Source organism: Halobacillus halophilus (genome assembly GCF_020171985.1).
GTDB lineage: Bacteria > Bacillota > Bacilli > Bacillales > Halobacillaceae > Halobacillus > Halobacillus halophilus_A.
The window spans coordinates 57,672-115,342 of the sequence record NZ_JAIVAL010000001.1 but is presented as its reverse complement, the minus strand read 5'-3'; the positions used below and the strand labels follow the sequence as shown (position 1 = coordinate 115,342).

Sequence of the window (57,671 nt, the reverse complement as noted above, 5' to 3'; positions counted from 1 at the left end):
TTTCCCCAAGTCAGAAGCTACCATAGGTCCGTGGAAAGTAACTAAACTACTACATTTATGAATAGCGGTGTGGAGATAGGTAATATCACTATACCCCCAAAATACCTTAGGGTTGCAACGAATTATTGAATAATCTACATAAGGGGCAAGCCTTGCTGTGCCATATCCCCCGCGCGCGCAAAATACAGCCTTAATGCAGGGGTCAAGAAACATACGATGTAGATCTTCTAATCGCGCCTCGTCCGGAGCAGCTAAATATGAAAAAGCATGCCCCTGACTAAGCACATGGGCCCCTAGCACAGGATCTAGTCCTAAAGAACGTAAGACGACTAACCCTTTTCTCAAATCCTTTTCTATTGGAGGTCCAGCAGGAGCAATGACCCCCACCCGGTCCCCGTAGTTAAGCCGTTGCGGTTTTAACATTCTGCCACCAGCTTTCATTAAGTCTTCGAAACATATCTAATGCTTCATATGAGGAACAGAGGCAGAATATGTGAGAGAAACTGTTTAATCGAGAACTTCACCCATTATTTGTTTATCCTGATAAATAAGATCTCTTAAAGAACGGTAACAACGATCCTTGTCCAGCCGCTCTTCTGTAATAATTTCGGCTGCATCACGGCGGGCAGTTTCTAGGGCACGGTAGTCATGAACCATATCCCCCACTTTAAATTCCGGCATGCCACTCTGTTTTCTTCCAAAGAAATCACCCGGACCTCTAAGCTTCAGGTCCTGTTCAGAAAGTTCAAACCCATCCGTTGTTTCCGTCATAATTCTCATGCGCTCTTTTCCTACATCCCCTTTTGGGTCCGCAAGTAAAATGCAATAACTTTGATCAGAGCCACGCCCTACTCTCCCCCGCAACTGATGCAGCTGGGAGAGGCCGAAACGTTCTGCATCATAAATGACCATTACTGTAGCATTGGGGACATTAACTCCTACTTCGACGACAGTAGTAGAAACTAGTACTTTCAATCGGTTTTCAGCAAACTCCTGCATAACTTCTTCTTTTTCTTCATTATGCAATCGTCCATGCATCAGTCCAACAGGTATATTCGGTTCAAATACAGAGGATAGCTGATTATAAAGATCAACTGCATTTTGGATATCCAGCTGGTCCGACTCTTCAATAAGGGGACAAATTACATACGCCTGGTGTCCTTGATCAATTTCTTTCTGAATGAACGATAATACTCGATCTGTCATTTCGCCTTTTACCCAGTAGGTTTCTACCGGTTTCCTTCCTGCCGGCATTTCATCAATGACAGACACATCCATGTCCCCGAATGCCGTAATCGCTAGTGTTCTCGGTATTGGAGTAGCTGTCATAAAGAGTACATCAGGATGCAGACCTTTATCTCTTAGTGTTCTGCGCTGCCGAACTCCAAAACGGTGCTGTTCATCAACAATGACAAAACCCAAGTCATGAAACTCTACTTCATCCTGGATAAGGGCGTGGGTGCCTATCAATATATCAATGTTATTTGCCCGCACAGCCTCTAGAATCTCACGGCGTTTTTTACCTTTAATTGAACCTGTCAGGAGAGCCACTGAAGCACGACCTTCAAACATTTCCAAAAGCGACTGATAATGTTGTTCTGCTAGTATTTCAGTCGGAACCATAAGTGCACCCTGCTTTCCTGCTGTAATAGAGGCATATAAGGCAATAGCAGCCACTGCTGTTTTACCAGATCCGACATCTCCCTGGAGCAGACGGTTCATTCGGTGAGGGTTTTTCATATCTTTCAGAATCTCAGCTAGAGAACGCTTCTGAGCATTTGTTAATTCAAATGGCAGGCCCTGCACAAAGGATGTTAGTTTACTGTTATCATAGGCTTGGGCATTCCCAGTAGTTGACTCGCGATGATGTTTTCTTAACAGCTGCATTTTTAGCTGAAAAATAAGAAATTCCTCATAAATAAATCTGCGTTTGGCATGTTTGAGCATGATTCTACTATCAGGGTAGTGCATCTGCCTGATAGCTTGCGGGCGTTCGGGCAACTTATACGCACGCTGTAAATCCTCAGGCAGAATCTCGGGTATCTCGTGTTCATAGGCATCAATCGAAGCCTTAATAAACTTCCGCAGCGTAGTAAGAGGTACTCCTTCTTTCAAAGTATAGACAGGCTGAATAGGGGCCTGGCTTTTGGATTCCCCTTTCTTGAACTGGCTGACAGTGATCTGCAGCCTTTGCTGGTCCCACTTCCCTGTAACAGTTACCGTATCCCCGGCATGAAGTTGTTTTTTTGCGAAAGCCCGGTTAAACATAACAGCTTTTACAGCAAACTGCTCCACCTGAAGAGTAAACGTTAACCTTGATTTTTTTCGTCCATAAAAGCTAAGGGAAGGTTCAGAAACAACCTCCCCTTCGATCGTAGCCTTTTCATTGTGGGTCAATTCAGTTAATGGTTTAACTTCATAAGAATCGTATCGAAACGGAAAATAAAACAGAAGATCCTCAATCGTAAAGAGACCAAGTTCATTCAACTGACTTTCCAGTTTCTCCCCGACTCCTTTTAATTCACTAATCGGATGACTTAACACTATATTCACTCTTTCTTCAACGAAATTCCATACACTTTGGCTTCTAATTCTCTTCCTGTAGGAGTGGCAGCCAGTCCTCCTTGAGCAGTTTCACGAAAAGCTGAAGGCATACGCTGACCAACTTTATACATCGCATCGATTACTTCATCGCAAGGAATACGACTGGTCACCCCTGCCAGGGCCATGTCTGCGGCAACCACGGCATTGGACGCTCCCATAGCATTTCTTTTCACACAAGGAACCTCCACAAGACCCGCAACAGGGTCACATATTAAACCTAGCATATTCTTCAGGGTTATGGCCATCGCTTCTGCTGACTGAGAGGGCGTACCTCCAGCCATTTCCACAATAGCAGCGGCTGCCATCCCTGCTGCTGAGCCTACTTCAGCCTGACAGCCTCCGGCAGCTCCGGATATCGATGCATTATTCGCGACTACAAAACCGAAGGCACCCGAAGTAAATAGGTAACGTACCATTTGATCTCTTGACGGATTCAGCTGATTTTTTACAGCAAATAAGGTACCTGGTACACATCCGGCGCTCCCCGCCGTTGGAGTTGCACATATAGTCCCCATGGCGGCATTAACTTCATTTGTAGCCACCGCTTTACTGACTGCATCCATAAGTAAGTTACCGGAAAGCGGCGTATGATTTTTCATATAATTTTGTATGAGGACAGCATCGCCACCCGTTAGTCCGCTGTGGGACTTCACACCTTTCAAGCCATCTTCTATTGCTTTTTCCATAACCTCGAGGTTCTTTTCCATGTGCTCATAAACTTGGTCTCTCGTAAGTTCTTTAACTTCCATTTCCTGCCTGATCATAACTTCTGAGATTTGTATATTCTCACTTTCAGCGAGCTCAACCAGCTCTGCAATATTACGAAACATAAATAATGCTCCCCTTCTCTGGATGTTAGTCGGATATTTTCGCGACCTGGATAATATGGTCAGCACGTTCAAGTTCACTTAAAACCGAATCGTCAATATTCTGATCTACTTCTATAACCATAAGAGCTTGTTCGCCCTGAGCTTTTCTCGATACTTCCATTCGTCCTATATTAATCTCGTGTTTCGCTAAAATGGTTGTAGAGGATGCGATGGCACCATAGCGATCATTGTGTATCAAAAGAATAGCTGGATGACTACCGGATAAACGTAGTTCGAATCCATTAAGTTCTGTAATTTCCGCTTTACCTCCGCCAATCGAGATTCCGACAAGCTCAAGTTCACCGTCGTCATCCCCGATTTTCAAGCGTGCTGTATTCGGATGGTCCGTATGTGCTTCTTCTTCGTAAAACCGGACCTTCATACCATTTTTCCGTGCTGTTTTTAAAGCATCCCTGATTCGTTCGTCGTAGGTGTCATAATCCAGCAACCCGCCTATAATGGCCACATCCGTTCCGTGACCTTTATAGGTTTTCGCAAAGGATCCATATAAATGGACATTCGCATATTTCGGCTCTCTGCCAAATAGATGGCGGGCGGCTCTCCCAATCCTAGCTGCTCCAGCCGTATGTGAGCTGGATGGTCCTATCATTACTGGACCGATAATATCGAATACTGATCTATATTTCATTTCTTTCACCATCCCTATTTTCTCTATTGCTTTCCAGTGAGAAAACGCTTTCTTTTAAATTCAGACCCTTCTATATTTTATCATAATCCTAATCTAACGGCTTACTATTTACAAAAAAGGACCAGATAAACTTGATAGAAAGGTTGGAGAAGAGTAGAATTAAAATTTGTGGGTTACTCGGTAACCGGGCGGGAGAGGGACAATTTCATAGAGGAGATTGAAATGTTCAATCACCAAAATAAACATGTCAGCTGGAAGAAAGAATGGACGGCGGGTCTGATTGGTTACTTTACCACGGTTTATATCGTGGCAGTAAACAGCCAGATACTAGAGAGTGCCGGATTACCACTTGAAAGTGGTATGGTAGCCACCATTCTAGCCAGTGCCCTCGGCTGTTTTATTATGGCTATATACGCGAATGCACCTATGGTTCTTATTCCAGGCATGGGAGTAAACGCGCTATTTGCCTATTCGATTGTGGAAGGAAGCGGTTTTAGCTTTCAAGAAGGGCTGGCCGTCGTATGTGTCGCTTCTCTGCTGTTTCTAATTACAGCTTTTACGAGACTAGGAATTTGGCTTAAACATGCGATTCCTGAATCCTTGAAACACGCGATTACGGTTGGACTGGGTTTATTCCTAACACTGATTGGGCTTGAGAAAGGCGGACTCGTTGTTCGTGGAGAGCATTCTTTAATCAGTCTAGGAAACCCATCTTCAGCCATCGTCATCACGAGTTTGCTCACTTTATTTATCGGGATTTTCCTTTTCACTCGAAATGTGCCAGGCAACTTTCTTATAACCATGGTTATAGGAACAATCATTGCTCACTTCACTGGAATTCTTGGGGCTCCGGGCTCTATGATTTCCCTCCATGAACAATCATGGGTCTTTTTACCTGACTTTACTGGTGTGAGTGACTTTGGATTTTGGATGGCTGTATTCCCTCTGGCCATTGTTCTTATATTCGAAAATATGGGGTTAATCCATGGACAGTTAGGGATGCTTGAACAACAGGATAAATTTAAACGATCCTTTCAGGCTGCTTCGTTTTCTGCGATGAGCAGTGGATTTTTGGGTACATCGCCGACGGTATCATCTGCTGAAAGTGCAGCAGTGATTGCTTCCGGTGGAAAAACGGGAAGAGCCTCCTTGACTATGGCCATCCTGTTTATTGGAACCCTGTTCTTGATCCCTTGGATTTCAATGGTTCCTTCGACAGCGATCAGTCCGATTTTAATCATTGTTGGAGCTTTAATGGTTCAAAACATTAAAGAAATCCCGCTGGATGAACTATCAGAAGCCATGCCTGCTTTTCTGATTATCGTGATGATTCCTTTTACCTATTCCATCGCTGATGGAATGGCTTTTGGATTTATTGCATACCCGATTGTAAAACTTGCCATCGGGAAGCAGCGAGAGCTCTCTACGCCTGTCGTACTCATTGCTATGGTCTTCCTCATCGAATTTATTATGCGCTCAATCGGGCACTAATAAATTGAATATAATTTTTAATGCAAAAACCCATGAAGCTGAATTTCAGCTTCATGGGTTTTTATTTATTTCAACTAATTAGTTTAGCTCCATCGAATCGATAACTTTAAGTGACAGCAATCTAATTCTCCAACAGAGCTGTATAACATGATGTTGAGTCCATCTGGGGTGTAGCTCGTGTCCATCTTTGACTGAACACCTGCAGACTTTAGTAATTGAATTACTTTACTTTTATTTGATTGTTGAGCTGCCTTCATAAGTTCTGAGGTCCATTTTGAGGAACTTATTATGTGATCCATTAGTACATCCGCTTCTTTGAGTAAATCCTTCATTTGTTCAGCGGATTTCATAAACATTTCGGTATTCACCTCAGGATATGGTCTGTGAGTGAAAGTATAGTCATGGGAATAAGGGGTTGCATGCAAAGCGGGCCAGTATAATCGGGGATCGTAATATCGATAGAACAACCACACCCCCTCCTCTTTCTCATTTGCAAACTACAACAGTATATGGATAAGATCTCAAAAAGAAAATTGTCCACCAGGAAATCCATTCTCTACAAGGTTCAAAGTGTCCAATAATAAGTAGAGACTATTACTCCTAATCGAGCTGTTAAGAAAGGTGTAATGTCTATGTAAACGATATCATCTGACGAAACGATGAAGACTATAAACCACCTTCAAAAAATCTTTATTACGAAGAAAAGCGCTGCCTAAGAAGTGGAGTCTTTTGTAGAAACCTCTATTTAGGTACACTTCTAATTAAAGACTTTCACTTTTTACAGTAAAAAATTCTCTAAAGTGATCAAGGACGCTAGAAAGTGAATAGCATAAAGAACTATCACCATTTAAGGTAAAATGAGAATGCGCTGATTCATCGGCATTTAACCCTTATAACCCAATAAAAACTCGCCCCTTTTTGAGAAGGAGCGAGTTTCTATTTAACTATGAATGGCAGTAAAAGCGATTTACTACTATCTCATTAATTGTTTCTCAAGTTATAAACCACACGTGCAGCTTCTGCACGAATGGAAGAAGTCTTAGGCAAAAATCTATTGCCGGGTACACCGATCATCAGCTTAAGCTCATACGCGGCTTTAACATCTTCTGTGAACACACTGCGAATATCGTCCTCATCTTTATAGATGTGATCACCTACAGCCTTGTACTCTCCATTATTATACTCATAGGCACGCACGACCATGGCCGCCATTTGCTCCCTTGTAATGGAAGCATATGGATCAAACTCTGTTTGGCTGACTCCATATACAATTCCATTCTCATAAGCTGCCGTGATTTCTTGCTGATACTTCTCAGGCACATCCTTAAAAGGGCTCTCACCTTTGGCGGTAAGTCCAAGTTCCCGGGTAAGCAGCATCGCAAACTCCGCACGAAGCAGTGGATCTTTTGGACCAAAGTTGCCATTTGGATAACCTTTTATTACTCCATCTTCAGCTAAAGCATATATTTCTTCTGCTGCCCAGTAATCCTCTGGTACGTCTGGAAAGACAGCCGTATTATCGGATGTTTGAAGATCGATCTTATAGTTTGCATAACCGTCATTTCTTTTTTCAAGAAAAGAAATTTTCTGCTCATCATCGGCATACTTTTGAGCATCAGGAGAGGAACGGAAAGTTAACAATGGGTCTCCATTTATTGGTGCAAAAGACCAATTACCATCCGCTTTCGGATTAATGGTTTCGTTCTGACGAATATAGTTTACCAGCACTTGTCTGTTTTCATCTGGAGATTTAACTACAATGTTATCACCATCAGGATTGGCAAATTTGGAAGCTGCCCGATAATTGTTGGTGGCGACTAAAAACTCCTCTTCGTCGTCAATGGCTTCTCCTTTGTATTTAACATCCTTAATACGATGACTATCATTGATCTTTTCTCCGTCATTATTGTAGCGAGGGGGCTCAGTTACGTCAATTTCGTAGGATAAGCCATCGATCACGTCAAAGTTATAGCTGCGAAAGTCATTATTCACCAATTCCTGCTGTTCATCTGTGTCTACATTTATTTCGTTAAACTGTCCCGCACTCCATTCAAGCCATTCCACGACTTGCTCTCCAGTTATCTTAGAGGCTTGAAGGGTATTCGGATACTTGTAAAGTGAAGTGGTATCTTTGATCGCAAGCTCTCCCGCTGGAATGTCCGTAAAATCACTTACTCCGTCCCTTCCAGCTTTGAAAGGGGCTGCAGCTGATAATACAGGTAATCCATCCAGCTCCGTGCCTTGGATATATTTTTCAAGGTAAGCTTTTTGTGCATCATTTACAATTTGGACCGTAGGGTCATCCAATACCTGAGCAAAATAACTGTAGAGAGGGACTTCCGTTTCACCTACAGGTGTAGCCACATAATCCCTGGTCGCCTCGTGATCATGTTGAACTTGATTGACAATTTCCTGGTTAGCTTCCACTAAAGGTTCTCCATTTTTAGAATCGTAAATAGGTTTTGCGGCAGCTTTTCCCTCTGTCACATCCCATTCACCATCTGTGTATTGGAGCTCCAAATCAATAATCCCAAGATCTGAACCCCAGAAACCAGCTTGTGTAGTAGCTACGCCATTAATAGTTCCCTGTTTAAGATTGATATTATATCGGCCATCTAATGAAGCATAATCTTCACCAGGGAAGGTCTGGTGCGAATGCCCGAACATAAGTGCGTCGAAACCTTCAACTGTCGATAGTTGATAGGTCTGATTTTCAGCACCTTTCTCATATTCTTCCTTTGAGCCCAGCCCTGAATGGGCAATGCCAATAATAACGTCGGCACCTTCTTCTTTCATCGAAGGAATGAATTTTTCTGCGGTTTGTTTTAAATCACGCGTAATTACCTTACCTTCTAAATTGTCTTTATCCCAGGTCATAATTTGAGGCGGCGTGAATCCAATAACTCCTACTTGAATCGTATGTACATCACCATTTTGATCTGTAACTTCGCGATCCAGAATCACATATGGATCGAAGTAGTTCTCGTCGTTATCTGGATTGTCATCACCGTCGTCTTTATACACATTGGCATTTACATATGGGAAATCAGAACCTTCTACAGCCTTATCCAAAAATTCCAAACCATAATTGAATTCGTGATTACCATAATTACCAGCATCATAGTTCAGTAGATTCATAGCTTGATAGACAGGATGTTTGTGCCCTTGTTCATCTAATACCTCTTGATCAACGATATAATCAGCCATAGGATTACCCTGAATCAAATCTCCATTATCGAAAAGCATCGAATTCTCTGCTTTACCTCTTTCCTTATTAATTAGCGTTGCCGTATTAACAAGGCCGACTGTGTCATCCTGCTTGTCCGTAAAATAATCATAATTCATCACATGACTGTGCAAATCCGTCGTTTCCATTAACCTTAAATCCACTACGTCGCCCTCATCCGTCTGAGCGTTTACGTTAGTTGTCCAAGTTGAAGCAGCTAAAAACCCAAGAACCATAGCTGAACGGAGAAACCATTTCTTCTGATTTTGTTTCAAATCGTCACCTTACCTTTCATTAATGTAGAATATTGTAATCATTTATATATTTTAACATTTCCGATAGAAATTTAGCAGTCTTTTTTACAGACCATTAAAACAGCGATCATCATTCCCACTGCTTTCATTAAAAAAGACTCGAAGAGAATAAAATCTCTTCAAGTCTTTTTTATCCGGTCAGGGTGCTTAATGATTAAAAGCTGCAAAATCACCTTTTATTATCTATGATTATATTTCCTCTGCCTTAAATCTCAACTTTCGCATAGAGCTTGTTTATTACAATTAAAGTTCTTAAAATAATCTTCAATCACTTCTATCTCTGAATAAGGCACCTTCTCATCCCCGATAATCTGGTAACCCCCAAATCCTATGCCTGTTAATAAAACCAGATCGTCAGGTTCAGCTAAACCAAATGCAAAGTGAATGGCCTCTTCTCGATGCAACACTGAATGAATATGAGAACCTGCGGGGTCTTTGAAGCCTTTTAGAACATCGTTTACGACTCCCTGTCGATCAGCGTGTCCCGGCTGATCCACACTGACCACAATTTGATCTGCCACCCCGTCAGCCACTTCTGCCATCATAGGACGCTTTTTGGGATCTCTTAGACCCACTCCTGTGATCATAACAATTAAGTTGCGGTAAGGGATATGCTGCACAGCATTCAGAATATTGAAAAGAGCATCAGGAGTATGAGCATAGTCTAAAACAATTTGAAAAGGAGCTTTGTTTTCTACAATTTGAAAACGTCCTTCCGGACTTTGAATGGTTGAAACTACCGATAATATCTCTTCTGCCGAGTAGCCCATTTTGCAGCAAACTGCTATAGCAGCCAGGAAATTAGATACATTATATGTTCCAAAAATAGGGGCATGAAGGTGGTACTCCTCCCTAAACAAACATAATGTAAATGAAGTGCCCTCCATCGTTGTGCGGATTTCTTTAGCAGAAATATCAGCCGGTTCTTCAATCCCGTATGTGATTAAAGTTCCCTTGAAACCTCTTATTAAATCTTCTGCCATTTGAGAATCATCTGCGTTAACAATTGCACTTCTGGACTGATCAAACAACTTCATCTTCGCTTGTTTATAAGCTTCCATAGTACCGTGAAATTCTAAATGTTCAGGTGTTAAATTGGTATGGACTGCTACATCAAAATGGATTGTGGCTAAGCGTTTCTGCTCAAGCGCTATCGAAGTGGATTCAATAATGGCAGCCGTCATCTCTCTTTTCCGGAAATAGTGCAATACTCGGTGAATATCAGGAGCTTCAGGAGTCGTAGGTACAGTCTGCTTAAATTCTGTTTTTTTCTCATCATCCCATATTCCAGCCGTACCTAGACTGCCTGTACGCAGGCGAAGATCATTTAAAAGCGAGTAAAGGAAAGAGGAAACGGTTGTTTTTCCATTGGTTCCAGTGACGCCAATAGTGTAGAGGGAGTTCGATGGGGAATCATAAATGGTGGAAGCTAACTGGGCTAGAGCGGTTCTAGCTTCGGATACGCATATAAAACTTTTCTCCTTATAAAAGGTCGAGTACATGTATAACTTTTCACTCTTGGTACCAATAATGGTGTTTGCACCATTCTGAATAGCCTGCTCAATAAAAAGATGTCCATCATGCTTTTCTCCAGCTATGCATACAAAAGCATCGCCTTCTTCTGCCTCACGAGAATCATATACTACCGAGGAAACGTATTGACTCCGAGGACCATAAATGGTCCCTTGGAATAGGTTTTCAAAATTTAATTCTTTATTAGCCATTATATAATATCATCCTTTTTTTCACACTTTATGATACTAAAGCATCTTTATTGGTAAATTCCCCTTTGGTTTATGCCTGTAAACTATCACAAGCCTCTCAATAGGTTTTCGATAGGTTCGTAGAATTTTTGTGACTTTTGACTTATTTTTTCATATTGGAAATATTAAATTATAATTAAAAATATGGAGGCTTACTAAAAGCGTATCGCTATAGTAATTACGCACGTTTTGGTATTAATTTCCTGTTCTATAAATTGGAAAAAAGATAGTTGGAAAATAACCAAAAATTTGTCGAAAAAAAAGTTTAAAAAACTATTGCGTTACCCCCTTACTAGAGAGTAAAATTTTCAGTAATTCATCAGTTAAGAAAACTAAAGCTGATTGAATGATAACCATTATTAAAAGGAGGTCATTAAAATGACCATGCTTTATTCCAAGGCTCGCGAGCTATTTGAAGAGGACTACAAAAACAGCCCGGAAGCCAAAGGATCTCAACTGTCTGCTTACACAAAAGTGAAGCGAACTAAAAGCGGCAAACTTCTTATGCCTTTTCGTAAAAACAAAAGAAAATAAGAGAATAAAGTGGTGACATATAGCTATGAGAAGAAAGCGAATAAAGGATAACGGTACTCAAGCCGTTCCATGGAATCAACGTCTGCATGACTTAAGTAGTCAAAAGACGTTGATTTTTTAATGGAAAGAAAAATAATCTTTTCCTGTTGGCTTCTCAAATTAGATTTTTAAAAGCCTTTGGTTTATATTCTATAAACCTCTATTTCTCGCTTCACCTTTAACTCTTTTTTCACAGTTAAAGTATTATAGTATATAGGACTATATTTTTTAAAAAAACTGCCGCATCCTTGTTCTAGAAGGAATACGGCAGTCTGCCGGTAACTTAAGATTGGTTTCGCAGCTGCTTTAAAATTTCGAAACCTTTCGTAACAGATTGACTCATCGCTGCACCGCCACCGTACGCAGCAGCTACACCCATGGATTCATAAATCTCCTGATCCGAGCAATTCAATGCTACGCACTGATCCATATGATAAGTAATGCTCGGTTCATCCCCTTCTTTCAAACTAATTGCGAGTGCCATTAAGTGCTTATTGGCTTTCGTCACTTCTCCATCATTAAATGCTTCTCCAGTGAATCGATTGTACTCCTGAATGGTTTTGGGCAGATGTTCAGATAGTTGTTCAATTCCATTACGATATTCCTCTAGTATAGTATGGGCTTTTCTTTCCATGATATCACTCCTTAATATGTTCTATAATGCCATTCCTTTTTATTCCATTATTAAACTATTGGATGTGCCTGCATTAAATTACTAAGGTCTCCTTTTCATCATCCATAATCTGGATGACCTGAGGTGCCAGTTTATGTAATAAAAAAAGCAACCTATGATAGGCTGCTTTTTTTATTTATGTTGTTTGGTCTGTAGGTCGTACTACAATTTCGTTGATGGTAACTTCTGCCGGTTCTTCTAAAGCATAACGTATTGTTCTGGCGATGCTGTCCGGAGTGATCGCTTGTTCGTAAAGTTCGTCCACTCCACCTTTTACATCTTCATCCGTAATCGTAGATGTCAGTTCAGTTGAAACCGCACCAGGAGAAATGATAGTTGCTCTAATTTTACTCTCTGCAGACTCTTCCATTCTTAGACCGTCCGTAATCGCACGCACAGCGAATTTTGTACCGCTGTATACAGCACTTCCCGGAAAGACTACATGTCCAGCCACGGAAGAAATATTAATAATGTGTCCTTTTTTGCGTTCGCGCATATGAGGCAGCACAGCAGATATTCCATAAAGAACACCTTTAATATTTACATCGATCATTTGATCCCATTCTTTTACTTTTTGTTTATTAAGTAAAGAGAGTGGCATCAAGCCCGCGTTGTTTACAATCGCATCAATTTGACCCAGTTCGTTTTGAGCGTATTCAGCAAGCTCTTCCATTTCATCATAATTGGTTACGTCAGTAGTTTTATATATCGCGTGTCCACCATCATCGTTTACTTTTTTCGCTAATTCTTCCAGTCGATCTTCCCGTCTTGCAGCCAGTACAAGTTTCGCTCCTTTAGAGGAAAGTTCTTTGGCCGTTTCCTCACCGATCCCACTGGATGCTCCTGTGATAATAACTACTTGATCTTGTAAATTCGTCAATGACTAGCCTCCTAAATATATTTTACTCTTTAAATTTTATTTCGATTTCAAAATGTATGTTACCGGAATAAACCTATGTTAAACATTGATTCCAAGTGTAGTATTTTCATCAAAAAAATAAATAGGGAGCTTTAGGTTACTGAGCGTTATCTATTGCTCTTTCATTTTATTTTCAAGATAGCCTGATACACCTGCATAATTTGATGAATCCAACTACGTAAGGGATAACCTCACTTTTCAATGTTCAAACCTAAACGATCATTATATTTGGAAATATTATCCTTCCTTTTCTCACTTTATGAAGTATAGAATGAAATGAACAGATAATTTATGATATATTTGATGAACTTGGTGTTTAGTCGTAATTGTGAGAGGAAGGAACTATAATGAGCATTTTGCCTGCAGAATTTTATGAACAGCCTACTTTAGAGCTTGCAAAATCTCTATTGGGCTGTAAATTAGTCAAAGAAACGGAGATAGGAACAGCTTCGGGGTATATTGTAGAAACGGAAGCCTATGTTGGTCCTGGAGACAGGGCGGCTCACAGCTTTAATAATAAACGGACCCCGCGAACGGAAGTAATGTTTGGACCACCTGGTTATGTGTACACGTATGTTATGCATACACATTGTCTAGTGAATGTGGTAAGTGGTGAAGTAGGACATCCAGAAGCCGTATTAATTAGAGCCGTCGAACCTTTAGAAGGCATAGAACTTATACAGGAGAGAAGAGGAGACAAAAAAGAAAAGGATCTAACGAATGGGCCCGGAAAATTAACGAAAGCATTAGGGATTATCAAATCAGACTACGGACATCCCCTGGATCAATCTCCTCTATATATAAAAAACGGCTATTCCCCTAAACATATTTCCCAAGGGAAACGAATTGGAATTGACAACTCCGGAGAAGCCCGCGACTATCCGTGGAGATTTTGGATTACAGAAAACAGGTTTGTATCCAGGTAAACCACAACCGTTTTATCCATTAAACAAGCACACCTTATTATGAAGGTGTGCTTGTTACTATTATTCTCTTTGATCTGAAATAGTTGCGTTATCGTTTTCCGCGCTGAGTTCTGCTAAGTTATCATAAGGAGGACCTTCGGTAGTCCCCGCAAGTAATACGATATCAAAGAAGTTAGGAGGGGTTCCCCAAGAATTTCCTACAAATGTTGTAAAGGCACGGTCTACAAGGAAACCACCGCGAGTATTATAGACGACATTGTTATTAATTTCACCTGTTGTGTTTGGGTTAATATACATGCCCGTTCGTAAAGAATAAAAGGTGTTTCCTTCCAGAGTTACTTCAAGTCCTCCTTGAGATACAACCGCTCGGTTTACAACCCACGTACTGCTGTCCCCTTGCTGTTCTGGTCCAAAAATTGTGTTATTCCGCAGTACATTATTATTTCCTCCAATTTGAATAAACTCCTTAGGATATGGCATGTCACTCGTTATCGTTAGTCCATCAATCGTTATATTAGGTTGAGTAGTCAGAAGTGCAATAGTATCCGCTTGCAATTCAAGAAGTGTACCGGGTTCTCCTAAAAGCGTTATACCCGCTTTATTAACATTTATCTGTGAGGTAATCGGGTAGGTGCCACTTAAAATATTTACTGTACCCCCAGGATTTACAGCCGCAATACCTTGTTGAATTGTTCCAAAAGGCATCGCACGGCTGCCGTTTCCAGATGAACCTGCTTCCACGTAAATGTTGTTAGGATCTACAATATTGTTTACAGCTTCATCTAAAGCTAATTGTACACTGAGTACAGTTGGATAGCCTTCCTCAGGACGGTTATCCAGCAGAGTCTGAGCCACTTCATCTTTTAACTCATCACTTAGCATATTATAATCGGTAAGATCTAAACCTAGAGCAGGATTTTCTATTGCTGCCCTCATTTCTTCTACGGTCTCGGCTTCATTAACCGCATCAAGCGGGGTATCAACCGGTGTTAAGTTTCCATGACTCATCTCATTCGGGGCCAATAAGTTTGTTAAACTTATAGCGGCACTTTGAACCTGCGTACGTGTACTGGTAAATCCATAAACCCCGTCTGACGATGCTGTAAACATGACTTCATACTGGGTTGGTGGATCTGGAAAAATTATAAAATCTGAACAATCTGCTTCCAAATTAAAGGTTTGTGATGCTACTGGCTGTTTAGGTGAAACAGACGTATCATACACAGTGACCATAACCGATTGTTCCTCCAATGTACTGTTTAGTACCTCTACAATTAAGCTCTGAGCTAAGCGATCTGCAACCAAGGGTCCCGTCGTATACCCCTGCGGACCGGGAAGCAAATCTCCAACCGTAACCATTTCCTGGTTGTGCACTAAATTCTGAGGTAAAAAAGCACTCAAATTCAAATCAATATTCTGCCTCGCTGTTCTTCCTGCTACCCACACCTCCATATTCTCCTCTAGTCCTTCCACTACAATTTCAAATCTAGTGGGCGGCTGAGGAAGAATAGTTCCCGAAGCTTCATTAGGATTAACCTCTATTTCCTCCGTGAAAACTTCTTCCTTTGGACAACTGCTTAAATCATAGACAGACACTTGGACTTGTTGGGAATCCTCAGTGTTATTCAGTACCTGAAATACGATTGACATTGTATTTCGATCTGCCACAAGGGGTCCCGTCGTTTTAGTAGCCAAATCTAGTTCCTCCTTTTAATAGGTTCTAGATAGTAGATGCAAGAGGAGGAATTATTGTTTGGACATTCCTCTAACATTATAGAAATTGGTTACTAAAATATTTATTATGGAAGGAATTTATTATACGACTAGCTCCTTGCAGGAAGAATGCAAGTTTTAAACTAACCATTTTCACTCCTAATCTGGGCATAAAACCCAATCGCTGCTACAAATGAAATAGTATGTACTGTAAGCAGGACACCACTCCCGCCTCCATTAAAGACCGTACTATTAATGAGAGTGGATAACTGCATAACAAGGATAATAAACAGTAAACATGTGGAAATCTTCATACGATCAATTCCTTTGTAAGATTTTATTTTCACAAGTTTAACATATTTTTTCCTCAATTTTCCTTTAATTAATAATTTTACAGAATTTTTGGTCATTTGATTTCCGTACACACTTCTGTCAGGCTTATATAGTTAACGTAAGATCTTGAAAAGAAAGCTAGGTGATCCAAATGATTGAAATTAGAACATCTACACTCACGGATGAAGAATTAAACAGAGGGGTTTTTGCGAAGCAGGATATCCCGAAAAATACACTTATTCACCAGGCTCCCGTTATCCCTTACCCAAATCAGGAACATGTTCATATAGAGAAAACTCGGCTGGCTGATTATGCGTTTGAGTACGGCGAAAACCATACAGCATTCGTATTGGGTTATGGCATGATGTTTAACCATTCCTATGAGCCGAACGCGAACTATGTTATTAACTTTGATAACGATACGTTTGACTTTTACGCTTACCGGGATATTAAAGCTGATGAGGAAATTCACATTAATTATAATGGTTCAGTAGATATCCAGGACACGTTATGGTTCGATCAGGAATAACAATAAAGAGGCACCCGGGTTTGCGGGTGCCTCTTTTCTTATGAAGCGTGCCTTAACGATTCATAATTTAAATTTTAAGAAGGAAATCCAAGTATAGTTTTGGTTTCCAAGTATTCTTCAATACCATAGTCTCCCCATTCTCTGCCTATTCCGGATTGCTTATACCCTCCGAATGGAGCAGAGAAATCAGCTTCCGTGTCATTTACTTTGATACGTCCAGCGCGAATTCCAGTCGCTGCTTTTCTTAGGTTTTCCGGATCATTGCCTATTACATAACCAGCTAAACCATAAATCGTTTCATTAGCAATGTTAATAGCTTCATCAAGCGTATCATATGTGATGATTGTGGTTACCGGCCCAAAGATCTCTTCTTGTGCAATTACCATGTTATTTTGAACATCTGTAAATACGGTAGGTTTGGCATAATAGCCTTGTTCAAGACCTTCAGGTTTCCCAGTTCCTCCTGTTAGCAAGGATGCGCCTTCGTCTACACCTTTTTCAATATAAGACTGCACAGTATCCCATTGTTTTTTTGAAATCAACGGACCGATCAAGTTATCCTCTCTTGGATCCCCTACCGGGAATTCAGGCAGAACTTTCAGCACTGCTTCTTCAAAGGACTTCTTCATTTTACTAGGGACGAGTACCCTAGTAGCAGCTGAGCATACCTGACCAGTGTTTGTTGCGATATGATTAACGGCTGCTCTTGCTGCGGCTTCCACATCAGCATCTTCTAACACAATAAGCGGGGATTTACCTCCCAGTTCGAGCGCAAAATTCTTAATAGTTTCAGAAGCATTTTCCATGATTTTCTTACCTACAGCTCCTGATCCAGTAAAGGAAACAAAGTCAATATCAGGGTGGGAACTGATCCCATTTCCTATAACTTCTCCTGAGCCATTAACTAAGTTAAAGACACCTTTTGGAACTCCTGCTGCTTCAAAGATTTCTGTTAATATAATAGCAGCAAATGGAGTCATTTCTGCTGGTTTTAAGATAACCGGGCTTCCTGCGGCAAATGCACTGGCAATTTTGGTCGAAGTCTGGTTGGTAGGGAAATTCCAAGGGGTTATTAAACCACTAACACCTATGGTTTCTTTAACTACCGTATGTCCACCCCGATCTTCCATGAAAGAAAAATCCTTCAATGATTCTGCTGCTTGTGAGAAATGGTTGTAACCCATAGAGTAATGAACTTTTTCTGAAATCTTCTGAGGCGAGCCTAGCTCATCCGTTATAGTTTCAATAATATCGTCTTTACGTTTTTCATATTCTTCAGCAATTCGTTCCAACATTTCTACACGTTCCTGTTTAGAAGTTTGAGAAAATGAAGGAAGTGCTTGTTTAGCTGCAGCTACAGCTTTATCTAAATCTTCCTTTGTACCCATACTGATTGTACCCATTACTTCTTCAGTAGCTGGATTTATTACATCATAAGTTTCAGAGCCAGTTGATTCCACCCATTCACCATGGATGAAATGCTTTAATTGATTGCGCATATTTTCATATCTCCTTTTTCAAACTTTCCATTTATAATCAATAAAATAAACTTATTTCTTTCGTATAGCGTAATATATCCTTTATTTATCAAGTTGAAACATCTTAGAAATTTGAAAACGGAAGTAAAAGCAGAAAGCATGCAGATAAGTCATCATTTATTCCATAAGCGTAACTGCTTTAAGTCTATTGATCCTTTAACATTCTTCTTAGAATTTTACCGGAACTGGTTTGGGGAAGGGTGTCACGAAATTCCACGTACGTAGGCACCTTGTAAGCGGCCATATTTTCTTTAGCCCACACTTTTAAATCACTTTCATTTATTTCTTTATTTCTGTTTGGTATTACAAAAGCTTTTACAACTTCCCCTTTATGTTCGTCAGGTACGCCGATCACAACAACCTGTCCTATACCTGGATGTTCTTTCAGTAGAGCTTCGACATCCTCCGGAAAAATGCTAAAACCTGAGGATTTGATCATTTCTTTGATACGCCCTTGAAAATACAAATAACCCTCGTCATCCAAATAGCCAATATCCCCAGTATGCAACCATCCTTTGGAGAGACTTTCAGCTGTAGCTTCCGGCCTTCCCCAATAACCTTTAAATACTCCTGGACTTTGAATAACAATCTCACCTGATTTTCCAGGACTCTGTACCTCACCAGTTGCTGGATCACTAATCTTGATTAAAGTACCCCTGATCGGAACACCAACCGAACCGAATTTGATATTATCCTGTGGCATATAGGTGTCAACCGTGTGGGTTTCACTTAACCCATATGAAGCTTCAAATAACTTGCAATTAGGTGCAACCACCTTCCAATTCTCCGCTAAGGTTTTGGTAACCGGCATGCCAAAACTCGTACACAGATTCAGCTTCAAGTCCTCCAGTTGATTCTCTTCTGCAATTGACAAAATAGCGTCATTCATTGGCGCAATACTATACCATACAGAAACACGGTATTCATGAAGAGCTTTTAGTATTGACATAGGATCGAACCGAGCAAACAGTACACATGGCGCGCCAGTATATACCGGTATATTAACTCCCATAACCATACCAGCAATATGGCAGAGCGGCATGACAGCAAGCCATGTTTCTTTTTCATCTACTTGATTAACCTGTACAGCCGCTGCTGTTTTGTACAACGCATTTTCATAGGTTAACATGGCTGCCTTTGGACGGCCCGTTGTGCCAGATGTAAAGGCAAGCAGAGCTGTGTCTTCGAGCTTTACAACTTCCGGATAGGTACATGGCTGAGATCCCTGCATAATCTCCTCCCACATTGTTTCGTTAGGATTAAGTTCAAGAGCCGGACTATTAAGATCCTTTGGAATCGTCCAACTGGGATGATCAGGTAGCAAGTCTTCATAACGAATTACAATAATTCGCTTTAAATGTTCATTTACCTTACGGACTTCCGCCAGAAGCTCCCCTCCCGCAAAAATCCCTGCCATATCCACTTCTTTAATTAGATATTCAAGCTCATTAGCTTTATACATAGGGTTAAGCGGACAGACCACAGCGCCAATATACTGAATGGCGTAATGACCAATAATGTACTGGGGACTATTTTGCATAAATAAACCGATCCGATCTCCTTTTTCAAAACCCGCTTGCCGCAAGAATCCTGCCACTCTTTGAACCTGATCGAGTAATTCCCGCCACGTAATACTGCTTCCATAGTAGAAGTACGCAGGATCTTCAGGCCGTTCTTCAGCATGTTGCTGCAGATAATGAAATAGTGGTTTCTTCCCTCTAGGGTACAGCTTTGTGTCAGCAGATGATTTTAAGTGTTCTTTCATAACTTCTCCCCCTCCTTAATGAGACATAGGCCAGTCAGCAAGTCGCCTTTTACTCTTAATCTCGCCTGAAGCTCCAGCCGATTCTAGAAAACGCATTAAAAAAGATCGTGTCTGGTTTGGCTCAATAATATCTTCTAACAAAAATTTCCCTGCAGCCTTATAGGGGGAACTATCAAAGTTCCATTGCTCGAGGTACTTAGACCTTTCTATTTCAGGTCGTTCAGCCTTGCCTATGTGCTTTCCATAAACGACGTTAATCCCTACGTCCGGACCCGTGAAATTTATTTCAGCTGACGGCCAAGCTGCTACAGCATCCGCCCCCATTCCCGGGCCACACATATTTCCATAAGCAGCTCCTATGCTCTTTCGGACAATGATTGAGTATTTAGGTATCGTTGATTTCGCTAATGCTGTATTCCAATTCATAATTTTAGCAGGCATTTTTTGTTTTTCAGCACGACTGCTAATCCTAAATCCTGGTGTATCGTGAAGAAAAATAAGTGGAATATGATATGAATCACAGAGGCAGATAAAGTCCACGGCTTTATCACACTCTTCAGGTCCTGAAGCCCCTGCCTTGTGCAGCGGCTGACTCGCAATCACCCCTGTCACACGACCGTTTAGTCGGGCCAGTCCAGTAATCAAAGCTTTACCATAAAAAGATCGAAAGTTCATGAATGAGTCTTTATCAAATAAACGTAAAAGGAGTAAATTCATATCGTAAGCCCGCCTTAAATTTGAAGGGACAACTTCCTCCAAATTGCAGTGGTCCACTGCTGAATCTTCGATGGACGGCTTCCGGAGCGGCGTTTCCTCAGCGCTTGAAGGCATATAACTGAAAAACCTTCTTAATGCTGCAATAGCTTCTCTTTCATCTTCAGCAATATGATCAATCTGCCCGGTATAAACGGCATGCATATCCGGGCCCCCGAGATCCTCAGCGGACATCTCTTCTCCACTTGCGATCTCCAGCATACGCGGACCAGCAACAGCCATGCTTGTCCCTCTTACTTGTGTAACGAAATCTGACGTAACAGCCATCCATGTTGGGCCGCCGTAACTTTCCCCCAGGATCGCTGTCATAATTGGACTTTCCCGTCCATGGTCCAACAGACTAGAAGGAAACAGCTTATCGCTGATTCCATCAGAGCCCATTCCATCAGGCATTCTTAAGCCTCCGCCTTCACATAAATTAAAAAGTGGTAGTTTTCTTTTTTTGGCATAAGAGTGAAAGAATTCACTTTTTCTAAGGTGAACTTCTCCTTCTGTGCCAGACAGGACCGATATATCCATCGCCTGTACAACTGCCTCTCTCCCATCGACTCGGATCATTCCTCCAATCAAACCATCAGCCGGGGTGCGCTCCTCCATTCCAGAAACAGAAGAGTGAGCCAAAGCCCCTAATTCAAGAAAAGATCCTTGATCGGCAAGCAGGTTAATTCTTTCCCTCGCACTATAAGACATCTGTTTTTCCCCACGATGTTCCTGAGCTTTCCTTTTTTTCTCTCTAAGTATTTCTGTATTTCTTTCCATATGTTCCTCCTTTTGTAGATACTGACCAGTAGGTATGTAAGATTTAAAATATATATTTTAGCATTAACTTAAGTATAAATACACTTTTCTGAAAATTCAATAAATCTAAAAATTTACTAATTCGCTGGATCAAAAAAGCGCAGAACCGAATCTGCGCTTTCTTTGTTTTACTATGAGCTTTGAGCAACATCCTGGTTGCTATCATTCATTTTGGTTTCGTTGTGGTCTTCCTTGTCCCGCCTCGGATTTTTTATAAAGAAGGAAAGGACAAGACCTATGATGGCTGAGATTCCTGCTACAATGAATGAAACATTGACCCCATGAACAAGACCCCCTACACCTTCTTCGGGACGTGCTGCGGTTGTCATTACTGTCACTAAAAGCGCTGTTCCTACTGCGCCTGATACCTGACGCATTGTATTATTCATTGCCGTGCCATGAGCAATTAAACGTGAAGGAAGCTGGTTTAAACCAGCTGTTGTTACCGGCATCATTACCATTGCTACACCTAACATGCGGACTGCATTAATGACTGTTAAATAGGTCAGAGAAGTTTGCGGTGATAAATCCGCAAACATAAATGTCGTAATGGTGAGAATAAACAGTCCAATAATAGCAAGCCATCTTGCGCCAAACTTATCAAAAAGTCTACCTGTAATTGGATTCATAAATCCCATAATTAAGGCCCCTGGGAGAAGCACCAGTCCTGATTCGAGTGCACTGTAGCCCAGCATATCCTGCATAAGGATCGGCAGCACGGTGGCAGCTCCAATCATGGCGATAAATACAACCATGCCAAGTGCTGTCGTCAGCGTAAATATATTGAACTTAAACACCCTGAATTCAAGAATCGGCTGTGGCAACTTGAATTGTCGAAGTATAAAAATCGTCAATGCAACGGCACCAACGACCATGGATATTAGTACCTGCTGACTTCCCCATCCATTTGTCCCCGCAACACTGAATCCATATAACAGTCCCCCAAACCCTAAAGAGGAAAGAATTATGGAGGATACATCCAGTTTAGGATAAGACTGCTTGGTTACATTTTTTAAAATGAAGTAAGCCAGAATAAAATCAATAATTACAATGGGCAGTATGACAAAAAATAAACTTCTCCATGGGAACTGTTCGACCAGCCAGCCGGATAGAGTTGGTCCGATAGCTGGAGCGAATGAAATCACCAGTCCAAACATCCCCATTGCTGAACCGCGTTTTTCCACAGGGAATATGAGAAACAAAATGGTTTGCATGAGCGGTATAATAATTCCGGCACCAGAAGCCTGGATAATTCGTCCCAGCATTAATATAGAGAAATTGGGTGCTACTGCACATACAAGCGTTCCAACTGCAAATAAACCCATCGCCGTAAGGAATAACTTTCTAGTCGTAAAACGTTCAATCAGAAAAGCCGTGATTGGAATCATGACCCCATTTACCAGCATAAAAATGGAAGTCAGCCACTGAGCTGTACTGGCTTCCAGATTCAAATCCCTCATTATATGAGGCAAAGCCGTGCCCAGTAAAGTCTGATTTAATATTGCAGCAAAAGCTCCAGAGAGAAGTACGATAATCAATGGAACTTTATTTATAGTTTCTGGTCCTGTTTCTTGTTGATTAGACATATAATATCCTTCTTTCCATACAATAAATGACGATTATTTAACAAGTCCTTTTTTTAATAAACTGAGTTCAGAAATATATTTATCCAACGCTTCCGTCTCGGAAAGTTCATTAGATACACAATGAACTAAATTATGAAACGTTACTGCAATGAGAACCTGCATGAGATGATAAAATTCTTTTTCATCAGAGACATGAAGAGCTTCCATATCTACAAGTCGATAAATATCATGAAAACGGTGTTCAATATTCTGCTTGGTTAAATTTTTGGTAAAGGCATGTTCAATTTTGTAATTCATATTCATTAATACATTTCTGACAAAATTACTAGTCCCATTTTCTCTTGAGAATTGGAAAACCGTTTTATAAACCTCTATCATCGCTTGAAATAAATCTCCGTTAAACTTCTTTACATTCTCAATAAAATTCTTATGACGTTCTTCGGCATGCTCATTTAACAGATAAAAAAAAGCGTCTTCCTTATCCCTAAAATATTGATAAAAACTACCTCTTGGTATCTCAGCCCTCTTCAGAATATTGGCGATAGATGCCTCGTATAAAGACACCCGCGAGAACTCTTCTCGAGCAGCTTCAACCAGCTTACTTTTCTTATCATCGTTCAAATTAAAAAAGGTTTGTTTAGGCATTCATCTAACTCCTTACTCAATAAAATGACACTATGTCACATTCAGCACAAGAGCTACTATAAGTGACATAGTGTCATATGTCAACAGTAGAACTGTAAGAACTCATAACCATCTAGTTTTCATCAAAATGACGAGTAAAAATTAGTGAATGTGCAGATATTAAACATGCTTCAAACTTAATGAGAAAAGGAGGTTACGACATGAAAAAGAAATTGATGTTATTAGCGTTGTCTATCATGATGTCTACTGGAATTCTAACTGCTTGTGCAATGGACGACGATAACCAAATGAATAACCAGCCTGAGGACGTAAACTACGACCCAATGCGTTATGGAGACAATGAAAACCGTATGAATTATGATCGTATGGATGACCGTATGGATAACGGCCGTATGAACGAAAATCGCGGACCAGACATGGGAGCAGACCCTCGTGATGTAAGGGAGCCCGGTGAAAGGGACACTCCTTATAACATGGATGAGGAAGAACCAGACGTAGATGAAGAACCTTCTGAAGAAAGACGCAACCAGTAGATTAGAATTTGTTGTACAACATTCTTACGAATTCAAAACTTCTCCCAGGATATGAGAAAGATTCCCACACATAAGACAAGCCTGCCCTACTCATAATAGGAAAGGCTTAAAAGCCAAGTGTTAAAGAGGAGAGTGGAATTTAATGAGAAGCAATGTACAATGGTGGCCACTGCTCGGTTCAATAGGTATTGGCTTTGCAGCATACAGCATGATGAACGGTCGAGGATCCAGAGATAAAAAGGGTCTTTCAGATGTAACAAACATGGATAATGAGAACTAAACATCATTCTCTTTCGATAAAAAACAGTCAGCATAATGCTGACTGTTTTTGAAATTACTCTTTAGTTAATGAGAATAGAGGATCATACCTTCGTATAGGATTCGTGAACTTCATTCCAAAATCAGTCTGACTAACCACTTCCGGATCCAATATAGCATCGCCTTCAGGTTTTATTCCCTTTTCTACCCACTCAGCTAAATCTGCAAAGGCTTCTGTTTCTTCTGCTGGAGTAAACTCGCAATGACCTACAGCTCGAACAGCCCTGCTCACAAGTAGATCTGAATCTCTATTTGCAGCTACCCTTTCAGCATATAATTGCTCCATAGAGAAGGGTACAAATAAATCACCTAAGGTATGCAGTGTAAGTACAGGTTGATGAAGTTCCCCCGATATTCGTGGTATTTTTGACATCCCATTCTTATTCCGAGCTTGAGGATCAGCAGCAATCACAGGTATCTTCTCAGCTAAGTACATCTCTTCAACTGATAATTCTTTATTGGAATCAAGTTGATAGATAGAGTCTGTATTATCGATAATATTGCCTGGTGATCCATAAGAGAAGTCCGATCGGTAGAGAGTAAACAGAAAATTATTCCAACTCGAAAACGCAATATCGAACAAGGGCCGCTCACCACCTGATAAATACATCGTAAGATCCTGAAGCATTTCCCCTTCTGAAGTCAGTAAACCTGTGTTTAGACCAATCGCTTGTTTTATTTCGGGAACTACAGTCGTTTGATAATTTTCTTCCGCTGGAAAAACAGGGTCCATTCCCGCAAGGACCTGGGAAGCAAGATTAAAATCTGCAAAAAAGTCAAATAATTCGTTATCCCCCATCACACCGCACATTGGCATTGCTCCATCGTATTCATTACGAAATTGCTCAATAAGAACCCCTGTTATGTGTCCTCCCATTGAGTGCCCCACTATATAAGTGCGCTTCGGTTTGGCGATTTTTCCGTTGAAATACTTCCCAAGGGCATGGGTGTCCGCGACTCCTTGTTTCACATCATAACCATTAGTGCTATAGCTGGAGGCACCCCACGCATACCCTTTTTCCAGTAAATATTTTCTTAGATTTTCCGGATTATCTACCGTTAATTCTTTAACCTCTTCATTCCGATACCCATGTGCGTAAAGGACAAGCTCCCCATTCCATTCTTCAGGAACTTCAATTCTATAACCCGCACCTTTATGTACACCCCAATATCTATCTGTTGCTATCCCATTAGGTGCATCAAATGGCAGTTTCTCCTTATCTACAAAATAGCCCGGATTTTCAGCAGCCTCTAAACTCTCCCCAAAAAACCCAAACAGAACCACGAAAAATACCGTCACGTATGTAATTATACGTACAACCATACTCCGCTTCCTCCTTTATTGAATTCGTTACGAAATAAATGTCAGAATTTTCTAACATAAAGTTATTGTACCTGATACTTCTTTTATTTTCCAATCTAATGATTTCCATTCCATTTAGGTTCTGCTAACTTTTGCACAAGGTTTCGTTCTCTCAAGCAATTACTCGTAGTTGAGATAACAGACCGCTTATTACCGGGATGTATATCGATTTTCTAGATAGAGGAACTCCAGATAAAATAGCCTTTAAAAAAATAATCTAATAATAGGCATTTTACTTAAGGACATTAAAAAAAACTGGAAGGTCTTATGCCTTCCAGTTCAAAGAGAATAGAGATTCACAGCCCGTAAGTTGTCATGCCTCCATCGATAAACATATTCTGTCCTGTCGTGTAACTGGATCCCTTTGAAGCAAAGTAGAGAACTGATGTCTTAAGTTCTTCTAATTGACCTAATCGCTTCATAGGAGTCCTGTTTTCAATCTTAGATCTGAAATCATCATTCTCCAATTTTTTTCGATTAAAATCTGTTTTAAAGAACCACGGGCTAATCGCATTTACCGTAATGTTATTGCCCGCTAATTCACCAGCCAGTTGTTTGGTCAGGTGAATTACGCCTGCTTTACTAGTTCCGTAAACGGAACTAAAATACAAACTCACATCTCCCGCTACAGAGGCAGTATTAATAATCCGACCATACTCCTGTTCTTTCATATAAGGAACAACAGCCTGACTCATGAAGAATACTGACTTCAAATTTGTATCCATCACCTGATTCCAATCATTTTCATTAAGTGTATAAACTGTTCCCTGTGATGTGGTCCCAGCATTATTTACTAAAATGTCAATCCGCCCGTACTCCTTATGTATTTGTTCGGTGGTTTTTTTAATCGCTTCGTTATCCGTGACATCACAGACCATGGAAGCTGTACGAACCCCAGTTTTCTCTTCTATTTCCCGCGCCGCTTTTTCTAATTTCTCTTTCGTTCTTCCAATCAGCACAACTTCTGCGCTGCTTTCAGCTAGCGTTTCCGCCATCACCCAGCCAATACCACTTCCTCCGCCTGTTACAATTGCTACTTTTCCTTCATTGGAAAATAAATTAATATAGATCACTCCTCTTTTGGGTATTGCTGACTCTTTAATAGCTTTCCTTTGTGGGAACTTAAATAAACTCCTACTGCTGCTCAATAGAATGGACATGCAAATTAGTGAGACTCATACCATGCCAGAGCTTTGCTCTCAATCTTACTCACAAAATTTGACTTGCCTTCTATATATGAATCCAAATCATTAGGAAACTGTATGGCTAATAGGTGCTTTAATTTCCCGTACTCTTTTCTTACTTCTGAATGGCAGCGAAGATAATCTCGAAAAGCAAGGTGACGGGTAACATTTGCGTCTCCCTGCTCAAACACATGCACATGATGCGTGCGCAGATCCCCTCCTTTTTGGAAAAATCTACGGCCTGTCATTCCGTGCTCTCCCCCGGGCACGTAATTTAACATTCTCATTTGCTGATTAAACTGATTAACTCGATCTATATCTTTTACGATTATCATTATGTCAATAACAGGCTTCGATTTTAGCCCTGCAACAGACGTACTTCCGATGTGAAAAATATCGATTACTTCAGATTGGAAGATTCGCTCTAATTTTTTTCTTTCTGCTTCGTATTTAAGAGGCCATGTTTCATCATATAAGTTAACTTGTACCCGTCTCAATGCACCATACCTCCGTTCCTTTATATGCGTTATTTTTTCCAAGACCTCGTTTAACGTCCAGCACCATTATAAAGCATAACCTGTTTTCTGTTTCAAAAATTTACTGTTACTTATCCGATTCAGCCTTAGTTTAGAAAAAGAATTGAACATTTTGAGAACGTTTACAAAATATGATTCTTAATGGAATTAATTAGTATATAATCAGAGTAAGAAAGCGATTGCTCACCATTGCACAAGTTTACTTTACCACTATTATATGATTTCTAATTAGAAAGGTGGTTACCTGTAATGAAAGTTCAATATGATAAGAAAAAAGGAGACCCATGGCACAGTTTTCAAGTTGGCAAGTGGCAGGATGAAATTAACGTACGTGATTTCATAATCAAGAATTTCACTCTCTATGCGGGAAACGAGGGATTTTTAACAGAGCCGACAGTAGAGACGTTACGTTTATGGGATCAAATATTGGATTTATCAAAACGGGAAAGAGAAAATGGCGGCGTTTTAGATTTAGACACTTCAATCGTATCTTCCATTACCTCTCATGGCCCTGGTTACTTAGATAAATCTGCAGAGAAAGTGACAGGTCTTCAAACAGACGCTCCTTTTAAACGTTCGTTACAACCTTATGGTGGAATTCGAATGGCTTCTGCAGCAGCAGAATCTTATGGTTTTCAGTTAGATAAAGAAGTAGAATTTATTTTCACCAAATATCGTAAAACCCACAATCAAGGCGTTTTTGATGCCTATACACCTGAAATGAAACGTGCCAGAAAAGCGGGGATCATCACTGGTCTCCCCGATTCATATGGACGTGGAAGAATTATAGGAGATTACCGCCGAGTGGCTCTTTATGGTGTTGACCGGCTTATTACTGGCAAAAAACAGGATTTACTACTGATGGAAAACGCGATGACCGAAGAAATCATTCGCGATCGTGAAGAAACACGCGAGCAGATTAGAGCCCTTCAGGAGTTAAAACAGCTTGGATCTACCTATGGTTTCGATATATCCCGCCCTGCGGAGAATGCTCGAGAAGCTTTCCAATGGTTGTATCTAGGATATCTTGCAGCGATTAAAGAACAAAACGGTGCAGCTATGAGTCTGGGACGTGTTTCTACGTTTCTTGATATCTATATAGAAAGAGACTTAGAGGAAGGTTACTTATCTGAACAAGAAGCGCAGGAGCTCGTTGACCATTTTGTAATGAAGCTGCGTATTGTGAAGTTTTCGAGAACGCCTGACTATAATGAATTATTTAGCGGAGATCCGACCTGGGTTACCGAATCCTTAGCAGGTATGACGCTTGATGGAAGGCCTCTGGTTACTAAAAATTCTTATCGATTTCTGCATACGCTAACTAATTTAGGAGCGGCACCTGAACCGAATTTAACTGTTCTGTGGTCAGTAAGACTTCCAGAACACTTTAAAAAATATTGTGCGAAAATGTCGATTCAGACGAGTTCCATTCAATATGAAAATGACGATGTAATGAGAGAACGGTATGGTGATGATTACGGCATTGCCTGTTGCGTTTCTCCGATGTCAATTGGCAAGCAAATGCAATTTTTCGGAGCCCGCGCTAATCTGGCTAAAGCCCTGCTTTATGCTATTAATGGAGGAATCGATGAACGGTTAAAGATTCAGGTTGCTCCTCCTTACAAACCGATCACTACAGAGTACTTGGATTATGATGAAGTAATGGAAAGATTCAATAACATACTCGAATGGTTAGCAGGTCTTTATGTAAATACGTTGAATGTTATTCACTATATGCATGATAAATACAGCTACGAACGCATTGAAATGGCGCTTCACGACCGTGATGTCCACCGTACAATGGCTTGCGGTATAGCAGGTTTATCCGTAGTAGCTGATGCTTTAAGTGCTATTAAATATGCAAAAGTAAAAGTGATACGTGATGAACAAGAAGTGGCAGTCGATTATGTGGTCGAAGGCGAATATCCACAATATGGAAATAATGATGACAGAGTGGATCAGATTGCCGTAAATCTAACAAAGCAGTTTATGGATAAAATTAAAACTCACCACACATATAGAAAAGCTGAACCGACTCAGTCCATCCTAACCATTACTTCCAATGTAGTGTACGGTAAACTGACCGGAAGTACACCGGACGGTCGCAAAGCTGGTGAACCCTTTGCTCCAGGAGCAAACCCTCTTCACGGTCGGGATTCCCGTGGATCACTTGCGTCTTTAAGCTCAGTTGCAAAACTTCCGTTTGAATATGCGCTCGATGGTATTTCTAATACATTTTCTATTGTCCCTCATGCTCTAGGAAAAGAAGAAAATACACAATACTCAAACCTTGCGGGACTGCTGGACGGTTATATCATAAAAGGCGGCCATCATTTAAACGTGAACGTCTTTAATAAGGAAACACTTATAGATGCAATGGACCACCCTGAGCTATACCCACAGCTTACCATTCGCGTTTCAGGCTATGCTGTGAACTTTATCAAACTAACTCGGGAGCAGCAGCAGGATATTATCTCCCGTACTTTTCATAACAGCTTATAAAAAAATATGAATGTGCTCATAGGAGGAACTAAGATGACCCAATTCAACCTAACAATGAAGGCAGCTGTTGTGCATGATTTTAAGCAAAATTTAGAAATGCAGGATGTACCTGTACCAAAAGTTGAACATGGCCAAGTCCTGGTGAAAATTAAAGCTAGTGGAGTGTGTCACACAGACTTACATGCAGCCCATGGGGATTGGCCAGTAAAACCAAAGCTGCCTTTAATCCCCGGACATGAAGGGGTCGGAGAAATTGTAGAGACCGGGTCCGGTGTCACCCATGTAAAAGTTGGCGATCGGGTAGGAATCCCGTGGCTTTATTCCGCATGCGGCCACTGTGAATACTGCCTCTCAGGACGCGAAACACTTTGTAAAGATCAGCAAAATGCAGGGTACTCTGTAGATGGCAGTTATGCTGAGTACTGTCTTGCTCATGCAGACTACATTGTCAAAATTCCAGATAATTTGACTTACGTTGAAGCGGCCCCTCTATTCTGTGCAGGGGTAACCACTTACAAAGCTTTAAAAGTAGGAAATGCCAAACCTGGAGATTGGGTAGCTATTTATGGGATTGGCGGACTTGGCCATGTAGCTGTTCAATATGCCAAGGCTATGGGATTTAACGTTATAGCCGTTGATCCGTTTGATGAAAAACTGGAATTGGCACAACAATTAGGAGCAGACAGGACCATTAATCCACTCACAGAGGACTCTGCAAAGTTTATCCAGCGGGAAATTGGAGGCGTACAGGCTTCTATCTGTACGGCTGTTTCTAAACAAGCCTTCGGTGAAGCCTACAGGGCTGTTAAGCGCGGTGGTAAATGCGTAGCGGTTGGACTGCCTCCGGAGACGATGGAAGTTCCTATATTCGATACAGTATTAAATGGAGTCAGTATTGAGGGATCCATCGTTGGAACCAGAAAAGATTTACAAGAGACTTTACAGTTTGCATCTGAAGGAAAAGTAAAAACCATCGTAGAGACAAAAAAATTAGAAGATATTAATGAAATATTTACTGAGCTTGAAGCTGGTAAGATCAACGGAAGAATTGTTTTAGTGAATGATTAATAATTCCCCTACCAGAAAGGAGGCTGACCATGTGAACGGACGTATTCACTCTATCGAAACTTGTGGAGCTGTTGATGGACCCGGCCTCCGTTACGTTATCTTTACTCAAGGGTGCCTGCTTAGATGTCAGTACTGTCACAATCCTGATACATGGAAGATAAGGAGTGGAAAGGAAATGACTGTCAAGGAAATCCTTCAGGATATTAAGGATTTCCTCCCCTTTTTCCAGGCAACGGGGGGTGGCGTGACAGTGAGCGGAGGTGAACCATTGCTTCAAATTGATTTTTTAGCCGATCTATTTAAAGAGTTGAAAAAAATGAATGTTCATACAGCGGTTGATACCTCAGGAGGCTGCTTTAATCGTGCTCCCCACTTTCTGAAGAAACTGGATGAAGTACTGACCTATACCGATCTTGTGCTGCTCGACTTAAAGCACATTCACCAAGAACGGCACAAAGATTTAACAGGTCTTTCCAACACCCATATTTTGGATTTTGCTAGCTATTTATCTGAGAATCAAATACCAGTTTGGATTCGTCATGTACTCGTCCCTACGATTAATGACCAGGAGGAATATTTACATGGTTTAGCTGATTTCATACAAACACTATCCAATGTAGAAAAGGTTGAAGTTCTACCTTACCACCTTATGGGAGTCTATAAGTGGAGAGATTTAGAGCTTCCTTATCAGCTGGATGGAGTTGAACCTCCTTCCCAAGATCAAGTGAGGCACGCTCAAAAGATTTTAAATCCCATCTCACACTAACCAGCGAAGCAGGTTCCCATCTGCCCGGATTCTGCTTCGTTTCTCGAACAAATGTAAACGTTAACAAATGCGACACAAATTACCTTTCCAAGATCCCATAAGTAGTGGTATAATAAAAGTGTAAAGAAGATAAGAAAAAAACTTAAACAACTTAGGTGGCTCAACCATCGCGAGTTCGTTTCCAAGCGAACCTTGACTCAGACTGACAGTAATGGGAACACACTTCCTGTGTAAAGGATGCAATCAGCCCGAACTAAGGTCGAGTCAGAAACTGCGCTCAATCATAGGTGGATTAAGCCACCGCGTTTCACTCGTCAGACCATGACCCTTCAAGCAGTTAGGAGACTTCTTTGAAGAGGTAGTCAACTTGTTGAAACATCCTGTTACCATTTTAAATAAATGGACTTAGCCAAGATGAAGAAGGAAACGAATTCTCCTTAGAATCATTCTTCTGAGTATGAGCAAGTTAATTAAATATGTAGGATCTAGGATGATTCTTACATGGTTGGGTCACCTAAGTTGTTTATTACTAAAGCCTGTTATCCAAATGGATAACAGGCTTTTTTATATAATACCTAAATTCCATGTTTCCTTCATACAGTTAATATGAGACCATAGCGTTTCGCGAGTAGAAAAAACCTTTAGAATAGCTGTACTTTGAATTTTCGGAAGAGATCTGTCATAGTTTCAATTGATACGAATTTCGATTATATTAAAAATTATAGGGTAAATTTTATATAGTGGACCGAAATATGACTTGAAAGGGTTGTGGTGAACAAAATGCTATACATATGGGATATCGAGGAAATCATTAAAACTACTTTAGAGCAGCATCGCTTAGATATAAACTACGAATCTAACAATAGTCTATCAGCACCAATGAGTTACAATGTTTCTACAAATACTATTCGCTTTCATTATCTGGAAGTAAATGGATATATGAGTAAGGTTAAAATAAAAGAGAGCGAAGAAAACCTTGTTAAAATTATTCTTTATCACGAAATTGGCTACTACCTTACTTTTAAGAAACACAAACACGACCTGAGAACACTCATGTACGGTGGCGATGAAGAAATTGCAGAATTAAAATCCATCATCGAAACCAATGCCTGGGATTATGGAAGAACCCTTGTGCCTGAAGAACTTGTTGAGGCATACGATCAAGTGCGTGAATTGGACAAAATGCTTATTAAAGGTCTGTAATTAGTCAGCCCGATAAATACAAAAAGGTTTTCACGAGTATATTTAAACTTGTGAAAACCTTTTTTATTTTAGTTCTGTTTAGTTTATTATGAAGTTTTCATAATAAGCTTACTACACAATAGAGCCGGACAGTAGAAGACTCGGTTTCGAGATATCTTAGGGCCGTTGCTGATATAAAGAGGGACTGGAGAAGCAAACAAATCGTCTTGTTCCATCACCCAGACACTCGAGACGTAAGCCGCTCATTAACGGATTGAAAAACCGCCATCCTTTTGATGGTCGGCTTATGCTGGTGGTGCCTGTCGGGGTGATTCCACATTTGAACACTTTCCTGCGGCTCTGCAAGACATAGGGTCGCTCGACGTTGCCACAGGACTTTGCGACTTTAGTCGATCCTCCTTTAACAATAAGCCCCCTCAGATGTTACCACTCCCTGTAGGGGCTCGCTTAGCTCCTTCTCCGGCGGGAGTCTCGCCGTTTCCTTCGCCAGCCACATGAGAATAACGGAACCTACTATAGAAAAATTCAGCTTCCTACATCCGCCTTTAATGCTTCTATAGCAAAAAAAAATCTAGTCTTAAAAAAACGGGAGCTTTACCTTAAAAGTAACACGGAAGTTTAATAGAGCCTATATTTCAAAGGATGCTCCATCCTTTTACTGTTCGTCAGTTTAATTCTCAAAAAGATGTGTTGACCACCACTTTTAATCCTTCTAAATTACATAGTTCTTTCATTTAATGTAAAGAAGGAGGACGAGCCATGTTTTTACTATTGATCAGACAAATCTTTCTTGGTTTATCCATTGCAGCCCCTATTGGACCGATAAATTTAGAAATTATCAGAAGGGGAATTTACCAGGGTTTCTGGCCCTCCCTATTTGTAGGAGCAGGAGGAATGACAGCTGACCTCACACTTATGTTCCTAATGTATAAGGGGTTATCCGAATACTTAACTTTAAGTTCGGTTCAAGTCTTTCTATTAATCCTTGGAGCTCTTGTCTTAACTTATACGGGATTTCAAAGCCTCTTTACCAAAAACGATGATATTACCGTTTCATCTAATCGGGAAGAAGATTTACGCATTGGACTCCTTCGCCCTTACCTCACAGGTCTATCTATTGCAGCTTTTAATCCATTAAATATTCTGTTTTGGCTTGGGATCTATGGCTCAGCTTTAAGTGACACTTTCAAAGAAGATAATTTGTTAAAAGCTTTCTATATAAGCAGTGCCATTTTTATTGGAGTAGGATTATGGAATTTAAATTTGGCGCTTACCGTTCATTTTAGCAAAGGTATTCTGAAACCACGAGTACTGAGGACGATATCAGTATGTTCAAGTCTATTCTTACTTGGTCTAGGAATTTATTTTGCCTATAAAGCGGTCCTTTCTATCTTTTCCTTCATAATCTAAGTCAACCTTATAATGCTTACGCACGTAGAATAGATCGGTGACCTAATCTCGGGCGTTTACCTCTTGCTCAGAAGAGTGTTTTCGTCGAAGAAGTGAGGAAGCCCAGAATAAAAGGATGATAGCAGCGAGATCAAGGACTCTGATTTCTCCATATTCAAGGATTGCATAGACGAACGATACAATATAGAAAACTCCAAACAATGCTGAAACATAAGATAACAATTTTTTCACAAAACTTCTCCTTTTATAGAAGATCTATTCTAAGTTCTTCGAGATTAATTTAACTTTTCTGTTCTGAAAGAATATTTAACATTAATTTATAGACTTAAATTCATCCCAAACATAAGAACCACTGGAATCAGGAACAATAAAGATAATAAAAGAAAACATAATCCGTGCACAATTTTATTTCCTTTTTCTTTTTCCTTAAAAAAACCTTGAGCAGCCAAAATAATACCTGCGAGCGCAACAGGTATTACTACAAAAGTGATTCCATATGAAATCCACGACGATGAATGAAATAAGATTGCGGCTATGCTAACGAAGAAAAATGTTATGAAACATAAACTAAATGAAGCCTTAGCAAGTCCAGACACCCCCATCCCCCTTTATCGATTCAAAAGCTTAAAGAAAAGCAGCACTGAAATGTAATAAACTACGGTTAATATGATAATCAGAATAACAGCTTCCACAATTTTGTCCGTTTTGTATTTATACGAGTATCCTAGAAAATAAAGTAGCCATGAGATAATAGGCACTGTTCCCAACCAGTACATAAATTTACGATCTTCCATCGAACCGACTCCTACTAATTAGTGATGTATTTTGTTTCTCTTTTCCTCTACGAATTAACAGTTAAACCGTTTCACTGCTTCATTATTTTATATAAAATTCTTAGGCTAAGTTATGCTTCTAAAGGTATAAATGTTATGGGTCCCTTTCCTTAAAGAATAGTCTTCCCTTGCCAGCACAAGCTATCACAAAAGGAGGTTTAATTGCCTAATGAACAAACAACGCGCCAAAGAAATAGCTTCATCACCTGTAATGGCTCGTGTTGCCTTTAATAACCAGCCGATTTACATTCAACACGTAGATGAAACAAATGGTACAGCACGAATCTATCCGATTAACCAGCCAGAAAATGAGTTGGAAGTTTCCCTTAATGAATTGCATGAACTGAGCTAAACAAAAGAAAGCATCCTTCTTCATATTGAAGGGTGCTTTTGGATTATAAAAGAGGAGCTGTGCTTTCTCCCTTAATTAGAAAAACCGGCAGTGAAATTCTGCGGTTTTCAACAGGCCATGGGTTATTTTTTATCTGTTCAAAAAGCAAATTAACTGCAGTTACTCCCTTCTTACTTACATCCTGTTTAACTGTAGTAAGCTTCGGGATCATGTAGTTAGTAAAATAAACTCCATCAAATCCAGTAATGGAAAGATCTTTCGGTATCTCATACCCTTTTTCATTCAGACGCTTGTAAAACCCGAGAGCTGTAATATCGGAGAAGCAAATAACTGCGGTGATTTCCGGGAATTTCTCGATCATATCTTCGGCAGCCGCATAACCACCTTCGGCTGAAGTATCTGTTTCAATTAAGAGTGATTCATCATAACAGTCGTATGCTGATAATTCTTCTTTACAACCTTCCCACCTATAGTAATTGACAGAATTATAGGTTAGCTTCCCAGACAAAAGGGCTACCTTGCGATGACCTAGTTCAAGTAAATGCCTCGCAGCTGCAGCGCCTCCCAGTTTGTCATCAATACGCACCTGATAAAGACTTACGTCCTCCAGATAACTGTCGATATAAACAGCAGGAATTTTGGATTCTTCAGCTACTTTCACAAAAGAGGAGTTTTCTTCAGCTCCAACGATAATCACACCATCCAGATTTCTTTGATTAATAAAAGCCAATAATTCTTCAGATGAATCGATCCCCTTCAATACGATGGAAAATTCATAACCGCTCGCTTTTGCTTCAATTCCCGAGATTAATTCCCAGTAGAAAGGATTGTCTTTAAGTTTGCGTTCAGGCTGAGTTACTGAAACCACCACCCCGAATAAATAAGATTTCTTCGTCCGCAAATTTTTCGCAGCTAAATTACCTTGATACCGATATTGATGAATGACCGAGCGAACCCGTTCAGCCGTTTTTTCGGACACTCGTCCTTTGTCATTAATAACATTGGAGACCGTAGCTATCGAAACATTCGCTTTCTCTGCAATGTATTTAATCGTTACTTCTTTAGGCAGCATTTTGGAAACCTCCGATGGAACTAATCATTATTTATGTTTTAAATAGTAGCATATCTTTGAATGGTTTCGTATCCATCCTGCCATTAAGAATTCAGAAAAACCCCCTCTGGAAATCGCTGAGGGGGTAATCAAGTTAGTTTTTCACTTTAACCACTACGGTCGTCAGAGGATCCAGCGTGATGCTGTCTTTTTCCAATGTAAAACCAGATGGGTCTTTTACTTTTTTCGTACCGGCTTCGTCTCTATCAACCAGCACCTTTTCTTTTCTAAGATCTTCTTCAAGCGAAAGTGTACGCTTCTCTCTGTCCGCGTTTATAAATACGTAGTAGGTGCCGGTATGATCTGTGGATACATTCCTGTAGCCGATCAGAAGGTCAGCAGAATCGATTTCAGGTGCGTTGATTAAGCTAACGTTTTCATTTACCAATTCCTCCGTGCCTAAACGGAAAGCATTAGTAGATTTTCTAAGCTCAATTAAACCTTTCGTGTATTCCATGGTTTCTTTATGAATTCCTTCTTCCTTCACTTTATCCCAGTCAAACATATTGATCGCGTCAGAAGAATCATAGGAATCATGGATGAAGTATGGGTTATCGAATGGTTCGCCATTTTCATCTACCATATAAGTGGCCTTTTCTTCTGGAACGCCTTCTCCCTTCCATTGCTTCGTTCTTCCGTATTCTTGACCAGCATGAAGGAAAGAAATGCCCTGACTTGTTAAAATCATAGAATTGCCAATTCGAATCCTTCTCTGAATCTCTTCTTCGTGTTCTGCAGGATCTTTTTTAATGGATTGAGCAATCACATCATGCAGTGGTAAATTATCATGTGCCGCAATATATTGAACGATATCTCCAGGATCATCTTCGGACACATTACCAGGCTGTGCTTTAATATTGTTAAAAATCGTGTCAATATCTCTAGCGCCTCCGGTTATGAACCTTGGTTCACCTTCACTGCCAAATCCGGATTTCAACTCATTTCGTATTTCATCTGAAAAAACCGCTGCGCCGTTAGTCTCGTCCATCCAGTCCTGATCAGCGGGTGTAACTTCGTTCTCTGGACTTCCATCTCCTACAAACGTGCGCCATCCTTCACCGAGCATGAGGATATCCGGATTGATTTGTTTAGCTTCATCGTAAGCTTTTTGGACGCTTTCTGCATCCAGATCGCCCATTAAGTCAAAGCGGAAACCATCTACTTTGAATTCCTCAACCCAGTATTTTATGGAATCTACCATAAGTTTTCTGGACATTTCATGAGTCGTGCCGACTTTACCGCCGCCATAACCGATTTTAGCGTTCCCTTCTTCATCCATAAAATGATAATAGTCTGGAACCAGATCCTCAAGGATACTTACCTTGGCTGTATGATTATAAACAACGTCCAATACTACACCCATTTTATGTTTATGAATTTCTTTTACCAATTCTTTAAATTCAGCTATGCGGGCTTCAGGGTCTGTAGGACGTTCAGAATACATCCCTGTCAGCGAGAAATAACTATGGGGGTCATAACCCCAGTTATAGTTATTGTCCTTTGAAGAATACTCCAGTTCCCGTTCATCTGCTTCAAATTCATCACCAAAATAATATTTCATGACGGGAAGAAGTTGTATGTGCGTTACACCTAGCTCCTTCAAGTAATCTAACTTTTCACCAAAAGCTTCAAACGTGCCAAATTGGCTATCCAGCTCAGACTCAAGATCCGGGTCCGAGGTAATATCCCTTACGTGCGCTTCCCAGATAATTGCATCTTCTCTTTTTTCAAATCCTTTAATCTTAGCATAATTAAGCTTTGGACCAATTGATGAAGGATCCACTATTGCCGCTTTACCTACTGTGTCTTCATCATCATCTCTAGAAGCCGCCATCGATTTGGCGTAAGGATCAAGCGCTGTCCTGGTCTCACCGAATGCTTTTACTTCATACTGGTAGTAATAACCAGTTAAATCCTGAACTCCAGTGTTCTGATCATTTAAAGTCACTTCAAAGACGCCTTTTTCACCTTTAGTCATTGGGACTGACTTTTGGATCACCTCATTCTGGTCCTGTTTATCGTAGAGAGTAACCGATACCTCTTCAGCTACAGGAGACCATACTTTAAGTTTTGTGGATCCATCTTTGTAAAGAGTAGCTCCAAGATCGTTTCCGTCATAGGAAAATTTCTTATCAATCAATTGCCAGGCGGCCTTCGCTTCTGTTTCCTGATCATTGAACTTTATTGTGTAGGCTTTCGTTACCTCTAAGGCTTGTTTTATAGTTAATTGAGCCGTTTGACCGTCCACCTGAACGTCTTCGACCGTTAGTGGCGTGCCATCGGGCTGCTTAATTGAAAAATCACCTTTTGACCACTCAGCCGGTACATTACTTAATTTAACCTCGACTTGATGATCTTCTGAAAATTCAGCATAAGTCAGTTCTGTAGATATTTCGGGTTCTTCAACATACACATCGGCATCACCCTGAACAAGCCAGAATTCTCTTTCTCCTGAACTAGGAAAGCTTCTGTCTCCAGGTGTGTCCTTATCATCACCTTTATGTACGATAAAATTGAGTCCATTTTCGATATTTTCTACCGGTATGTCAGCATATACTCCCCAATCGGACTTGTGCTCAAAAAGTACGGGGTTACTCCAATCTACCACGTAATTAATCGCAGGGTTCTGGTCATCTTGATTCCACAAGTGCAGGCCCCAGTTTTTATACTCTTCATCCATACGTTTATAGTGCACTCTGATATGATCCTCAGGAATGATTGATTCGCTCATATCTTCTCCACCTGCAAAGGATGGTGTAGGAAAAAAACTCATAAATAGAAACATAAAGAAACAAATCCCTCCAACAATAAAACATTGCAATTTACTCAAATTTACCCCTCCTTAAGTTTTAGAAACCTTAAAATTTAATGATTAAACGTTTAACCAAGAAAATAAAAAAATAGAAACGCTAATTAAAACGCTTTCAAGGAGTAATATAACATAATTTGGAGATTTTTTAAGTTGTTTTGGCAATTTTTAGAAAATACTAGTCCATTTACCTAAACATATTTCCTCATATTTATTTATTGTTTATTATCTTGCATGTGGTACGTAATAAATGTAAAATATGATAATTCAATGAAATCTTTTCCGAACATAATGCATATAAAAGACATTTAATGTTATGTATATTATATGCCAATGCATTTAGGAGGCATGTTTGATGAATAAAGAAGATTTACAAACTAAAATTGAAGATACGAGAAAGTGTATGTATGAAGCATACAATAAAGGTGAGGATTACAATAAAATTCTTAACATCTCTCAGCAGCTGGACGATTTACTAAACAGGATGGTAAGGTTCAAGAGTGAATATAAGTTGGTATTACTATTGCTCCCTATTCTTATATAAAACCTTAGTAGGGCTTGATAAGGGAGCCGCCAAAACTTTGGTAAATACATGATTTAATCCATAACTTTACTAAAACAGCTATAACCCTAAAAACTTCAAAGCTTAATCCTGTCCCAATTTTTCATGATTCTACTGTCTAACCGTTTGGGAAAATAATGCTTTTATTTGTAAAAAAAATATTGGACAACTTCTTTGTAGATTAAAATGCTCTCAAATTATTGTTGAGCATATTTAGGAAATTGAATGTTTTCCTTCAAGTTGAGCAGTTTCAATGCACCCTTTGTCCTCTTGTGCTAAGCTTAATGAGTTAAAATTTGCGGCGTCTATTCATCCTTTTTGAATAGATGCTTTTATTTTTTACCCCCATAATAAATTAGGTGTTGAGAACATGAAGAAACTGCTATTATTACTGGCTGGATTTGCAGCCGGTTATCTATTTGACTTAATGAGTATACCAGCGGGATGGCTGCTTGGAGCTATGCTCGTTGGGGCTTTTTATCGTCTATTTATCAATGAGATTAGCTATCCCAATTATTTGTTTAATCTTTCTCTTGCCGTTATTGGCATAAGCATCAGCTTAAGTATTCAAGTTTCGATGTTTCAAGAAGCTGCCAACTACTTGCTGCCCTTAGCTGTAACACTGGTTACACTGCTTGTAGCAAGCTGGTTCTTAGGTAAGCTCCTCGCCAAATATTCAAACCTTGATGAGAAAACAGCCTTGTTTTGCTGCTTACCAGCTGGGGCATCCGTAATGATGGCTTTGAGTAGAGAATATAATGCTAATATGAGCATGGTAGCTGCTTTTCAAACAGTGAGGATTATGATGCTTGTCTCTACTATTCCTATTGTTGCTGGTTTTATGACGTCCTTTATATCTACTACAGATGCTCAAGGCACAAACGCAGCAACTGGAAATGAAAGCAGCATGTCAATGTGGACCGCTATTTTAATTTACTTACTGCTTACAGTTATAACTTTATTACTGGCAAGGAAATGGGCAATTCCTATTGCTCCTTTCTTATATTCGATTGTGTTAGGATTTTTATTCGTAACGTTGGTGCAGCCCTTACCCTCTATGCCAAATCTGATGGTAGGCGCTGGGATGGCTTTACTTGGAGTGATCATAGGTTCTCGCTTTGACAGGGAATCGCTGTTAGAAATTAAACAAATTGGCTGGATGAGTCTGGCTATCCTACTAGCCTTCTTCCTGCTAACCTTTGTGATCACTTTTGTGTTTTATATTCTGACGCCGCTTGACTTTATAACCAGCTTAATAGCTATTGTACCCGCAGGGGCCCCACAGATGGCATCCGTCGCATCTTCGCTTAATCTAGACGCCAGTATTGTTGCTGCCATGCAGGTCATTCGATTGCTGGTCATCATATTAATTATTCCAATGCTCGTCCCATTTCTGATAAAAAAAGAATCAAACCATCTATAAGTGATGAATGTAAAAAAATGGAGGACCAGGTCCTCCATTTTTTTACATTCAAGAGTTGTTAAGGGTTTGCTTTATTTCCTTTTCTCCGAGATACTCGTTTGCAGCTTCTAAGCGTTCGTGTTCATCCACAGAATCCCCTTCATAGCGCTCCTCTGAAAATGGCTTGTCTGACTTCAATCCTGCTTCCACTTCCACTTCAGCTGGATAGGTCGCTCCATGAGTTTCAGGTTTGTTTACTCGTTTTTTCATATCCATCACCTCTTTAGGGTAGTTTGGGATTATTAGTGGTTTTTATCCTATTAAGGACTAAGTTTACATTCTTCTTTGAATGAAAAAAAAGCAGCATGGACGGGGTTTCCCCGCTCATGCTGCTTTTTTTTATTCTTCAGGGTCTTGATCATTTTCCGTCGTATTCTCCGACTCCTCTTCTTCCATAGTTGCAGAAGCTTCATTATACTGCTTCGATGCTTCAGAAGAAAAGTTCGTTACATTACCTCTGGAAACATAACTTTCAAGCATTGCTTTCAAGTCCATACCTGTTGTTTCTTTTAATGATTCCTGGATACCCAGCATGGTTGATGTAACACTGTTTGCGACTTTAGCTGATCCACCTTTGGAATTGGATCCTCCCATGTCAATTACCTTCATATCCTTAATTTGGGATAGAGGAGCAGATACTTTCTCAGCATATTCAGGTAATACGTTAATCAGCATTTCTACAATTGCTGCTTCACCATAGTGTTCCATAGCCTTAGCCATCCGTTCTTTAGATTCGGCTTGCGCAATTCCTCGCTGACGGATAACTTCCGCTTCGGACTCCCCTTTTATTCTTTCTGTATCCGCTTCGGCTTCAGCTCGTTTGGTTACTTCATAAGCTTCCGCGTCTGCAATGGAACGGCGTCGTTTATTTTCCTCCTCTTCCAGCTCAACAGCTCGCTGTTTCTCTATGTATTGAACCTTAAGTTCCTCTTCTTTAATTTGCTGAGCAAGCTTTTGACGTTCTAACTCGCCCGCCTGGTTCGCGTTTTCTTTTGCCCGATTGGTATCTTTCTGGAATTCTGCTTCTTTGATGTCCTTTTCTTTAGTGGATTCGGCTACAGCCGTAAGTCTTCGGTTTTCTTCATCTTGAGCTTCCTGATCATTTTTTGCCTGATAGATACGAGTCTCTTTGGTGGCATCCGATTCAGCCATATTTGCTTTCTTTTGAACTTCGGCGATGTGCGGCCGGCCCAGGGCATCAATATACCCATTCTCCTTGTCCACGTCTTCTACGTCGTTAAGAGCAAACGAAGTAATTTCAAAGCCCATTCCTTTCAAATCAGCTTCCGCTATTTTCTTAACTTGCGTATTCACTTCTTTGAAATCGTTGTAAATTTTTTCAATGGGAAGTGAAGCAATAATAGAGCGAAGGTGTCCATTTAACACATCTTTCAGTTCCGACTCACGCTCATTCTGTTTCTTTCCTAAGAATTTCTCAGCGAAGTTAGCCATAATTTCAAGTTCACTACCAATACTGATTACAGCTGTACTTGCTACTCTCACTGGAATTCCTTCTTTGGTATAAGCTTTTTCTGAGTTCACTTGTAATTGAAAAGACGTTAAGTCAATTGGTGTGGCTGTTTGAAACATTCGTAAACGGTACCCACCGCCGCGGATGATTTTCACAGATCGTCCATTCTCGTCCTCAAACACATTTTTTTCCTGCTGTGGATCCCCAAGTTTCGGTCCTGTCACAATTAAAGCTTCGTTAGAGCTAGCCGTTTTGTAACGTAGACGGAAAATAATAAAAGCGATTATTCCCCCTATAACGACAGTGACTCCTAATACAATTAGGATGATAGCGAGCAAAGTATTTTCCAGCAAATTTACAACCCCTTTTCTAGATTTCACTTATTTTTACTATTAAAAAATAAGTTCACCATTCCGTAACGAATTTATACCGGATAAAGTTTCAAAATTTAATAGATTTATTTATAATCACATCCAGTTTCTCTAGGAAAGGCTCACAAATATAATATATTTGTTGAAGATCGTTCAACAACTGAATCTCTACACTACTTATTAGAAATATTCTTAACGCGGCTAACACCACATGTGAAAGGATATATAATTACTTTCCAACTATTACTATTGAATTCGATAAAAATTAACTTATATTACGATAAGTTTTAATGGTATAATTCCCTTATTATGGGTGAGCGATTCCATTATTTAATCCTAAGGAGAATTAGATGCATAGAGAATTTAAATATATTGGCGAGAAAATCATTGATCACAAATACCAGTTGGCTAAAACCTATAGTAATCATATACCTACTATTTCTCAGGCAAATTTGGAGAAACGAGGCTCCGACGAAAAGGAGTATATGAATGTGCGAGAAGAGCTTGTGGAGCTTTCCGGTGAAATATTATTTAAAGAGGAAGATGAGGTATATGAAAAGGTTCAGCGCTGGGCATGGAAGGTTTCCTCTCTTACAATTGAATATGGGATATCCTTAACTGAATCCCTCCGAATTATTTCTGCCTATCAACCTATCATTTGGGATTTCTTCCAGGAGGAACTGGAACTAGAGAAAATATCTCCGAAAACTGTAATAGAGACTACGAAAAAAATAGATCGGCTGATGGACTTAGTGGTCAGGGTGTTTGGAGAAGTACACGAAAACCATAATCGTCAGCTGGCTGCTACAGCTTATAGTGCAATGGAGGAATTGTCAGTACCTGTAGTACCTGTAGCGGAAGGACTAGTAGTTATACCCCTCGTTGGGGAAATCGATACGAATCGAGCGGAACTTATTAAAGAAGTCACTTTAACCGAAACAAGTGGAACCGAGATAGAGCAGGTCATCTTTGATATATCCGGGGTCCCTATCTTAGATACTATGGTAAGTAATGAACTCTTTAACATTATTCAGTCGTTAAAACTACTCGGCATTGAAACAAGTATTACAGGGATTCGCCCTTCCATTGCTCAGACTATCACATCATTAGGAATCGACTTTAGCAATATTCATACGTGTGCTACCCTTCAGCAAGCATTGGCTAAATTTGGATTAAAACGAGTAAATACCCCTTAACAGCTTCCTGCTGTAAAAGGGGTTTTATCATTGAGTGTAAAATACTGTTCTCATTTGTTCAGGAAAGTCAATAAAAGGATTGCGATTTCCCTGAATGGAATAAATCGCCTCATTTCTATGGTGTTCATATAAACTTGGAGGTTCAGCCTCATGCCATTGAAGGAGTAGCTCTTCATTTACTTTCTTTCTGTGTACAGGTTCAATTTCTTCGGGATATCTTATCAAGAAATACAGCATGGATCGAGCAACCGTACCTTTTGCATATTCGGGCTCAAAATATTCATTTTCTGTTTTCCCACAATGGCTTTCTACGCGATTTACGCCTGCCTCTTGCACGGGGTAATTTGCAAAATCGTAATAAGGATAGTTACTTCTTATTGAGTTACATTGAGGGTCACATGTAAACAGATGATGAAGATCGCCGCGCATGGGTTCTTTTTTATCATACCAGGACTGAGGAACCACGTGTTCACAGTTGTATTTCAAAAGAGTTGAGAATTCGCTCGGGTTTTCCGTTTCTTCAGAGGCCGCTTTCATTTTCAAATAAGCTTCGAAATCTTCCTGAATGACATCTTCAGGTTCTCTTGCTTCACCTGAATAAATGCTTCTAAGCTTTCCATCTGGTCGTAAATCAACCCAGGGATATACATATTCGCCAGGATCATAGAGAACCTTTTTATGGTGGCTGGATTGTATTAAGTCTTCTATTGCTTTTCGATTAGCTTCTTGAAAGTTGATGTTCCTATAGTAGCTTTTTATGGATTGCTCGGACTTATCTGGGTCATAATACAATCTCTGATCTTTCAAGATATTCTCAACTGTTGTTTTAGTTTGTAACAGACGCTGTTCCAGCTGCTTTACATCTGCACGAGTTGGTGGCTGACGCTTTTCAAATTTTTGCCCCATTGATGTTCCTCCTTTTCTGAGAAAGCTCGCTCCTCCCTAACTACCCCTGTTCCATAGGGTACTACTTCAATATTATACGACTTTAGGTTTTTAAAAGCTCCTGTTGGTGATGTGTGCTTAAATTGCATATCCATATCAGCTTTAGTTTACATAATAATTTTATGATTAACTATAGAGAAGATTTGACTATCCTAAAGGAGATCTTCTCTTTATAAGTCTCCACCCCCTCCGTTTCCTCCTCTTTCATAGTATTTGGCCGTTTTCTCATGCGCTTTGTCATATGCTTTTTCTCTCTTCGTTTTCCTCTGCTTGTTCAGTTCATCTCCATAGAAGCGATTGGTGTTCCCTCCAAAAAAATCCCTAAGCATACCATAGAGCAATGGCAATACAAGTAAAGAAATGATAATCATTAAAAACCAAAACCCGCTGATCATTATGCAAGTATCCTCCTTTATATTCAGACTTTTCACAGATATTTTCTCATAATCTAATAAATGGTTAAATTAATACCCCTTACACTAGCTTATAGATCAGTTTGGCAGACAGGCTTCTGAGAATTTGGAGGGAGTTCGCATACTGCAACCATTTGTAACGGAACAATTGGTTTCTTGAATCATTTCAAATCGGGTATCTTACACAGTTTGATAAAAGTATTATGAAAAATCAGGTACCTAACTATCTCAAAAAAAAGAAGCCCTGTTGGACTTCTTTTTAAGAACGTTTGCTTGTAAATAGAAGGAAAATAAAATAGGGTGCTCCTATAGTAGCTGTAAACACTCCAGCAGGAACTTCTAAAGGTAAGAATACAGTCCGGCCGATTAAGTCTGCTCCCATAACAAGAATAGCGCCGATTAAAGCCGATATAGGAATGAGAGATCCATAAGAGGACCCCACAAGCCGTCTGGAAATGTGCGGAGCCATTAGCCCTACAAAGCCAATTCCGCCAGCAAATGCTACAGCAATGCCTGTGAGCGCGGTAGCTAGAATCAGGAAAATAAGCCGGTCCCTATTCAAGTTAGCTCCAATACCGGCAGCTGTTTCGTCTCCAAGCTCATGGGCATTAATCCTTCTCGCTACCACTAGCGAAAGGAACAATAATACCACTACGACGGGGATAATGATTCTCACCTCTTCCCAATTAGAACCATACACACTGCCTGTAAGCCAGATGTTTGCCTGAGAAGCCCGGTAAATAGGACCTACAATCATGAGCGTAGTGATAATGGCTTGTGTAAGAGCTGATATGCCGACTCCAATGATGATTAATCTCATAGGGGAAATACCATTCTTATAAGCGAGAACATAAAGCAAAATCCCTACAATAGCAGCACCTGCAAAAGAAGCCAGAGGCATCCAGCTTATACTAACGGTTAAAGCATTATCGTCGTTACTGAAAACGGCCAGAAACGCCACGACCCCAACGCCTGCACCTCCTGTAAGACCTATAAAATCAGGCGAAGCCAGCGGATTTCGAATCATCCCCTGCAGAATAGCTCCGCTTACAGCGAGTGCCATTCCCACAAATAAAGCATTCAGAATTCGTGGCATTCGAAAGGAATTAACAATCATTTGATTTGAGCTTTCTCCCTGTCCGGCAAAAACCTTTAATACATCCACGGGATGAACAAAAAGTTGTCCCAATGAAGCTGAAAATAGGAAAACAATCAATAAAACTAATGTTAATATACTCAAAATTGTTATCGTTTTAGTATCATATGTGTTTCTTGAATGGCGAATAGAAGTTTCTTTACTCATGAGCTTTCTCCCCCTTTACGCGCTATATAGAAGAAGAAAGGCGTCCCTATCACTGCTGTCATCACGCCTACAGGCACCTCTTCCGGCATGATCACGTACCTGGCACCAATATCCGCTAACAGCAGTAAAACGGCTCCCAGAATTCCTGAATAAGGTACAACCCAGCGATGATCCTGGCCGACCATCCACCTTGCAAAGTGCGGAACCACAATTCCAACAAAACCAATAGGGCCTGCAACCGCTACAGCACCGCCAGCCAATAGGATAATAATGAGCCCTGTTACGGCTTTTATCCAAACTGTACGCTGACCTAAGCCCTGAGCCACGTCTTCCCCCATTAGGAGAATGTTAATATGACGAGCAATAAATAGGGCACCAAGCCAGGCAACTGCCAAATAAGGAAGAACTGGAATTAAGTGCTCGAGGTCTCTGCCCTGGACAGATCCTGCGAGCCAGAACAAAACTTCATCAAGTGCTTTTTCATTTAATACAAGCATTCCTTGAGTGAAAGAAGAAAAAAGTGCTGCAATGGCGGCTCCAGCAAGTGTAAGCCGCATAGGTGTCAGTCCTTCTCTCCCAATTGAACCAATCGCATATACGGTAATTGCCGCAAGCGCAGCCCCAGCAAACGATATCCACGTTAGCCCGCCGAAAGGTACAGCAGGAAAATAAGCGATTGCAAGGACCACTAAAAAGGAAGCCCCAGCATTAACCCCGAATATTCCTGGTGAGGCTAAAGCATTTCTTGTTAAAGCCTGCATTAATACTCCAGCCATGGCTAAAGAAGCACCTACACAAGCTGCGATAATAGCTCGCGGAAACCTTACATCCGTAATAATGATGTGTTTATTAGATTGATCAAAATGAAAAAATGCCTCATAGACATCCGTGAAATTCACATCCGTGTATCCTAAAATAACACTGGCTAAGGTAGACAGGAGGAGTACCAATACTCCTATGAAGATCCCTATCCCCTTCCAGGCTGTTGAATGAAGTACCATAAAACCTTGTCCTTTCAAACTTATAACTTCCCAAATCCTAGTAATAAGTCTATTTGTAGAATGTTTGAGTGTCAACGAATTTGAGAATCATTTTCAATTTAACTACAGAAATATGACAAAATCTATTGACTTCTACCTCGATTTTATATAATCTCTTATTGTAAATGATAATCATATTCAATTAGGGAGTTGCTATTATTATGTTAAAAAGGTACTTAGCACCATTTGCTCTATTGATGGTTCTTTCATTAGTTTTATCTGCTTGCGGAAATTCTTCTTCTGAAGAAGATACCACCCAGGACGGTGGGGATAATTCTGGTGATTCTGGATCTGAAAACTTTGAGCCATACACAATCGAACATGCTATGGGAGAAACAACGGTAGAAGAAAAACCAGAGCGTGTTGTCATCCTGACTAATGAAGGCACGGAAGCACTTCTTGCTATGGGAGTTAAACCTGTAGGAGCAGTTAAATCCTGGACAGGCGATCCATGGTACGATCATATCAGTGACCAAATGGAAGGTGTAGAAGTTGTAGGGGACGAATCTAATGTAAATATTGAAAAAATCCTTGAACTTGAACCTGATTTAATCATTGGTAACAAACAGCGTCAGGAAGATATTTATGAAAAGTTAAACAAAATTGCCCCTACGATCTTCTCTGAAAAACTACGTGGTGAGTGGCAAAGTAATTTCATGACATACGCTGAAGCTCTAAATATGGAAGATAAAGGTCAACAGCTGATCGACGAATATGATCAAAGACTAAATGATTTTGCCGACCAAGCTGGAGATAAATTAAATCAAAAAGTATCGGTCATCCGTTTCTTGCCGGACCATGTACGAATCTATCATAAAGATTCTTTCTCCGGTGTCATTCTGGAACAAATCGGGTTCGAGCGTCCTGAATCTCAGGATGTAAATGATTTTATGGAAAAAGCGACGAAAGAAAGAATTCCAGCTATGGATGGAGACGTCCTCTTCTACTTCACTTATGAACCAGGAGATGGAGCTGCAAGCAATCTTCAAGAAGAATGGTTAAACGATCCGCTCTTCCAGAACCTTGATGTAGTGAAATCTGGAGACGTTCATGAAGTAAGTGATGCGATTTGGAACACTGCCGGTGGATATATAGCGGCTAATGAGATGGTAGATGATTTGGAGAAATACTTTTTAGAAAATGAAGAGTAAGCTGAAAAGGAATGGCCAGATAATGCGGCCATTCCTTTTTTATAATGATTATGTTATTTCTTTACGGGCTGGTTAATGAGAAAAAACGAAAGATCATATCCCATCTAGTTTGTGATGTGAGCGGGAACATTGTAAAATCCAAGATAGGAAAAAAGTTCTGCAGAAAGTAGGTTCGTTTATGAGTCGATTCATTAGTCTTTTGATCGTCATCCTAATAATCGCAGGATGTTCTCAGGATACAACTCCATCCAATCCGGAAAATGAGGCTACATCCGTGAATATAACCGAAAGGGAATTAGATGAGGTGGTGTTCATGTACAAAGGTCAGGACTATCAGGCCAAATACTATATTGAATGTCTGGCACAAGCTGAATGTGAAGATTTTAGTCAGAAGGGAATTAAAGTAACGGACAGTCTTGACCAGTTAAAAGAAGCCATTAAGCCAGGCTTAATCAATGCGGAAGTAGGAGATAAAGTCCAAATTAAGTTTCCAGAAAGCTTTTCTAAACCTGATTTTCTCTCTTATCAAAAAATTCAAGGTGGTACTGCTGTTGAAGAAAAAATAACCAATCAGTCCATAACGATTAAAGGTGAAAAGGATAAGAATATGACTTACATTATTGATGCTTCCTGGGGAAGCTCAACGGTAACTACAGCCTCGGTTAAGTTTGTATTTCTTATACCTCCAAAAGCTCAGTAAAAAGCGGAAACTTCAGTTAACCTGAAATTTCCGCTTCTTGTTTACTTATGGTTAAGCGCTCCAAAGTTTTTCATATACTTCAGCTTGAACCTCCTGATGATGACGAAGTGTAACCAGACTTACACTTACATAAGCCATCAGGGATAAAATTACTGGCAGGACCACCGTATGCATACCAAAAGCGTTCGGCATAAGCGAATGAAACAGAATATAACTCCCTACTCCTGTAATAATGGAAGCAAGGGCCCCACTCGCGTTCCCCTTCTGCCAATAAAGCCCCATAATTACTGGCCAGATAAAAGCAGCCTCCAATCCTCCAAATGAGAAGAGATTCAGCCAAATTAACAGTTCTGGGGGCTTAACTGCCATTGCGAAAACAAGTACCCCAATAATAGCCGTTACACTTATACTGAAGCGTTTAATCGTTTGATCATCTGCTTCCGGTTTTACATAGTTCAAATAAACATCTTTAACAACCGCAGAGCTAACCAACAGCAGCAGAGAGTCAACCGTAGACATAATAGCTGCCATGGGTGCTGCGAGCACAATTCCTGCCAGCCAGTTAGGCAGAACCTCCATCGCAATCTTGGGCATGACTGTATCCCCTACTTCTATACCCGGAAGTACTGAGCGGGCAAATACCCCCGTAAGATGCATACCAAGCATGATGAACCCTACTACAATCGTTCCTATAATAAGAGCTTTATGCATGCCTCTGGAATTCTTGTAAGACATCGCTCGTACGGCTACCTGGGGCAGTCCGACCACACCTACTCCTACTAGTACCCAGAATGAAGACACGTATAGCGGAGTAAGAGATTGATCGGAGCCAAATGGTGATATAAGAGCTGGGTTTTCTGCAGTTAAATCAGAAATAATATTCCCTATGCCGCCGCCGGCAATAATGGTTCCTATTAAAATGACCAGTGTACCCACAAACATGACTACACCTTGAATGGTATCCGTAATTGCTACCGCACGAAAACCGCCAATAATGACATAAACCAATACGGATACCGCGAATATAAACAATGCGGTTGTATAGGATAGACCAGTGAGCGATTCGATTAACCGGGCTCCGCCAACCCATTGAGCAGCCATTGCTGAAAATAGAAAAATAATAATGCTTGCTGCTGATAAAATGACTACCCATTTACTCTGATATCTTTCTTTTAGAAAATCAATTAACGTAACCGCTCTAATTTTCCTCGCCATGATGGCAAACTTTTTGCCAAGCACAGAAAGCACAAAGTATCCAGTCGCCAGTTGAGACATTGAAAGCAGTACCCATCCAAGTCCCATCGTGTAAGCTACTCCGGGTCCTCCTACGAAACTGCTTGCACTTCCATATGTAGCCGTCATCGTCATGGCAAGGATAAATCCCCCCAGCTGTCTGCTTCCAAGAAAATATTCCTGGAGAAAGTTCGAGGTGGATCTAATATGCTTAGAGGCATAGAAACCTACGAAGAAAATAATCATCAGAAATAATAAAAGCGGTATAATTACCTCCCCGTTCATTCTTCATCCTCCTCTTCAAACGACACTTCTTTGTACAGAAACTTAACAGCAAGCATCACTAATACAACGACTAAAACAGTCGAGGCAATGCAGCTGTAGAAAAACCAGGCCGGCAGTCCCCAAATATAACTATATTCTTCTACGGGTTTTGAACCCAGTCCATAGGCAAACCCAAACCACAATGCAAAATTAATCATGACCAGCACAAGCCCGATTAAAGCTTCTCGATTAGCTACACGATACCTTGCATCCTCCTTGAATCGTTTCGTTTTTCTCATACATGGACTCCTTATTTAGTAGATTTCAGTAGAAAAGCTATATTTTTACCATAACACCTATATGTGAATATACAGAATCTAACCGCTTCATTTTATATGAGTTGAATGGGATGGTTCAAGAACATAAACTCGTAGTTTTAGCAGAAACCTGTTACTGACGATTTGACTTATCTAGTTTAAAAGACCTAAAGCCGTTCTTTTGACAAACCTGTTTTTATTTCTTAATCTGTAGTTATATTAATTAGTATGTGTAGCAACTATTTTGTGATGGCAGACCAAGAGAGGGATGTACCTTGAAGTTATCTTTTGAAGATTATATCACCATTAAAATCCATCGCACCGATTTAAAATTGACGAATTATATTAAATCGAGACTTGAACCATACAATCTTGCACCCGAACAGAATCTCATTATGATGCTTCTCTGGGAAGAAGATGGACTAAACCAGAGACAGATCGCCAAGAAGTTAAATAAAGATAAAACGAACATTGCCCGTATGGCTTCCAGCTTGGAGAGTAAAGGTTTTATTACTAGGAAATACTCAACAGAAGACCGCCGTTCACTGGAGCTTTATCTCACGACAACCGGCAGCGAATTACGGGAGGAAATAATGCCAGTGACTGAAGAATTCAATAAGATTGCCACTAAAAATCTAACGAGTAAAGAGAAAGAGCAATTAGAACATCTTCTTAACAAGATAGACGAAAACTTCAATGAATTCCCCGAATAACATCATTTATATAAATTTTTAAAACAACAGCAATAGCAAATTGATTAGAAAGGATGATAGAATTGGATGAAACATACTTTAAAAGAGATGTGAAAGATTCATGGTATGTAAAATATAATGAAATGGGTTTCCCGGCTATCCAAAAAGGATGGGTACTACCCGTAGACCGCTGGGCAGAATTCGATCCGTTCATTCTAATGGCGGAGGACTGGTTTAAAAAAGGCACGTTTCCTGACCACCCCCATCGCGGGTTTCAAACCGTTACCTATGTAGTGGATGGCCGTCTTGAACATATCGACAACGGCGGAGGACATGATATTCTTGAGCCAGGTGACGTTCAGTACATGAATGCGGGATGGGCTGCTCGTCATGCAGAAGATGGTGTGGAAGATGATATCGCGCACACCCTTCAACTATGGTTAAACCTTCCTAAAGATAAAAGAAATACGGATACGATTTATCAGAATGTGTACTCTGAAAAGGCGCCTGTTGTTTCGTTTGACGGTGGGTCCATAAAGGTTTTTTCCGGAAACATTGCAGGAGTTAAAGGGCCTTTAGAATCTATTGTTCCTTTTACATTAAGTGAGATTACTCTGTCTGATGGTGCCGAACTTTCTCATTATATACCTGAGGACCATAACGCCTTTCTTTACGTATTAGCCGGAAGTATATCCGCCGGGACAAGCAGTACCGAGCTTAATAAACATGGTGTGGCAACACTCACCTATAAGGATAAAGGAAATGAGCATCAATCCAGTGAACTAAAAATCAGAGCTAACAAACGTCAAACTAAAATCCTTGTTTATTCTGGTGCTCCAATTAGAGAGAACATCGTTCCTTATGGTCCATTTGTTATGAATTCGATGGATGAAATTAAGCAGGCTTATCTTGACTTCAATCAAGGCAAGTTCGGACCTCCTGCTGAATAAAAAGCCATGAATGTAAATTTATCCATAATCAGGTTATGGTAAAGTTAAAAAAAACATTTAATGGCACTAAAATTATAATGAAAGGAGGGCTATTATGGCTTTTGTAATAACCAGCCCGTGCGAATCAGAAAAAGCAGGAGAATGTGTTACCGTTTGTCCTGTAGATTGTATCGCAGAAGGCCCGGATCAATTTTATATTAATCCAGACATTTGTATCGACTGCGGAGCATGTGTGGCAGCCTGCCCTGTAGATGCTATTGTCGAAGAATATGAAATGACACCTGATGAAGAGCCTTACTTGGATAAAGCAGAAAAATTTTTCGGTAATATATAGAAAAAAGCGCCAAATCCTAGTGTGGATTTGGCGCTTTTATTAGAATAATGATTTAATATAATTTTTGCAGCGCTTCTTTATCAAAAGGCAGTAAATCATTCTCCTGACCTTCACGCACTTTCCTTACCCATTCAGGGTCCATTAATAAAGAACGGCCAATGGCTACGAGATCGAATTCTTCCTGATCAAGTTTTTCAACAAGACCATCGAGACTGGTTGTATTAGCACCAGAAAAACTCGTAAACTCTCCATCCAGCCCAACGGATCCCACTGAAATAACAGGCTTACCTGTTAATTTCTTCGTCCATCCTGCTAAGTTCAGATCAGAGCCTTCAAATTCTGCTTCCCAGAATCGGCGGGTAGAACAATGGAAGATATCGACACCCGCTTCCACAAGAGGTTGTAGAAAACGTTCTAATTCATCCGGGGTTTCAGCAAGTTTAGCTTTGAAATCATTCATTTTCCATTGAGAAAAACGGAAAATAATCGGAAAGTCGGGACCGACTTCACGACGACATGCTTTTACCACTTCTACAGCAAATTGAGTACGACCTACAAGATCACCACCATAACGATCTGAGCGGCGGTTTGTATTTGCCCAGAAGAATTGGTCAATTAGATAGCCATGAGCACCATGGATCTCAATCCCATCAAATCCTAAACGTTTAGCATCCGCTGCGCCTTGTGCATAAGCTTCAACTAATTCACCGATCTCCTGCTCTGTAAGAGGCTCCGTTACCGGTTCACCATCAAGACTCAAACCGGATGGACCTACTGGAAGAGCTTCCTCATTTGGCAGATCTCCTTTGCTTCTTGTCATCCCTACATGCCATAGCTGGGGTACAATTTTTCCGCCTGCATCATGAACCTGTTTTACAACATTGCTCCATCCTTCCAATGCTTTTTCCCCGTGAAAAACAGGGATACTGGCTCCTGATACCGATGCTGGATGATTAATGCCGGTTCCTTCAGTAACAATCAGCCCCACTCCATTTTCAGCACGACGGCGATAGTAATCAGCCACGTTCTGATCTGGAATGTTGCCGGGTGAAAATCCTCGGGTCATTGGTGCCATGACCGTACGGTTTTCTAATACAAGATTATCGCTATTAAATGTTTGGAATAATGGTTCGGTTGATTGATTCGTATTATTAGTCATTTTTCAAATCCTCCTCTTTCATTCTTGCAAGAAGTATTATGGCAAATCCACGAAGCGAAAGAAAGCAATCTGTTTATAGCCACACCACACAAGGTATAAGTAAATATAATAAACCAAAAAATGCTGAACCCCTAAAGGTTCAGCATCTCTCCTAATTTTCCACTTACTGCTTTCATATTAAATTAATAAACATTCATGATCATACAAATAGGAATAACGAATATCAATAAATAGAAAATACTCAGCTGATAGAGGAAAGCTAAATGTCCGAATTAAATCCTTTGTTTCAATATCCGAATAAATCTCAGAAAGAATACCTTTGTTCCATGTTTGCATTTGCATAACGTTTTCTAAGAAATAAGGCCGGAATGCCCAGTTGGAACCTCGTTTATCCGGATCGATTTCCCAAGTGTTTTCATGCTTATTAAAGTTTGAGGAAACTTGCTGACCATCACTGTTGCACACGAACATCCGAAAGCTTTCCTCACTAAATTCAGAGGTTGCCGTTTGGATAAATGCATCTACTTTCTTCTGACCTTCCCATTTAGGAAGTAATTCTTTAATTTTCTTTTCCCATAACAGGATATACTTCAACCTTTGCTCCACGAGCGATTTTTCACGTCTAATATAATGGGCTATTTTAGTACTCACATTTAAAGAAAGGGACTTTGTATCAATAAGCGAAAATTCCGGCCTCGCTAAATAATGACCCTGATAATATCTCCCTCCGTGTTTCCATGCGAAGTAAAGTTGAGATTCATCTTCAATGTTTTCAAAAAGCAAAGCTGCTCCTATACGTCTTCCAAGCATGGATAATGAGTACATAATATCCTGAAATCCATCAGAATTGTGCTGTCTGATTATGGCTGTATTGATCTTTAAAATATGTGGTTCCAATTGACGAATGCGGTCAATATTTGAGCTTCTCGCCCCTACATTATCCACTGCAATTTGGATACCATACGTTTTGTAATAAAGCAGCAAGTTGCTTAACACTTCAAATTCCTCATCAAAATCATGTTCGGTCACTTCAAGCACGACTCGCTCCATAGAAAACCCCTGTTTTTGAAACTGGAGAAGCGTGTCTAATAGATCCTCGCCATTATTCACCATTAATTGTTTCGCATTTCGATTGATGAATAACAAGCCGTCCTGGTTAGATTCAATCATCTGTGAAAGGGCTAATTTCAACAAATGCTGGTCAACTTCTACTTTAAATTCCTCCGGCACATCGTCATCATGGAAAAAGAACCCCAAACTTATCCATTCGCGCCCGTTATAATACCTGCCCAGTACTTCGTATCCGACCACATCATGTCTTATCGCACTTACTACAGGGTGATAAACAGGCTTAATTTGATCCAGATTTCCCACAATATCCAATGGATCCATTGTTCCCCCTCCTGCATGACTTTCTCTATTTCCAGATGTGTCCATATATGCTGTCTCTCTCTTCATTTTAAAACCCTCATTAATCCTGTGATTGTTTATCCACTTCTCCTGTTATTTCTACTTTTATGTAGTAAATTCCTGCTTAGCACTGATGGAAAGGTAACTCTTCCTCATATTATTATAGAAATCTATCTATTTTTCAACAGAATAAAACAATAAAAAACTCATTTAAGTCTTTGACAGAGTAAAATATATACGGTAAATTAACTAATAGACGAACGATTATTTGTTTGTATTTTTAAATATTCGTTTTCAGGAGTGAAAAATATGGAAAATGTATTTGACTATGAAGATATTCAGCTTGTTCCTGCTAAATGCGTTGTAAACAGCCGTTCAGAGTGTAATCCAACCGTTATGCTGGGCAGCAGACAGTTTAAGTTACCGGTAGTACCCGCAAATATGCAAACGATTATTGACGAGAAAATCGCTCTATATCTAGCTGAAAATGGGTATTTTTATATTATGCATCGCTTTGAACCCGAAGCCAGATACACGTTTATCAAAGATATGATGGAACGCGATTTGTTTACTTCCATTAGTGTCGGTGTAAAAAAGGAAGAGTACCGATTTATCGAGCAGCTGGCCTCTGAAAAATTGATACCAGATTATATAACCATTGATATTGCTCACGGGCATTCCAACGCCGTTATAGAAATGATCCAGCATATTAAGCACCATCTGCCTGAAAGCTTTGTAATCGCTGGAAACGTAGGAACACCGGAAGCGGTTAGAGAACTTGAACATGCAGGAGCTGACGCAACTAAAGTCGGAATCGGTCCAGGGAAAGTATGTATTACTAAAATTAAAACCGGATTTGGTACAGGCGGGTGGCAGCTGGCTGCATTGCGCTGGTGCGCCAAAGCGGCCAGCAAACCAATTATCGCGGATGGAGGCATTCGAACTCATGGTGATATAGCAAAATCCATTCGTTTCGGTGCCACTATGGTTATGATTGGTTCTCTATTTGCCGGTCACGAAGA

55 protein-coding genes (2 of these 55 cut by a window edge) are annotated in these 57,671 nt (G+C 40.3%); 21 read left to right on the top strand and 34 right to left on the bottom strand.

All coding sequences use genetic code 11. The features are described 5' to 3' along the window. The 4 genes from LCM11_RS00560 to sdaAB all read right to left on the bottom strand — a co-directional run. Positions 1-423 carry the 5' portion of a S66 peptidase family protein gene (locus LCM11_RS00560; RefSeq protein WP_224892362.1) on the bottom strand. Its footprint begins 495 nt before the window's first position, so 423 of the gene's 918 nt are visible here — the first part of the coding sequence; it begins with the start codon at positions 421-423; its stop codon lies beyond the left edge, outside the window. Positions 424-507: 84 nt separating this feature from the next. Continuing rightward, entirely contained in the window at positions 508-2,544 is a 2,037-nt protein-coding gene (gene recG / locus LCM11_RS00555) for an ATP-dependent DNA helicase RecG (RefSeq protein WP_224892361.1), read from the bottom strand. A gap of 5 nt (positions 2,545-2,549) precedes the next feature. Beyond that, positions 2,550-3,434, bottom strand: coding sequence for an L-serine ammonia-lyase, iron-sulfur-dependent, subunit alpha (gene sdaAA / locus LCM11_RS00550; protein WP_224892360.1), 885 nt, complete (start codon positions 3,432-3,434; stop codon positions 2,550-2,552). 25 nt (positions 3,435-3,459) lie between these two features. Beyond that, complete coding sequence (sdaAB, locus tag LCM11_RS00545) at positions 3,460-4,122, bottom strand: L-serine ammonia-lyase, iron-sulfur-dependent subunit beta (protein WP_224892359.1); 663 nt, start codon at positions 4,120-4,122, stop codon at positions 3,460-3,462. 222 nt (positions 4,123-4,344) lie between these two features. Here sdaAB and LCM11_RS00540 point away from each other — a divergent pair, with 222 nt between their 5' ends. Then, entirely contained in the window at positions 4,345-5,613 is a 1,269-nt protein-coding gene (locus LCM11_RS00540; RefSeq protein WP_224892358.1) for an NCS2 family permease, read from the top strand. Positions 5,614-5,696: 83 nt separating this feature from the next. Here the strand turns inward: LCM11_RS00540 and LCM11_RS00535 are convergent, their stop codons facing one another. From LCM11_RS00535 to LCM11_RS00525, 3 genes are all read right to left on the bottom strand, one after another. Continuing rightward, positions 5,697-6,080 carry a hypothetical protein gene (locus tag LCM11_RS00535; RefSeq protein WP_224892357.1) on the bottom strand — a complete coding sequence of 128 codons (384 nt, stop codon included), beginning with the start codon at positions 6,078-6,080 and terminating at the stop codon, positions 5,697-5,699. 514 nt (positions 6,081-6,594) lie between these two features. After that, on the bottom strand, positions 6,595-9,114 hold the full coding sequence (locus LCM11_RS00530) for a bifunctional 2',3'-cyclic-nucleotide 2'-phosphodiesterase/3'-nucleotidase (protein ID WP_224892356.1): 2,520 nt from the start codon (positions 9,112-9,114) through the stop codon (positions 6,595-6,597). A gap of 251 nt (positions 9,115-9,365) precedes the next feature. Further along, the gene (locus LCM11_RS00525; protein ID WP_224892355.1) at positions 9,366-10,877 is read right to left on the bottom strand and encodes a UDP-N-acetylmuramoyl-L-alanyl-D-glutamate--2,6-diaminopimelate ligase; all 1,512 of its coding nucleotides are present in this window, start codon (positions 10,875-10,877) and stop codon (positions 9,366-9,368) included. 417 nt (positions 10,878-11,294) lie between these two features. Between LCM11_RS00525 and LCM11_RS00520 the strand changes: the two genes are divergently transcribed. After that, a complete protein-coding gene (locus LCM11_RS00520) occupies positions 11,295-11,450 on the top strand; it encodes a hypothetical protein (protein ID WP_224892354.1) in 156 nt (51 codons plus the stop codon). Positions 11,451-11,772: 322 nt separating this feature from the next. Here LCM11_RS00520 and LCM11_RS00515 read toward each other — a convergent pair whose 3' ends face one another. Together LCM11_RS00515 and LCM11_RS00510 are read right to left on the bottom strand one after the other, a co-directional pair. Continuing rightward, complete coding sequence (locus LCM11_RS00515) at positions 11,773-12,123, bottom strand: carboxymuconolactone decarboxylase family protein (protein WP_224892353.1); 351 nt, start codon at positions 12,121-12,123, stop codon at positions 11,773-11,775. Between the two features lie 175 nt (positions 12,124-12,298). Beyond that, the gene (locus tag LCM11_RS00510) at positions 12,299-13,042 is read right to left on the bottom strand and encodes an SDR family oxidoreductase (RefSeq protein WP_224892352.1); all 744 of its coding nucleotides are present in this window, start codon (positions 13,040-13,042) and stop codon (positions 12,299-12,301) included. Positions 13,043-13,428: 386 nt separating this feature from the next. Between LCM11_RS00510 and LCM11_RS00505 the strand changes: the two genes are divergently transcribed. Beyond that, on the top strand, positions 13,429-14,007 hold the full coding sequence (locus tag LCM11_RS00505; protein WP_224892351.1) for a DNA-3-methyladenine glycosylase: 579 nt from the start codon (positions 13,429-13,431) through the stop codon (positions 14,005-14,007). Between the two features lie 60 nt (positions 14,008-14,067). Here the strand turns inward: LCM11_RS00505 and LCM11_RS00500 are convergent, their stop codons facing one another. Together LCM11_RS00500 and LCM11_RS00495 are read right to left on the bottom strand one after the other, a co-directional pair. Beyond that, on the bottom strand, positions 14,068-15,702 hold the full coding sequence (locus LCM11_RS00500; protein WP_224892350.1) for a DUF1565 domain-containing protein: 1,635 nt from the start codon (positions 15,700-15,702) through the stop codon (positions 14,068-14,070). A 161-nt stretch (positions 15,703-15,863) separates the two neighbouring features. Continuing rightward, positions 15,864-16,034 carry a hypothetical protein gene (locus LCM11_RS00495; RefSeq protein WP_224892349.1) on the bottom strand — a complete coding sequence of 57 codons (171 nt, stop codon included), beginning with the start codon at positions 16,032-16,034 and terminating at the stop codon, positions 15,864-15,866. 170 nt (positions 16,035-16,204) lie between these two features. Between LCM11_RS00495 and LCM11_RS00490 the strand changes: the two genes are divergently transcribed. After that, on the top strand, positions 16,205-16,582 hold the full coding sequence (locus LCM11_RS00490; protein WP_224892348.1) for an SET domain-containing protein: 378 nt from the start codon (positions 16,205-16,207) through the stop codon (positions 16,580-16,582). A gap of 74 nt (positions 16,583-16,656) precedes the next feature. Here the strand turns inward: LCM11_RS00490 and LCM11_RS00485 are convergent, their stop codons facing one another. The 5 genes from LCM11_RS00485 to LCM11_RS00465 form a co-directional block, all read right to left on the bottom strand. Next, the gene (locus LCM11_RS00485) at positions 16,657-18,081 is read right to left on the bottom strand and encodes an aldehyde dehydrogenase family protein (protein WP_224892347.1); all 1,425 of its coding nucleotides are present in this window, start codon (positions 18,079-18,081) and stop codon (positions 16,657-16,659) included. 184 nt (positions 18,082-18,265) lie between these two features. Then, positions 18,266-19,885 (bottom strand): class I adenylate-forming enzyme family protein, encoded by a 1,620-nt coding sequence (locus LCM11_RS00480; protein WP_224892346.1) that lies wholly within the window; start codon positions 19,883-19,885, stop codon positions 18,266-18,268. A gap of 15 nt (positions 19,886-19,900) precedes the next feature. Continuing rightward, a complete protein-coding gene (locus LCM11_RS00475) occupies positions 19,901-21,418 on the bottom strand; it encodes an acyl-CoA carboxylase subunit beta (protein ID WP_224892345.1) in 1,518 nt (505 codons plus the stop codon). Between the two features lie 170 nt (positions 21,419-21,588). Beyond that, a complete protein-coding gene (locus LCM11_RS00470) occupies positions 21,589-23,043 on the bottom strand; it encodes an MDR family MFS transporter (protein ID WP_224892344.1) in 1,455 nt (484 codons plus the stop codon). A gap of 33 nt (positions 23,044-23,076) precedes the next feature. After that, positions 23,077-23,688 (bottom strand): TetR/AcrR family transcriptional regulator, encoded by a 612-nt coding sequence (locus LCM11_RS00465; protein ID WP_224892343.1) that lies wholly within the window; start codon positions 23,686-23,688, stop codon positions 23,077-23,079. A 200-nt stretch (positions 23,689-23,888) separates the two neighbouring features. Here LCM11_RS00465 and LCM11_RS00460 point away from each other — a divergent pair, with 200 nt between their 5' ends. Beyond that, positions 23,889-24,221, top strand: coding sequence for a hypothetical protein (locus tag LCM11_RS00460; protein ID WP_224892342.1), 333 nt, complete (start codon positions 23,889-23,891; stop codon positions 24,219-24,221). 142 nt (positions 24,222-24,363) lie between these two features. Further along, entirely contained in the window at positions 24,364-24,501 is a 138-nt protein-coding gene (locus tag LCM11_RS00455) for a hypothetical protein (RefSeq protein ID WP_224892341.1), read from the top strand. 54 nt (positions 24,502-24,555) lie between these two features. Here LCM11_RS00455 and LCM11_RS00450 read toward each other — a convergent pair whose 3' ends face one another. From LCM11_RS00450 to LCM11_RS00440, 3 genes are all read right to left on the bottom strand, one after another. After that, positions 24,556-25,863, bottom strand: a complete 1,308-nt coding sequence (locus LCM11_RS00450; RefSeq protein WP_224892340.1) for a hypothetical protein — start codon at positions 25,861-25,863, stop codon at positions 24,556-24,558. 335 nt (positions 25,864-26,198) lie between these two features. Further along, positions 26,199-26,975 (bottom strand): SDR family NAD(P)-dependent oxidoreductase, encoded by a 777-nt coding sequence (locus LCM11_RS00445; protein WP_224892339.1) that lies wholly within the window; start codon positions 26,973-26,975, stop codon positions 26,199-26,201. Between the two features lie 92 nt (positions 26,976-27,067). Further along, a complete protein-coding gene (locus tag LCM11_RS00440) occupies positions 27,068-27,583 on the bottom strand; it encodes a GrpB family protein (protein ID WP_224892338.1) in 516 nt (171 codons plus the stop codon). 288 nt (positions 27,584-27,871) lie between these two features. Between LCM11_RS00440 and pflB the strand changes: the two genes are divergently transcribed. The 5 genes from pflB (at position 27,872) to LCM11_RS00415 (ending at position 34,571) form a co-directional block, all read left to right on the top strand. Then, entirely contained in the window at positions 27,872-30,124 is a 2,253-nt protein-coding gene (gene pflB, locus LCM11_RS00435) for a formate C-acetyltransferase (protein WP_224892337.1), read from the top strand. Positions 30,125-30,178: 54 nt separating this feature from the next. Next, the gene (adhP, locus tag LCM11_RS00430) at positions 30,179-31,192 is read left to right on the top strand and encodes an alcohol dehydrogenase AdhP (protein WP_224893063.1); all 1,014 of its coding nucleotides are present in this window, start codon (positions 30,179-30,181) and stop codon (positions 31,190-31,192) included. Positions 31,193-31,223: 31 nt separating this feature from the next. Continuing rightward, positions 31,224-31,958 carry a pyruvate formate-lyase-activating protein gene (pflA, locus tag LCM11_RS00425; RefSeq protein ID WP_224892336.1) on the top strand — a complete coding sequence of 245 codons (735 nt, stop codon included), beginning with the start codon at positions 31,224-31,226 and terminating at the stop codon, positions 31,956-31,958. A gap of 780 nt (positions 31,959-32,738) precedes the next feature. After that, the gene (locus LCM11_RS00420; RefSeq protein ID WP_224892335.1) at positions 32,739-33,161 is read left to right on the top strand and encodes a hypothetical protein; all 423 of its coding nucleotides are present in this window, start codon (positions 32,739-32,741) and stop codon (positions 33,159-33,161) included. Positions 33,162-33,920: 759 nt separating this feature from the next. After that, complete coding sequence (locus tag LCM11_RS00415; protein WP_224892334.1) at positions 33,921-34,571, top strand: LysE family translocator; 651 nt, start codon at positions 33,921-33,923, stop codon at positions 34,569-34,571. 42 nt (positions 34,572-34,613) lie between these two features. On the opposite strand, the gene LCM11_RS00410 is transcribed toward LCM11_RS00415, so the two are convergent. The 3 genes from LCM11_RS00410 to LCM11_RS00400 all read right to left on the bottom strand — a co-directional run bounded on the left by LCM11_RS00410 (position 34,614) and on the right by LCM11_RS00400 (position 35,365). Next, positions 34,614-34,802 carry a hypothetical protein gene (locus tag LCM11_RS00410; protein WP_224892333.1) on the bottom strand — a complete coding sequence of 63 codons (189 nt, stop codon included), beginning with the start codon at positions 34,800-34,802 and terminating at the stop codon, positions 34,614-34,616. 86 nt (positions 34,803-34,888) lie between these two features. After that, positions 34,889-35,167 carry a hypothetical protein gene (locus LCM11_RS00405; RefSeq protein WP_224892332.1) on the bottom strand — a complete coding sequence of 93 codons (279 nt, stop codon included), beginning with the start codon at positions 35,165-35,167 and terminating at the stop codon, positions 34,889-34,891. A 12-nt stretch (positions 35,168-35,179) separates the two neighbouring features. After that, a complete protein-coding gene (locus tag LCM11_RS00400) occupies positions 35,180-35,365 on the bottom strand; it encodes a hypothetical protein (protein ID WP_224892331.1) in 186 nt (61 codons plus the stop codon). Between the two features lie 208 nt (positions 35,366-35,573). Here LCM11_RS00400 and LCM11_RS00395 point away from each other — a divergent pair, with 208 nt between their 5' ends. Beyond that, positions 35,574-35,756, top strand: a complete 183-nt coding sequence (locus LCM11_RS00395) for a small acid-soluble spore protein H (RefSeq protein WP_224892330.1) — start codon at positions 35,574-35,576, stop codon at positions 35,754-35,756. A gap of 43 nt (positions 35,757-35,799) precedes the next feature. Here LCM11_RS00395 and LCM11_RS00390 read toward each other — a convergent pair whose 3' ends face one another. Continuing rightward, positions 35,800-36,828 carry a LacI family DNA-binding transcriptional regulator gene (locus LCM11_RS00390; protein ID WP_224892329.1) on the bottom strand — a complete coding sequence of 343 codons (1,029 nt, stop codon included), beginning with the start codon at positions 36,826-36,828 and terminating at the stop codon, positions 35,800-35,802. Positions 36,829-36,961: 133 nt separating this feature from the next. After that, the gene (locus LCM11_RS00385; protein ID WP_224892328.1) at positions 36,962-39,697 is read right to left on the bottom strand and encodes a pullulanase; all 2,736 of its coding nucleotides are present in this window, start codon (positions 39,695-39,697) and stop codon (positions 36,962-36,964) included. Between the two features lie 334 nt (positions 39,698-40,031). Here LCM11_RS00385 and LCM11_RS00380 point away from each other — a divergent pair, with 334 nt between their 5' ends. Beyond that, positions 40,032-40,220 carry an aspartyl-phosphate phosphatase Spo0E family protein gene (locus tag LCM11_RS00380; protein ID WP_224892327.1) on the top strand — a complete coding sequence of 63 codons (189 nt, stop codon included), beginning with the start codon at positions 40,032-40,034 and terminating at the stop codon, positions 40,218-40,220. A 388-nt stretch (positions 40,221-40,608) separates the two neighbouring features. Next, positions 40,609-41,661, top strand: coding sequence for an AbrB family transcriptional regulator (locus LCM11_RS00375; protein ID WP_224892326.1), 1,053 nt, complete (start codon positions 40,609-40,611; stop codon positions 41,659-41,661). A gap of 48 nt (positions 41,662-41,709) precedes the next feature. On the opposite strand, the gene LCM11_RS00370 is transcribed toward LCM11_RS00375, so the two are convergent. Both LCM11_RS00370 and LCM11_RS00365 read right to left on the bottom strand, forming a co-directional pair. Beyond that, positions 41,710-41,910 (bottom strand): hypothetical protein, encoded by a 201-nt coding sequence (locus LCM11_RS00370; protein ID WP_412098118.1) that lies wholly within the window; start codon positions 41,908-41,910, stop codon positions 41,710-41,712. A 129-nt stretch (positions 41,911-42,039) separates the two neighbouring features. Further along, complete coding sequence (locus LCM11_RS00365; protein WP_224892324.1) at positions 42,040-43,524, bottom strand: flotillin family protein; 1,485 nt, start codon at positions 43,522-43,524, stop codon at positions 42,040-42,042. Positions 43,525-43,892: 368 nt separating this feature from the next. Here LCM11_RS00365 and LCM11_RS00360 point away from each other — a divergent pair, with 368 nt between their 5' ends. After that, entirely contained in the window at positions 43,893-44,738 is an 846-nt protein-coding gene (locus LCM11_RS00360; protein ID WP_224892323.1) for an STAS domain-containing protein, read from the top strand. A gap of 27 nt (positions 44,739-44,765) precedes the next feature. Here the strand turns inward: LCM11_RS00360 and LCM11_RS00355 are convergent, their stop codons facing one another. From LCM11_RS00355 to LCM11_RS00340, 4 genes are all read right to left on the bottom strand, one after another. After that, complete coding sequence (locus LCM11_RS00355) at positions 44,766-45,644, bottom strand: endonuclease I family protein (protein ID WP_224892322.1); 879 nt, start codon at positions 45,642-45,644, stop codon at positions 44,766-44,768. 209 nt (positions 45,645-45,853) lie between these two features. After that, entirely contained in the window at positions 45,854-46,078 is a 225-nt protein-coding gene (locus LCM11_RS00350) for a hypothetical protein (RefSeq protein WP_224892321.1), read from the bottom strand. A 277-nt stretch (positions 46,079-46,355) separates the two neighbouring features. Then, positions 46,356-47,399, bottom strand: coding sequence for a FecCD family ABC transporter permease (locus LCM11_RS00345; protein ID WP_224892320.1), 1,044 nt, complete (start codon positions 47,397-47,399; stop codon positions 46,356-46,358). After that, on the bottom strand, positions 47,396-48,400 hold the full coding sequence (locus LCM11_RS00340; RefSeq protein WP_224893062.1) for a FecCD family ABC transporter permease: 1,005 nt from the start codon (positions 48,398-48,400) through the stop codon (positions 47,396-47,398). The genes LCM11_RS00345 and LCM11_RS00340 overlap by 4 nt, the downstream gene beginning before the upstream one ends. A 200-nt stretch (positions 48,401-48,600) precedes the next feature. On the opposite strand from LCM11_RS00340, the gene LCM11_RS00335 reads away from it, so the two are divergent. After that, a complete protein-coding gene (locus LCM11_RS00335) occupies positions 48,601-49,590 on the top strand; it encodes an ABC transporter substrate-binding protein (protein WP_224892319.1) in 990 nt (329 codons plus the stop codon). Positions 49,591-49,768: 178 nt separating this feature from the next. After that, a complete protein-coding gene (locus LCM11_RS00330; RefSeq protein ID WP_224892318.1) occupies positions 49,769-50,290 on the top strand; it encodes a hypothetical protein in 522 nt (173 codons plus the stop codon). A gap of 51 nt (positions 50,291-50,341) precedes the next feature. Here LCM11_RS00330 and panF read toward each other — a convergent pair whose 3' ends face one another. Beyond that, positions 50,342-51,808, bottom strand: coding sequence for a sodium/pantothenate symporter (gene panF, locus LCM11_RS00325; RefSeq protein WP_224892317.1), 1,467 nt, complete (start codon positions 51,806-51,808; stop codon positions 50,342-50,344). Then, positions 51,805-52,086, bottom strand: a complete 282-nt coding sequence (locus LCM11_RS00320; protein WP_224892316.1) for a YhdT family protein — start codon at positions 52,084-52,086, stop codon at positions 51,805-51,807. Before LCM11_RS00320 ends, panF begins: the two co-directional genes overlap by 4 nt. 293 nt (positions 52,087-52,379) lie before the next feature. On the opposite strand from LCM11_RS00320, the gene LCM11_RS00315 reads away from it, so the two are divergent. From LCM11_RS00315 to LCM11_RS00305, 3 genes are all read left to right on the top strand, one after another. Further along, positions 52,380-52,817, top strand: a complete 438-nt coding sequence (locus LCM11_RS00315) for a MarR family winged helix-turn-helix transcriptional regulator (RefSeq protein WP_224892315.1) — start codon at positions 52,380-52,382, stop codon at positions 52,815-52,817. 62 nt (positions 52,818-52,879) lie between these two features. Then, complete coding sequence (locus LCM11_RS00310) at positions 52,880-53,746, top strand: pirin family protein (protein WP_412098117.1); 867 nt, start codon at positions 52,880-52,882, stop codon at positions 53,744-53,746. 94 nt (positions 53,747-53,840) lie between these two features. Next, entirely contained in the window at positions 53,841-54,080 is a 240-nt protein-coding gene (locus LCM11_RS00305) for an indolepyruvate ferredoxin oxidoreductase subunit alpha (protein WP_224892313.1), read from the top strand. 52 nt (positions 54,081-54,132) lie between these two features. On the opposite strand, the gene LCM11_RS00300 is transcribed toward LCM11_RS00305, so the two are convergent. Continuing rightward, positions 54,133-55,239, bottom strand: coding sequence for an NADH:flavin oxidoreductase (locus LCM11_RS00300; protein WP_224892312.1), 1,107 nt, complete (start codon positions 55,237-55,239; stop codon positions 54,133-54,135). Positions 55,240-55,416: 177 nt separating this feature from the next. After that, positions 55,417-56,631, bottom strand: a complete 1,215-nt coding sequence (locus tag LCM11_RS00295; RefSeq protein WP_224892311.1) for an EAL domain-containing protein — start codon at positions 56,629-56,631, stop codon at positions 55,417-55,419. A gap of 327 nt (positions 56,632-56,958) precedes the next feature. Here LCM11_RS00295 and guaC point away from each other — a divergent pair, with 327 nt between their 5' ends. Beyond that, positions 56,959-57,671, top strand: partial view of a GMP reductase gene (guaC, locus tag LCM11_RS00290; protein ID WP_224892310.1) — the 5' portion only. The gene runs 271 nt beyond the window's last position; 713 of the gene's 984 nt are visible here — the first part of the coding sequence; its start codon is at positions 56,959-56,961; the stop codon falls past the right edge of the window.

Coding starts and splice junctions, on each gene's coding strand:
- LCM11_RS00360 (WP_224892323.1), top strand. CDS start 43,893: ATGCATAGAGAATTTAAATATATTGGCGAGAAAATCATTGATCACAAA.
- LCM11_RS00525 (WP_224892355.1), bottom strand. CDS start 10,877: ATGGCTAATAAAGAATTAAATTTTGAAAACCTATTCCAAGGGACCATT.
- LCM11_RS00490 (WP_224892348.1), top strand. CDS start 16,205: ATGATTGAAATTAGAACATCTACACTCACGGATGAAGAATTAAACAGA.
- LCM11_RS00390 (WP_224892329.1), bottom strand. CDS start 36,828: ATGCTGCCTAAAGAAGTAACGATTAAATACATTGCAGAGAAAGCGAAT.
- LCM11_RS00375 (WP_224892326.1), top strand. CDS start 40,609: ATGAAGAAACTGCTATTATTACTGGCTGGATTTGCAGCCGGTTATCTA.
- panF (WP_224892317.1), bottom strand. CDS start 51,808: ATGAACGGGGAGGTAATTATACCGCTTTTATTATTTCTGATGATTATT.
- LCM11_RS00400 (WP_224892331.1), bottom strand. CDS start 35,365: ATGGAAGATCGTAAATTTATGTACTGGTTGGGAACAGTGCCTATTATC.
- LCM11_RS00470 (WP_224892344.1), bottom strand. CDS start 23,043: ATGTCTAATCAACAAGAAACAGGACCAGAAACTATAAATAAAGTTCCA.
- LCM11_RS00455 (WP_224892341.1), top strand. CDS start 24,364: ATGAGAAGCAATGTACAATGGTGGCCACTGCTCGGTTCAATAGGTATT.
- LCM11_RS00395 (WP_224892330.1), top strand. CDS start 35,574: ATGAACAAACAACGCGCCAAAGAAATAGCTTCATCACCTGTAATGGCT.
- LCM11_RS00495 (WP_224892349.1), bottom strand. CDS start 16,034: ATGAAGATTTCCACATGTTTACTGTTTATTATCCTTGTTATGCAGTTA.
- LCM11_RS00520 (WP_224892354.1), top strand. CDS start 11,295: ATGACCATGCTTTATTCCAAGGCTCGCGAGCTATTTGAAGAGGACTAC.
- LCM11_RS00320 (WP_224892316.1), bottom strand. CDS start 52,086: ATGAGAAAAACGAAACGATTCAAGGAGGATGCAAGGTATCGTGTAGCT.
- LCM11_RS00460 (WP_224892342.1), top strand. CDS start 23,889: ATGAAAAAGAAATTGATGTTATTAGCGTTGTCTATCATGATGTCTACT.
- LCM11_RS00370 (WP_412098118.1), bottom strand. CDS start 41,910: ATGAAAAAACGAGTAAACAAACCTGAAACTCATGGAGCGACCTATCCA.
- LCM11_RS00415 (WP_224892334.1), top strand. CDS start 33,921: ATGTTTTTACTATTGATCAGACAAATCTTTCTTGGTTTATCCATTGCA.
- adhP (WP_224893063.1), top strand. CDS start 30,179: ATGAAGGCAGCTGTTGTGCATGATTTTAAGCAAAATTTAGAAATGCAG.
- LCM11_RS00540 (WP_224892358.1), top strand. CDS start 4,345: ATGTTCAATCACCAAAATAAACATGTCAGCTGGAAGAAAGAATGGACG.
- LCM11_RS00480 (WP_224892346.1), bottom strand. CDS start 19,885: ATGAAAGAACACTTAAAATCATCTGCTGACACAAAGCTGTACCCTAGA.
- LCM11_RS00335 (WP_224892319.1), top strand. CDS start 48,601: ATGTTAAAAAGGTACTTAGCACCATTTGCTCTATTGATGGTTCTTTCA.
- LCM11_RS00330 (WP_224892318.1), top strand. CDS start 49,769: ATGAGTCGATTCATTAGTCTTTTGATCGTCATCCTAATAATCGCAGGA.
- LCM11_RS00345 (WP_224892320.1), bottom strand. CDS start 47,399: ATGAGTAAAGAAACTTCTATTCGCCATTCAAGAAACACATATGATACT.
- LCM11_RS00515 (WP_224892353.1), bottom strand. CDS start 12,123: ATGGAAAGAAAAGCCCATACTATACTAGAGGAATATCGTAATGGAATT.
- LCM11_RS00465 (WP_224892343.1), bottom strand. CDS start 23,688: ATGCCTAAACAAACCTTTTTTAATTTGAACGATGATAAGAAAAGTAAG.
- LCM11_RS00295 (WP_224892311.1), bottom strand. CDS start 56,631: ATGGATCCATTGGATATTGTGGGAAATCTGGATCAAATTAAGCCTGTT.
- LCM11_RS00475 (WP_224892345.1), bottom strand. CDS start 21,418: ATGGAAAGAAATACAGAAATACTTAGAGAGAAAAAAAGGAAAGCTCAG.
- LCM11_RS00355 (WP_224892322.1), bottom strand. CDS start 45,644: ATGGGGCAAAAATTTGAAAAGCGTCAGCCACCAACTCGTGCAGATGTA.
- LCM11_RS00380 (WP_224892327.1), top strand. CDS start 40,032: ATGAATAAAGAAGATTTACAAACTAAAATTGAAGATACGAGAAAGTGT.
- LCM11_RS00305 (WP_224892313.1), top strand. CDS start 53,841: ATGGCTTTTGTAATAACCAGCCCGTGCGAATCAGAAAAAGCAGGAGAA.
- sdaAA (WP_224892360.1), bottom strand. CDS start 3,434: ATGTTTCGTAATATTGCAGAGCTGGTTGAGCTCGCTGAAAGTGAGAAT.
- LCM11_RS00505 (WP_224892351.1), top strand. CDS start 13,429: ATGAGCATTTTGCCTGCAGAATTTTATGAACAGCCTACTTTAGAGCTT.
- pflB (WP_224892337.1), top strand. CDS start 27,872: ATGAAAGTTCAATATGATAAGAAAAAAGGAGACCCATGGCACAGTTTT.
- LCM11_RS00350 (WP_224892321.1), bottom strand. CDS start 46,078: ATGATCAGCGGGTTTTGGTTTTTAATGATTATCATTTCTTTACTTGTA.
- LCM11_RS00450 (WP_224892340.1), bottom strand. CDS start 25,863: ATGGTTGTACGTATAATTACATACGTGACGGTATTTTTCGTGGTTCTG.
- LCM11_RS00420 (WP_224892335.1), top strand. CDS start 32,739: ATGCTATACATATGGGATATCGAGGAAATCATTAAAACTACTTTAGAG.
- LCM11_RS00300 (WP_224892312.1), bottom strand. CDS start 55,239: ATGACTAATAATACGAATCAATCAACCGAACCATTATTCCAAACATTT.
- sdaAB (WP_224892359.1), bottom strand. CDS start 4,122: ATGAAATATAGATCAGTATTCGATATTATCGGTCCAGTAATGATAGGA.
- LCM11_RS00340 (WP_224893062.1), bottom strand. CDS start 48,400: ATGGTACTTCATTCAACAGCCTGGAAGGGGATAGGGATCTTCATAGGA.
- LCM11_RS00485 (WP_224892347.1), bottom strand. CDS start 18,081: ATGCGCAATCAATTAAAGCATTTCATCCATGGTGAATGGGTGGAATCA.